This window comes from Chryseobacterium urinae (assembly GCF_030518295.1).
Classification (GTDB): Bacteria; Bacteroidota; Bacteroidia; order Flavobacteriales; family Weeksellaceae; genus Chryseobacterium; species Chryseobacterium mucoviscidosis.
In genome coordinates this window covers 1-55,557 of sequence record NZ_JAULSJ010000029.1, presented here as the reverse complement: position 1 = coordinate 55,557, position 55,557 = coordinate 1, and the positions used below count along the sequence as shown (strand labels likewise).

Sequence of the window (55,557 nt, the reverse complement as noted above, 5' to 3'; positions counted from 1 at the left end):
ATGTGCCGTATTAATTTCATTCGTTAAAGTATTTTTCAATTTCAGTTATAGCATTGTCAAGACCATTTTCGTCTCTGATTTGTTGCCCAACTATTGAAACATTATTTTCTATTTCCTTTATTTGAACTTTTTGAATAGCCGAAATTAGTTTGTCAGCCGATAAAGTTTTTACAGGAATATGTACACCTAATTTTTTTCGTTCAACAATTTTCCCCCAAGTTGGTTGGTCTGTATAAAATGAAACAATGATTACTGGTAAATTGTGCCTTAACATAGTTGCCAAAGTTCCTGCACCACCGTGAAAAACTCCTATTTTGCATTGTGGTAAAATTGTTTCGTGATTTACATACTTCGTTACAAATAAATTTTTGTGTGTTGGCAAATTGTCAAACTGTGACCAGCCTCTACAAAACAAAATTCGTTCATTGGTTTGCTCTAAAACTTGTGTCAAGATTTTAGAAAACTTTGCTGTGTTACCAACTCCATTACTGCCGAAACCAATATAAATGGGTTTGTCACCATTAGATAACCATTCAGAAAGTTCGCTTGTTGTTTGGTCCAAAAAGTGATTTTCTCGTTTGTGTTTTGGAATATTTATAAAACCAGTTATTTTATGATGGCTTTCCCAGTCTTTTGGTTGTGGAATTAATGACTGACTTAAACAGTACAAGTCCAATATTTTTTGTTTGTCGAGATATGTAACTAAATTCTCTTTCAGTTCAGGCAAACCAAGTTCTTTTCTATACTCGTTGGTGTCTTGTTTTATGAATTTCCAAAAGAAACCTTGTGCGATTTTATAAGTGAGTTTATTGTACCAAGGAAAATTAAAAAAATCAAAATCACCTAATGGAAATTCAACCGTTGGAACAACGGGTGGCATAAAATAACTTAATGCAACTTTTTTATTTTGTTTTTCAGCAATAGCACTTACAATTGGAAGTGTCATTGAGTTAGCAATGATAAAATCAACTTTTGAAATTGCTTCATAATAGCTTTTTCTCAAAGGGTCTCTGTTGTCGTGAAGTACTTTGAAATAATACTTCATTAATTTTATTGAGTTCTCTGTCTGCAAAATGCTTTGTCCTTCTTTTGAGTTCATCATAGTTTCGGCATTTCCCCAAAGTGGCTGAAATGCAACACCAAAACCTTCAACAAAGTCTTTAAAGTCTTCCGTTGCAGAAACGGTTACTTGATGCCCTTTGTCCATAAGTCCAAGTGCTAATGCAATGTATGGTTGCAAGTCGCCTCTTGTTCCGTAGGTAAATATTCCTATGTTCATTTAGTTTTTTTGTACAGTTTTACTATTTCTTCAATAACGATTGCTGGGTTTCTCTCCCAAACCTTATGGTCAGCATTTTTAGCAATTACAAAATTATGATTTGGCATTGTTCCCAATTCCTTACAACAATTTATCCATTTTTCCTTTTCATCTTCTTTTATCATTGGTTGGATGTTTTCCGCCATAATCATTGTTACAGGTGTTTTTGAACTTAAAAACTTGTCTTGCATAAATTCGGCTGTATTTGAAAAGCTATTTAAAGCATAAAACAAACCTGGTTTATATTGTTTAATCATTTTCCAATCTTCCTCTTTTATTGTTTGGATAAATTCATCCGACCATTTTTTTGTAAAAAAGCAAGGTGTAGCAATGTCTATACAAACAACTCCTTTTACCTTTTTTATATTCCGATGAGTAAATAATGAAGCATAATAACCACCAAAAGAATGGCAAACAATGAATATTTTATTAGAATAACCTAATTTTTTAAAGCTATTTCTAAGTCTTTTACTTCGTTTTGGAAGCTGATTTTTGTCGTATCAATTTCACTTTTTCCTAACCCAGCTCTGTCATAAGTTATTATTGTAGCTTTTGTTTGCTTATGAATTTCGTTTGTTATTGATTGCCAAACACTACCATCATCGCCATTTCCTGCTTCAAAAAGGATTGGTGTTCCTTTTCCTTTAATAATGTTAAAGTGCAATTTGTGATTTCCAACATTTATAAGTGTGTCAATTGTTTGAGCTTGTCCAAAATTGTAAGTTGTCAAGCAAATAAGTAATAAAATAATTCTGTTCATTTTCTCAAAGTATTATTGTCCCGATGTCGCGGATTTGTAATCCGTGATTTTAATTTTTATATTCTGAAAGTATAGGTTGCAAATTTTTTGCGAAATATGTTCTTGGTAGGTAAACGTCACGGATTAAAAATCCGCGACATCTGAGCTTCAATTGTTGCAAGGCTCTCATCTTCAACAAAAAAATCCTAACTTCCATAATTTTCCTTCAGTTTTCTCATCAACAGTCTCACGCCTTGTTGAGTATCCGGATTAAAAGAGTTGGCGAAAATAATATACGCTTTGTGCTTTATTCTGTCGATATGAACAAGACTGTAATACGTTCCCGCTGTACCGGAATGGGTAGAAAGTTCCTTTCCGTTCTCGTAAATATTAAACCATCCGATCGAATAATTCGGAATTCCTTTGTGGATAAAAGTATACGTTTTGGCTTTCAGGTAATTGTTTTTTCCTTCAAGCCCCTGAATATTAAGCTGAATGAATTTGATGTAATCTTTCAGTTTTATATTGATATCTCCCGAAGGTTCTGTGTAATCCAGATGATAATCAAAAGTGGAAGGAACCGGTTGTAGTTTACCATCTTCCGTAAAATGTCCCCAAGTGTCTTTCTGCTTCTGATTTTCCGGCCATGATAATTGTACGTTTAATTTTAAATCTTTGTTAAAGACCTGATCAACCAGTTCTTCCCAGTTTTTACCAGTTACTTTTTCTACCATTAAAGTCGCTAAAGTATATCCTGCATTGGAGTAGAGAAATGGATGCTGTTCGTCTGTTTTCAGAGGTTCTAACGTCAATACAAACTCTCCGAACTGTTTTCTTCTTTCCTGATGAGTTCCTTTAAAATCCGGAATTTTAGGATCATCTTCTCCCTGAAACGGCTGAATTCCTGCTTGGTGAGAAAGGAGATCCTGTAACGTAATATTGGCATATTCGGGTTTGCTTTTCGACTTCCATTTGGGGAAAAGATCGAAAAATTTGGTCGTCCATTTTAATTTTCCGGCTTCCACATATTTGGCAATGATAAATGCAGTCATTGCTTTGGTGTTAGAACCAATGTGGAATCTGTCGTTTAAAGTTGCCGTGTCCTGAAGATCAACTGAATGTTTTCCTAATGCCGCCATTTCCAGTGTAGATTTGCTATTGATTACGGCGTAGCTGATTTCGGGGATATGAAACGCTTTGCGAATAGAATCAGCAAAATGTACGGTTTTCTGCCCGAAACAGATAATTGACAGTATTATGAACAGGAGGGAGGTTATTTTTTTCATCGGTTTTTAAACTAGTCATAATTGATTACATATTTCATTCCCAGCTCTTTTACATCTATTTTTAAATTCAATGGTGATGGGATCAGTTTTAAAGTGCTTTCATTCATATTGGTTCCGGAAATTACACCTAAATTATTCTCCAGAGCAATTTCTATAAATGTACAAAAGTCTGAGAAATAATCGTCCGTGTCTGCATCCGCAGAATAGATGTTCTCTTTATCCATCCACAAAAGCTGTAAATCTTCATTCGTTACCCAATTGATCAGTCCATTACAATTGGAATAGGAGGAATAAAATATACTTCCCAATCCGTTATTGGTAAAGTTGTGCATAATTTCTTCTGCAGTGGAATTGGGTGTTGCCATTACACAACCTGTAAATATGGTTCTCCCCAATATCAGATGAGGATTAAATGCAGCACATTCAGAAAAAATGATGAGGGTAAGAAGGGGATTGATGCTTTCGATAATCCCTCCATTAGCATTCTCAAAATCTCTTTCATCCTGAAAACGTTTTTCAATAAAATCTGTATACGATTCGTTGATGCTTTTTTCTCGGGTCTTAATCTCATACAGGGTTTCATGAAGTTTAAAATCTTTATCTAAAAACCTGCTGAATTTTATTATTTCTGCAATTTCCTTATCAATTGTATCTTCGCGTCTGTAAAGTATTCTTTTTGCAAATTTGGAATTAAAATATTTATGGAGCAATTGTCCCTCGTTTTTAAGATCGGGCACAATTTCCGAGTAGAATTTTCTGTCGTCGAAATGATGTAAAGTATTCCATGATCCCATATTTTTTTTGATAATTAGATTAATTTTTAAAGTAAGTGGTAAATTCTGCCAAAGATCATTTTTTAAGAGAAATTGATCTTTTCATCCGGTTTAATGAACAGATGTTTTCAAAATTCACAGTTAAATTATGACTGCGGAATATGCGGAAAATTAAAATCTGTTGAGGTGAGTGTTTTTCAGCTCAAAAGTTCCGTTATTTCTTTATGTTCGCGGTTTTGCGCCAACAGGAGAGCGGTATAACCTTCTGCAACAATACTTTTATCTGCACCATTTTCCAGAAGTAATGTTACAATTTCTTTATGCCCCATTTCAGATGCTCGGTGTAAAGCGGTAAAACCACGGTCGTCTTTCGCGTTCACATCCGCTCCGAAGTGTAAAAGCATTTTTAAATGTTTTATTTTGTTGGATTGACTGGCATTCATGATGGGAGTTGCCCCCTGAATTGTTCTTGCGTTCGGATCTGCACCAAGTTCCAATAACTTCTGTAAAGATTCTGTATTTTCCGGTGCAGTTGCCCAATGTAAAGGCGAAAGTCCGTCGCCGGCTAAAGAATTGATGTTTGTACCGTTATTGATCTGGATTTCAATTTCCTGTATGTTGGATTGTGCAACAGCAATATGCAGTAAGGAGTGGGTGCGGAGCATTCCTCTGGGAGAGGCGGTAAAGTTCTCGTCAAAAGTTCCTACATGTGCTTTATTTCCATAACTCGAAAATGCCCAAAGTCCTGCCTTATATGTGTCGGATAAGAAGGTTTCAGGCAGAGGAGCCGGAGCAATTTCTTCCAGAACATGGCTTATAAGAAGAAAATTTAAAAAAGAATTTGTAAAAGCTTCAGTTTCTCCTTCCGTAAATTCCCCGATAATCTGTTCGATGATTAGCTGATTATTCTTTTGCGAAGTTTTAGCAATAACAAAAACCTCTCTCAGCCAGCTTCTAACAAATATCAGATATTCTCCGTCGAAATAAATTGCCTATTTGTGCTCCATTGTTTCGGGTTTAAACAATACTCCCGGAGCCAAAGAACCATCAATTATAAATTTTAAACCTGATTCTACGGTTCTGCTGTTCTTAGGATTTATCTTCCAAAAAGTTCTGCCATCCTCCGTACCGTAAGAAATAGCATTAGCAGCCATCTGCTGATTTTGAGAGGTTGAAATCATGGTCTGGCTTAAAGGTCTTAAGTCCAGAAGTTTTATATTCCAAGGATTATCGGCAGGTTCTATCCATGGCAGGCTTTCTTCAGAACGTTGTGGTTCCGGCTGTTGTTTTTTGCCAAAAAGTTTTTTAAAGAAGGACATGATCTTATGTTTTAATGAGAATAGTTTGAATTTCCGGTCAACATCTGTACAGTCTTTTTCATCAGGAACATTTGAATAAATTTATACAATCTTGAAAAATGAAAGTTATGATTTGTTGAACGAATAATACGTCACATAAGTCCAGTAAACAGAAAGGGTCGTGATATCGTTTTTTATCTCCTGAAGCCAGTATATATCTTTAAAATCAAATACATTTTCAGGTTTTTTCTCCAGAATTTCGTCGATGTCTTTAGAGATATTGATGATTTCGTTGTAGAGTGCATTGTTTTGCTCTTCCAGAGGATACATGTCTCCAATAAGATCATAAACTTCTCCGCCTTCCATAAAAAACAGATCCAGCTCTCTTTCCGGATATTTTTCAAAGAAATCTTTTGTTTCCTGTCTGTATGATTTTATTGCTTCGGCATCAAGATGAGGCTGTGTCTGAAGGTAATCCAGAAAATCGTACAATTTATTCAACCCTTTTTGAAAGTTTGCTGTAATAACGATGGGAAGCTCAAAGTTCCATATTTTTGAAGTCGAAGTTCCGGTTTCTGAACCCAAAACGATTTTATAGAACAGCGGAATTTCATTTGCCCATTCTGAAACATCACGAAATTTGTTTAATTCTTTGTTTGCACTGTATAAGTATGCTCTATTTGCCATTGATTATTAGTTTTTTTTGTTGATATCCGTATTTTTTCAAAAGTATGTATTACGAAAATATCCTGCAAATAAAGTTTCAGCTGTTACTCAATATCGTCTAATCTTACAGGGACTAATTCAATCGGTCTTTCCAGAATTTCAGAAAATCCAGACAGTTTTTTTTGTGTTCCGTATGCACTTTCAAATAAATATTTCCTGCGAAAGAAACCGTAAGAATTTATAGTCAGTTTTAAGTAATCAGAGAAAAGCATAGGTTTGTAATCTTCAAAAGTTGCTCCGTGATCGTCGCCCATATATACGAGCGGATTATCATTTTCAAGATCGAAAGCCGCCATATTTTCATCAGAATGATAATCAAAGATTTTCAATTCTTTCCCTGAGCTTAGATGTACTGCATGTTCATATTTTGTCCAGTCTTCAGACAAAACCTTATTTAGATCCAGGATCTGAATAGAACCGAACATCTCTCCACATGTGCTGGAAATAAGGTTGTCAACATCTTTTTCATCATAGAAGCTGCGCTTCGTATTGATGCTGCAATACGTCCAGGTCAATTTTATTTTTCCGAAAACTGAATAAAATTCTTTTATTGCTGCCGGAATATTCTTTCTGTATTTTTTCTCAATTTTTTTAAAATCTTCAGACGTATAAGGTTTACCGATAGAGTAGTATGCCACTAAAATATCATAGTGTGAGAAAATATCTCTGAAACGATCCATATAATCCTGAAATAACGACTTAAGATAGTTACTTTCCGCTTTTGGTTCGTTCAATAATTCCTGTTCAAAGAGAATTTTGGCTTCAGGATATAATTTAAGATACCGAGATGCGCTAAATCCGAAATCTTTGATTTGGGTTCCGATAAGAATGTAGTCGAATTCTTCCGGCTCATATTTATCTTTGATAATGTGTCCTCCGTTAGCTTCAATATATTCTTTTACCTTTTGCTTAGATCCGAGCGCATATTTTTTTACATCAGACGGCAGCAGGAATCTTTTATCTTTAATTAATCTGTGCATCATATTGAGAATTTAGGTCATCTGCTGAAATATTGCTACTGTTCTGGTTTCTTTATCATAAAAAATATAACAGTAGATATCATATCCCGTAAATATAGAATCGTTATACTGTCCTACAAATGGCATTTGTCTACCATTAACTAAAGGAACCTGAAAGCCATTCTGGTTGCGCTTCGGTACTGCTCCAAAATAATCTTTAAAACCTGCAAAATCATCATAAATCTCCAGAAGATCGTATACATCGTCTTGTGGGATTACTTTATCTTCCTCGTTAAAGGTGATAAAATATTTCAGTGGGTCCTCAATATCCTCGAGATCTTCCAGTCCATTTTTAAGATCGTGGTTCGCAGCAAACTCATCGGCTTCCTGTTGGGTGAATTGCTTAAGAATCGGAGCTTCTTCATTTTTGATTATTTTAAACGTTTTGCCTTTACGATCTTTTGTGTACGATTCTTCATGATAATCAATATGATTAAAGTGCAAAAGTTCTTCTACATCATCGGGAATTATTTTTATGCCGTTCCCGTCCAGATAGCCTTCGATGTGAGATATTTTGTTTTCATGATCGAGTTGATAAAAAATCCAGTTAAATTTATCATTGTTAAAATTGATGACCGGGATCACATGATTTTCTATTCCGAAAGGTGCTAAATCCAATTTAAAAACGCACTCAAACAAAGAATCGATCTTTTTTATGATAAGATTTGAAATTTCATTCCACGGGTGATAAATCGAATGTTCTCCAGCGTTGTCAAATTGATATTGTAACAAACAATTTTCCTGATGAATGGTATTCCAGTATGGAGTATTGTAGATGTCTTCTACAGTACAAATTGGGTTTTTCATGGGTTGTAGTATTTTTTGCAAAGACCAAAAGTAAGCAAAAGCAGAATAAAACAAGCCTATCTTTTACAATTAATAGTGGTCTATTTGAAATTAGCGAATTTTATATTTTTCCGAATGAAGATTTTTTAAAAATAGTGAATGTCGCGGATTTGAAATCCATATTTACTAATTATCTTTTTTGAAAAAAGTTGATGAATTCCTCTGTTAAAGGATTTTTTATCATATATCCAACAGGGTGGTTTTTATTTGAATTATCAAACCATTCTTTTATCTTTTTGTATTTATTTGTTAAATTTTTCTCTCTGGAAATTAAATTTATTTTGTTTACATTATTTTCAAAAAAAGGTAAGTCTTCTACTAGAATATTATTCCATAAATGAGCAATGATAAAATATTTCTTACCTTTTCTTTTGATAAAAAATATATTATAGTACTTTTTATCTTTTTCTATAATATTACTAATTCCGGAGCATTCTTCACCGTTAATATTTTCATAAAAATCATTATTATTGGTTTCAATTTTAACTTTTAGCTTTTTAAAATCCTGATTGTATCTATTTTTTAAAACCGTAAATTTATTTCCAAATTTTATATTATTTTCTACATAAAATTCATTTTGCTGATTATTACTATACGAAAATTCTGTTGTTTGGGCTATTAGTATAGCATCACTGTTCATAACCATTTTGTATAAAGGAAGTTGAGACTGAGAATACATCAAATTCCATCCTAAGATTAAAAATATAACAATGAAAAATTTATATTGTTCCATATTTAATATTTTTTTTATCGCTTCGTGTTATTTTTATTTGATGGCTTAAAAAACATACTCTTGTGTTATCCTAATCCATTAAGTCCCGATTTCTCGGAATGCAAATTCTCGACAACAGAAAGTTGCTTTTACCAAACTGATCTTCTGTACCGTTTTATTCAGTCAGGCTTTATTCTAAATGATTTTACAACTTATACATTATCGAAATTATAATACTCATTGTTAAACAACCCAGTGCGGTCATAACAATATCGTCATAGTCGATTGGGCAACACATAAAATATTGAATTATTTCCCATACGGTAAGTCCTGTAAAAGTAAATAAGGACGTAAATACTATTTTCTTAGATAATGATGCATTTTTACCATTCTTTAAAAATGAATTGTAGTAAATAAATGTAATGGAACAAATTCCTGTTGAAGCAAAAAAATTGGGTAATGTTCCCTGTAAAAAAGTTTCAAAACCTGTAAGATGCCAATGTCTTGGTCTTATGACTCTTTGAATTATAATGATACAGAAATGAGCATAATGCTGAAGCAGCAATTATTTTTAATTTTCTATCGTTCGGTAAAGATAGATTGATATTACTAATTCTGTCAATCAGTTTCATTATTGGTCGTAATAAACTATGTCAAGTGAAGTTGGGAACTAATTTTTAAAATCGGTTTTAAAACGCATTGTTTTTATGTTTATTAGTTTACTCAAATATAATTAAAAAATTAATATGAAGTAAAAACCACTCTGATTATCAGAGCGGTTTTGTATATAAACCTGATATTGCGAATTTGCAATCTGTGGTTTTAATTTTTATATTGTATAAGCATAGATTGGAAATTTTTACGGACGAGGTTCTTTGGTAGAGAAATGTCACGGATTTAAAATCCGCGATATCTGTGAATTATTTCCATTTAAATATTTTGTTGCTTGATTTTAAGCATTCTTCCACACTTATATCTCTTGGGCAATGATAACATGTTTTTTCTTTTTTAGGTAATCCAAAAAAATCAAAAAAAGAAAACTCTTTATTAATTTCTAAGTTATAATTATTTTTACAAACCAAAGTTGAGGATATATAATTAAAGTCTCCTTTGGCTAATTCTATTTTTTTAACACTATTTGAATAAGACAAAGATTTAACGATATATATCTTGTTTTTAATTAAAGAAATATAAAGCCAATTACTGTTTCCATCTGAATCGTTATTAAATTTAATGACATAATTATTTTTGTTTATTTTTTTAATTTCTTTATAATATTGGCTGAAGAAAAAATCCTTAAATCCCATATTAGGAACGTTTTTACTTTCTACAAGAACCGGTTCTTTAATTACAATTTTTTTATTGAAGATATAAACAGTGTCGCTGTAATAACAATTTTCACAATTATAATTTGTTTGTTCTTTTAAGAATCCAACAGCCTTATTACCATCAAAAACAGGAATTTGAGAAAAAGTATGCAGTGAAAATAAATTCAACAAAATAAAAATTACTTGTTTATACATTTTGAATCATATTTAAGATGTTTTTTAGTCCGATTAATGAAGTTAATTTTCTCATGTAACTCGATATCGCGGATTTGCAATCCGTCGTTTAAATTTTTTATATTGTATAAGTGTAGATTGGAAATTTTTACGAACGAGGTTCTTTGTTAGGGAAATGTCACGGATTGCAAATCCGCGACATCTGGATTTAACTCGGCTAAAAGACTTAAATAGTTAAACACTGAATTTAATCATGTATCCTATCTTGCCAATACAATTTTATCTGTCGTTTTATTAGCCCAATACTTGATTAATTCTTTGTTCCCAAGTTGGTGTATGCAGTATTCTTTCCTGTTGAAGATTATTGCTTAGAATTTCCCCTTTAGTTAAACGAGATAAATCTACCCAATTATTATTGAAAATATAAGTTGCATTTCCGGATCTTACACTTTCAAAGATATATAAGTTTCTATCTGGGAAACCAAAAACTACATAATCAGAGAATCCTCCTTGACCTACTGCAACAAAATTTGGAATGAATGCTGATATTTTTTCAAGATGATTTTCAATAATTGGCCTATTACCAATGGATTGGCGTTGAATACGTTCATTAGCAACTACTCGAACTCTTTCCCAAGGATATTCTCCTTGTGGAAAGATTTTCCAATTTAGACGAGTAATATTTTCAGCAACAAATGGTTGATAATCTTCTCTGATCAAGTCAAATTCACCAAAATATTCTAAAAACAAATTCATAATGTGCTTAATATCTTCAAAATTTTCTGGTGTTTTTGTTAACTGTCGTGAAACAATAATTTTGTTTCCATTATAAGAGTCAATTAGTAATTCCTCACTTGGTGGTGTAATTAATTCGCGAGGATATCTTAACCTTCTTATAGAAACAATTCTACTATGTGTATTTCCACCCCAATCTGTCCAAGTCCAAACACGCTCAATGTAAAATGGTTCTTTTTCAAGGTCTCTCCTAATGTTAAATTTGCCATTAGCATTAAATCTTGATATTGGACCGATTCCTTCAGGTAAAATAGCTTCCCCTTCTGTTAAGCTAGTCGTAAACCCTATTTGGTTAACTCTTTGTAATTGTGCATTTATATCTGTAAATGCAATATGGAAATTTTCTCCATTTCTGATGGTCGCCAAATAAGATTCGGCATTACGAATTCTACGTTTGATAATTTTCATGAAAATATATTATGATTTATAAATGTTGAAAATCAATTGACATACCTTTTTTTAAAATTTAAATATTATGTATTTTTATTATAATATTTATGTCAAAATGGCAATTAAAATATTTTAAATTATATAAACTTTAATTATTAAGTATTTTTGTCATAAAATTGAAGTTAGCTCAATTTACATATTGCGGTAGTATATACAACTTGCGCTAATGTTGTTTTGATTTTAGTTATCTATTTCTTAATCATAAAATTAAAATCTAAATATATTATTTCCTTACGGAAAACCATAATACAAAATAAAAACCGCTCTGAAAATCAGAACGGTTTTATATATAATTTGTCTCAGTCGCTGACCGTTACATCATTCCCGGCATTCCGCCACCCATTGGCATTGCTGGTTCGTCTTTTTTCACTTCTGTGATGACACATTCTGTTGTTAAAAGCATTCCTGAAACAGAAGCTGCATTTTCAAGGGCAACTCTTGTTACTTTCGTTGGGTCGATGATACCTGCTTCAAGCATGTTGACATACTCGTCAGTTTTCGCATTGTACCCGAAATCTCCGCTTCCTTCTGCTACTTTCGCAACGATTACAGAACCTTCTCCTCCTGCGTTGGCAACAATTTGTCTCAATGGCTCTTCGATGGCTCTTTTCACGATCTTGATCCCTGTATTTTCGTCTGCATTTGCACCGGAAAGGCTTTCAAGAGAAGCGATTGCTCTTACCAAAGCAACACCACCACCTGCAACGATACCTTCTTCTACGGCAGCTCTTGTTGCGTGAAGCGCATCGTCCACTCTGTCTTTTTTCTCTTTCATTTCCACTTCAGAAGCAGCACCTACGTAAAGTACAGCAACACCTCCTGCTAATTTAGCCAGTCTTTCCTGAAGTTTCTCTCTGTCGTAGTCAGAAGTAGTCGTTTCCATCTGAGCTTTGATCTGTGCAACTCTGCCTTTGATTTTGCTTTCTTCACCACCACCGTTTACGATTGTAGTATTGTCTTTATCGATAGATACTTTCTCAGCAGTTCCCAACATATCCATGGTAATGTTTTCCATGGTGAAACCTTGCTCTTCAGAAATTACAGTACCTCCTGTAAGGATTGCGATATCTTCCAACATTGCTTTTCTTCTGTCTCCGAATCCAGGCGCTTTTACCGCGGCAATTTTAAGAGAACCTCTTAATTTGTTTACCACTAAAGTTGCCAAAGCTTCTCCTTCAACTTCTTCAGAAATAATTAATAAAGATTTTCCTCCCTGAGCAATTGGTTCAAGAACAGGAAGTAATTCTTTCATAGAAGAGATTTTTTTCTCAACCAAAAGGATGTATGGATTTTCCAATTCAGCCAACATTTTTTCAGGATTCGTCACGAAATACGGAGACTGATATCCTCTGTCGAACTGCATCCCTTCTACAACATCTACCGTTGTATCGATACCTTTAGCTTCTTCTACAGTGATAACTCCTTCTTTACCTACTTTTCCGAACGCTTCAGCGATTAAAGCACCAATAGTTTCGTCGTTGTTAGCAGATACAGAAGCAACCTGCTTTACTTTATCTGTAGAATCTCCTACTTCCTGAGACTGAGCTTTTAAGTTCTCAACCACTGTTGCAACCGCTTTGTCGATTCCTCTTTTCAAATCCATTGGGTTTGCACCTGCAGCTACGTTTTTAAGACCTTCTCTTACGATAGCCTGTGCCAAAACAGTAGCGGTAGTAGTACCATCTCCTGCGATATCGTTGGTTTTGGAAGCCACTTCTTTTACCATTTGCGCTCCCATGTTTTCTACTCTGTCTTCAAGTTCGATTTCTTTTGCAACTGAAACCCCGTCTTTGGTAACGTGAGGTGCACCGAAAGATTTTTCGATCACCACGTTTCTTCCTTTTGGTCCTAAAGTTACTTTTACTGCATTAGCCAATGCATCAACACCTCTTTTTAAAGCGTCTCTTGATTCGATATCGAATTTTATTTCTTTTGCCATTGTTTTAAGCTTTTGGCGATTTGCTTTTAGCTTTTGGCTTTAGCAATTCGCGGTTTATTTTTTATAATTTGATTTTAATTTCCGTTAAGCCTGTTCCAAAGCGTGACAAGCTTCTTTTTTAGTAGGGTTAATTCTTCTGAAAGATTTTGGTATTCATTTTCGTTAATGTAATCTAAATCTTTAGCAAGAATTAATTGGTTTTCTGCTTCGTTCGATGATCCCAGCGCGATATTGATGAAATTAGCAAACTCTTTATCTGAATTTCTTCCGCTTCCTTCCGAAATATTATATGCGATGGAAGCAAATGATCTTCTGATCTGAGAGGTCAACCCAAATATTTCTTCCTTTGGGAAATTTTTGGTTGAGGTATAAACTTTTAAAGTCAGTTGATGGCTTAATTGCCAAACTTCAAATTTTTTGAAATCTCTCATTTACTATTTTCAATGCCGGAAAGCCAACTGCCAGAAGCAAAAAGTGATTAGCCAATTATTCCTAGTAAATCTCCTTCTTTTACAATTAAATAATCCTTTCCTTCCAATTTCAATTCAGAACCTGAATATTTCCCGTAAAGAACTTTGTCACCCACTTTTACAGTTGTAGGCTCATCTTTTTTGCCCGGACCAACTGCCACAACAGTACCTTCCTGAGGTTTTTCTTTTGCGGTGTCCGGAATAATAATACCTGAAGCTGTCTTAGTTTCTGCAGCGATTGGTTCTACCAAAACTCTGTCTGCTAATGGTTTAAAGTTTACTGACATAATATATTTAATTTTTTAATTATTCTGTCTTCAAATTCTCTAATTGTATGCCAACAAAGGCAAAAGAAAATTTTGGCAGACTAAATTTTGCTGAGCGGAAATTTTGGCAGAAAAAAAGTCACTTCAAAAATGAGGTGACTTGCATTTTATTGATGACAAGAATCTTTGTAATCGTCGATCAGTTTTTTATAGATATCAGTGTATATTGCTGATTTATATTTCATATTTATTTTTGATGCTTCAGCCCCTCTTTTACCTTTAAGCGCTGCTTTTCTTTCGTCATCTGTTGCTCTTTTCTTTTCCTTAAAAGTTTTATTGGAAAAATAATCGTTCTGTCTTGCTTCATCTACTTTTTTCAGAAACTCGGGACAGTCTGCTCCTACCATTTCATAGGCTGTATAGAATTTTTTGTATAATGTTTTAAGATTAAATAAATCTAAGGGGCTTAATGAAGGATAATCTACCGGCGCAATGGCAACAGTGTCGTCTGGTTTGCTTAAATAAACCATTACATAAGTTAACTGACAATCGTTTTCGTTTCCATTGGAAGCTGCGGAATAATTATTTCCAAAATCTGCCTTGCACATCATGCTTCTGTAACCATAAAGATTTATCAGTCCTTTTTCCATCAAAGGAAGCATCAGTACTTTTCCTTCGGATTCCAGTTCCTGATCTTTGTTGATTTCTTTTACCAGGCGTTTGTCCAGTTGAAATTGCTCCTGGGTTTCTTCATTTGTATACAATAAACTTTTAATATCAGAAACAGGGATTAATTGTACTTGGGTATCGCTTTTTGAAGATTTAAATTTTACTTCTTTTCTGTCTAAATTGGCATATTTAGGTCCTTTTCCCATGAAACTGAATGTTGCAACATCAGGAAGCATAAAGTCTTGTGCAAATCCTTTTTTCGTACTGCCGTCTTCCATTAGAATTTCTATGGGAAGGAAATCCCTTTTTCCTGTATAAAATTGTAGAGATTGTGCAAAGAAGTTTTGTGCTGAAAGAATAAACACCAATAAAAGGCTGAGTTTTTTCATGGATATTTTAAAGTTTTTTATCAGGTGCAAATCTAAAAAAAGTATCCAGATTCTGAATACTTTTAAAGAATAATCTTTTTATTTCACAGATTCCATAACCATTTTTCTTCCGTCGGAATCTATTTCCTGTTTTAAAACCTTCCTTGTGGAAGAATCAATATAATACGTGACTACAGACTTTCTGTCCTGAATGTCATCTGTTGTTTTTACGATCCAGACTTTATTACCTTTAAGATCTCCTTGGGTTACATTTTCCACATATGCTTTTATAACGCCTTTTTTAGCAGCCGGATTATAATCGAAAATCGGAATTTCCACAGATAAATTTTCTTTTAGAGGCATAAATCTTATGATTGCGGGATACGCATTGCTGTCAAAATATTCAGTAGAAATTTTTTCGTCGATAATGTCTTTTTTCTGTGTTTTTTTATCGAAATAATATCCTGTTGCTTTATTTTTTTCAAACTTAATCACCATGTCTCTCATCATGTTGTAGGAAGAATGATACATCGGCTGAAAATCTGAAATTCTAACCACCGTAGAATCCGTCCATGGTTTGTCCGGAGCCTGATTCATCTTTACCGTAGTTTTAAGAAGAAGTCTGTTTTTGTCTAACTTTTTTACCTCAGAGGTTATTTTTCCGATTTCCATTTTCTGATCACCTTTTTCGGCGTACCATACTGCATCGGAAATTTCATCTTTAATGTATTGCGATTCGAGTTTTACATTACTTGGAACAATGGTTTTCTGAGCAAAAAATTGGGCACTGCTCATTATTAAAAGGATCAGAAATAGTCTCATGATTTTTTAACAATAAGTAGTGCCCTTTATGTAAAAGTTACAGAACTTTTCGGCTTATTTTTTCCCTGCAGCCTGCATCGGGTTTACTTTTCCGTTGGAAGCGCCTCTTGCATTTCCTGCTTCTTTCTGTTTAAAGAGATCGAATTTGGAAACCTGCGCCGTTCCGCCGTCATTGCTCCAGAAATTGTTGGAAGTATCAATATCGGCAGTTTCTCTCATCGGATCAAGCTGAACAGATTTTAATTTCTTTTCAAAATAATACGTTTTAGAAACTTTCTGCTCGTTCATTCTCCAGATCTGTGCAGAAGATTTGTCGGTAAGTTTTGTTCCGTCCTCAAAAGTAAATTCTAAAATAATCGGCATTACCAAACCTCCTTTGTTCACGAAATCAATCTGATAAGCGGTAAGATTTTTAAATTTATCTTTTTCTTTCTGCGTTAAAGGTTCAGTTCCATCGAATTTGGAAGTGTATTCTTTGTTGTTATCCACTTTTTCCTGACCTCTGTCGTATCTGTAATAGAAATCCTGAGCTTCCTTGTCTTTATCTACGTAGAACGTAATGTTTTTGTCTTCCCTGTTTCTGATTTTTGAAATGTCTTCAAATTCGTTCAGGGCAGGTTTATCAACTTTATATTTATTTTCTTTGGCTTCTCTTGGAACCGTATTCAGATCCGGAGTTGCAATCGTCACTTTATCAATCGCGATATCTACGGGATCAGTTCCGTAGAACCATCCTCTCCAGAACCAATCCAGATCTTCACCGCTTGCGTCTTCTATCGTTCTGAAAAAATCTGCAGGTTCAGGATGTCTGAAAGCCCATCTTTTCGCATAGGTTTTAAAAGCTTTATCAAAAAGCTCTCTTCCCATAATGGTTTCACGAAGAATATTCAATCCGGTTGCCGGTTTGGAATACGCATTCGGGCCAAACTGAATAATGTTTTCAGAATTGCTCATAATTGGCTCCAGTTGATCTTTCGGAAGTTTCATGTAATCCACAATTGTCCAAGCCGGACCTCTTTTTGACGGGAATTTATTATCCCATTTTTCTTCTGTAAGGTATTCCACGAAAGTGTTTAATCCTTCGTCCATCCAGCTCCATTGTCTTTCGTCTGAATTAATGATCATTGGGAAGAAATTATGTCCCACCTCGTGAATCACAACGCCCAACATTCCGTTTTTAATTCCTTCTGAATAGGTTCCGTCTTTTTCCGTTCTTCCGTAATTGAAGCAGATCATCGGATATTCCATTCCGTTTGCTGCTTCCACAGACTGTGCAACAGGATACGGATAAGGAATCGTGAATTCTGAATAGGTTTTAATGGTATGCGCAACTGCTTTGGTTGAATATTTTCTGTATAATCCATAAGCTTCTTTAGGATAAAAGCTCATTGCCATTACTTTATTGTTGTTTTCAGGAATCGTAACGCCCATTCCGTCCCACACAAATTTTCTTGAAGAAGTCCATGCGAAATCTCTCACGTCATTTGCTTCAAAAGTCCATGTTTTTCTCTGCTTTGAATGATTTTTCTCCGCTTTTTTAGCTTCGTCCAGAGTCACGATTTCTACAGGTTCCGTAGAAGTTTTAGATTTGTTATATCTTGCCAATTGCTCAGATGTTAAAACCTGATCGTAGTTTTTACATTCTCCTGTTCCACCCACAACATGATCTGCGGGAACATTCATCGAAACTTTAAAATTTCCGAAAACAAGAGCAAATTCACCTCTTCCTGTAAACTGATGATTCTGCCATCCGTGGAAATCGCTGTATACGCACATTCTCGGATACCATTGCGTCATCGTATAAAGATCGTTTCCTTCTTCAGGGAAGTTTTCGTAACCGCCACGACCGCCCATTTTCATTCGGTTCGGTATATTGTAGTTCCAGTCTACTTTGAAAACCAGCTTTTCTCCTTTTTTCAGAACTTTAGGAAGATCAATACGCATCATGGTTTTATTGACGGTATATTTCAAAGGATTTCCTGAAGCATCTGTTACTTTTTCAAGATTTACTCCGTAACCATTATCGATTGCCGGAACTTCAGAAGCTTTCAACTGTTGGTCTGTTGTCGCTTTCGGAAGGGTAGAAGAGAAAGGGAAGTCCGCTTTCTTTACCGTTGACTGTTGATTCTCATCAAGCTGAAGCCAGATATAATCCAGATCATCCGGAGAATTGTTGTAATATGTAATGGTTTCAGAACCTTTTAAATTTCTTTTGTCTTCATCAAGGTAAGCATTGATCTCGTAATCGGCTCTGTTTTGCCAATAGCCGTGACCGGGAGCTCCGGAAGCGGTTCTGTAGATATTGGGCGTAGGAAGAATGGTTCCTAACTGTTCGAATTTATTTCCGTGGTTGCTTCCAGGGTTGTTCTGGATATTCTGTGCGGTGAAACCTGTATACGCAAATACAGAAAGAGAAAGTATGGCAACTTTTAGTTTCATAACCGAAATTGTTTTAAAGATTTTCAAATATAATAATAAGTAGCTGAAAATTTGAAAATGTTTCAGCGTTAAAAAGGAATTCTTTCTAATGTCATTTTTAAGGATAAAGCAAATACGCCGGAAGAGACAAAAAGAATCCAGTCTTTCTGGTTTACTTTGAATAGTTTAAGCAAAATAAAGAGCAGCATTAAAATCCCGAAAACAATGGCAATCTGCCCCAATTCCAAACCGATATTGAAGCCTAAAAGAGGAACGGCAATACTCTGGCTTTTGGCAATCATCACTCTTGCGGTATTCGCAAAGCCCATTCCGTGGATCAATCCAAAAATTAAGGCTAAATAATAATTGGCGTTATTCTGAGACTGTTTTTTATTTCGGATGAGAATATTATTCAGCGAAGTTAAAACAATCGTCAGCGGAATCAGAAATTCCACCCAATCCGAATTGATCCTTATAATGTCAAAAGTGCTTAATGCCAAAGTAATGGAATGTCCGATGGTGAAAGCGGTGACAAGAATTAAAACTTTCTTTAGATCGCTAAAAGAATATACCGCAATTAAAGCCAGAACAAAAAGCTGATGATCGAGTGCATCCAAAGAAATAATGTGTTCCCAGCCGAGATTCAGATAGAATAAAAAATCCTGCATTTTTCCAATATTATTTTTGAAACGCGATGATACAAAATTTATTTTAACTTTGTTATAAAATTCAATGGTATGCTTGTTAATATAGAATTAGAAAATGCTGAAGATTTTGTCTTTATCAAACAGCTTTTAGAGAAAATAAAAGGTGTAAAATCTGTTTCTGTAAAAGATGAGGAAGAATTTTATGAAGACGGAACGCCAAAATGGTTTATAGATAAACTTGCGGATTATGCAGATCGTCTGGAAGATAAAGACATGGTTTCAGAAGAGGAGTTTTTTTCATATGCAAGAAAAAAAGCGTGCGAATTATATTCTCGAAAGTAATTCTTCGATATGCGACAAGACCCACAAAAAATCCTTGAATTGTTACAATAATAATTTATTTTAACTTTGTGTAAAATCAATACAATGAACCTTACCATAGAAATAGATAATAAAGAAGATTATTTTTTCGTTAAACAGCTTTTAGAAAGACTGAAAGGAGTAAGAATTGTAGAAAATAATTATGAAACGGTTGAAGGTCTGCCTTCTCATATTTTTGAAGAGATTGAAAAATATGGGGAATCTCTGAAAGATGAAGGCATGATCTCGAAAAAGGATTTCTTTAAGTTTATTGATGACGAAATATGCAGATTGAATTCTCAGAAATAGCAAAAAAAACTTTAGCCGAAAATATCGAATTTCTTAAGAGAGTCTGGACCAATCGTGAAGTTGTTATTTTCTTAGAAGTGTGAAAAGAATAACAAATGATCTTGAAAATGGAAAATATTCTCAGTTTCAAAGTTCCTTTCACAAGACGAAAAGTGTTTTAATCGGCAAAAAACACGTAAGAATGTTTTTCCGAAAAGAAAGCGAGACTAAGATTAAAGTTCTTCTCTTCTTCGATATGCGACAAGATCCACAAAAAATCCTTGAATTATTACAATGAAAAAACTGTTTTTCTTCTTTTCCGTCTTAATTATATTTTTCTCTTTTACAAAGGCAAAACATCCTTATCATGTAGGTTCTGTAGAAATTAATTACAATCAGAAATCCAAAACTTTTGAAATTACAGGACGTTTTTTTCTGGATGATCTGGAAAACGGACTGAATAATAAATACAGCAAATCGCTTCATTTCAACGATCCGAAATTCAAAGCACAGCTCAACGAATCTCTTAAAAATTATTCCGCGGAATATTTTAAGTTAAAAGGCAATAATAAATTTCTGAACGTTAATTATGTAGGCTACGAAGAAGATCACGAATCCGTTAATGTTTATCTCGAATCTGAAAAAATAGACAATCCTAAAAAAGTAGAAGCAGCGGTAAGTTTCCTGTATAATTTGTTTGACGATCAGATCAATATCGTCCACATCATCGTTAACGGAAACCGGAAAAGTGAAAAATTAACTTACCCGAACCGTTATTTGTTTCAGCAGTTTTAAAAATTAATTTTCGAGCTGCAAAAGCGCATTAATTCCCTGTGCGTGTTCCATAAGATCAGGAAAAAATTTATCATAACATTGTTGAAGAACATCCTTATTATTTAAAAAAGCCTCATGAACCACAATATCTGTATGTAAATATTTGGCTTTATTAAGAACATTGCGCATGCTGTAACCAATACTTTGATCTTTTCGGTAATTATAAAGCCAGTCGTCTGCTTCCATTCTTTCGAACATTCTTCTGAAATTTTCAGGAAGAAATTCATAATTTTCATGTAAGACACGATATACTTTTAATGAATGGTTTTTCCAGCCTTCTAAGGAATTTAAACTTAGATCATTTGCTACAAAATAATCCATTGAAACATCCACAAAAGCTCCTGCATAAAGTCTTACCAAAGGAGCAAAAACTTTTTTTGCTTCATGAATGGCAGGGTGAGCATCCGTAAAAGTATCAATTGCACGGTGAAGTGTTATCCCGTCCTGGATATCTTTCGGAAAAGAAAAACGATCTTTATTTCGGATAAAATCTTCTAAAAACTGACCGACAATCTGCCCGTCAGTAAAAGTGAGAAAAGAATGCGCTAAATAATTCATACAAAAATATAGGATATAAAACTGAAAATCCCACGAATAAATTTAAGACATTCGAGGGATTTTTGTGGTGACTTTAAAATAGATTTTATTTAACAATAAATTTTTTGTTTCCTATAAACAAACCGTTTTTGTCATAAACACTCAAAAAATATTCACCATTAGACAATCCTTTTACATTAATTGTTCTTTCTGTTGTGGTAAATATCAATTGCCCAATTGTATTGAAAATTTTAAAAGTATGCCTGTCAGCATTGTTTAAAGAAATAGTGATATTTTCACTTGCTGGATTTGGAAATATTGTGAAATTTTTATCATTCAGATTCACTTCTTCCAGTTTGAGAGATGAATTGGAAGGCATGAAATCGGCTACGAGACATGAAAAACGAGAAAATCCAAAGGCTTCATCACTTGAATCCCAATTTCCTATCGCAATTCCTGTGGGCTCAGAATTGTAATTTTTATCAGGATTTGCCCATCTGTTAATTCTTGAACAGTTGAATCCATTTGCCGCGCATTCATCATTATAGGACATAATTGTTCTCCATCTTTTAGAAGAAGCACCAGATGCTCCTAAACTAATAGCACTTCTATTAACATAGCCATGATGATGAGCGCAGGGAATATCATATGTATCCACATACCAATCATGTCTTAAACCCATATTATGAGCCATTTCATGTGATAAAGTATAACTCGTAAGGACGCAATTGAAAACTGTGACTGAGAACCCTGCTGTTCCACTATATTCTGTAGGATTTATTGTGATGTAAGCTAAGCCGCAAGTATTAGTAGGGCCGGAAGTAACCAAAGCGCATAAGTCAGCACCATAAGTGGATCTTAATGTGTGGATTTCATCCATATAACCATCTGTATCATTCGCAAACCTCAATAGATCCGTGTAAATATCTCCAGATTCCACATAGCCTGTTTCTCCTGAATATACCAGATTAATTTTCACATTATTTATTCCCGAATTTATTAATGCTAAATTAAAATTGGTAATTGCAGTTGTAATCATAGAATTACTTTGAGCTGTTCCTCCCCAATTGATTCTTGAATTCCAGGTATAAATAACCATTACATCAATTATTGACATTGGACAAATAGGGGCAGTTTCTAAGCAGATATTTGAATTAGTTTTGTATAAGTTAGCAAAATCACCAAGAATATAATCGTTTTTAGAGTCCTGGCTTATTATCTTTGATTCATTCACAAGCGATACTGCGAAAATATTTTCATGTGTTTGATGAAAAATGACTTTTTCACCAGTTCCTGAAGTATACATACCTGTTAATATATTATCATATTTTGAAAGAACAAATTCTGCATTTGGATCATTATCGATAGAATATACATACGATTCACTTTTATTTCCATATTTGAAAATGCGAGTAAATCTGGCTGTAATTAGTTTATTGGTGGGTAATAAAATTTGAAGATCAGATTTCGGATCAAATGCAGGTTGTAAATAATACTTAGTTTCTGTATAACTGGAAAGAAGTTCTTTACTAACTTTTTGATTAGAATTAAGATTACTTTCACTGATTGAATTATTAAAAATTCTATTTTGGGCGAAAGATAATAAACTAAATAAGATTATGAAAAGAGTAAATTTTATTTTCATGATTTGTTGGATTTTAAGGTTATAGCTTTACAAATATAATTATTAACCTTTAAACAACTATCTTATTTTATGTTAAAATAATCTTTCATGAAAATCCTCAATTTTGCTTACCTCTTCAATTTTAATCCCGAATTTTTTCTTCGGAAGTTTATTTAAATTAGAAATGAAAATCTTTTCGTAGCCTAATTTTTCTGCTTCGGTAATTCTCTGTTCAGCCTGTGCAATCGGACGTATTTCGCCGCTTAAACCAATTTCTCCTGCAAAACAATAATGTTCGGAAATCGCAATATCTTCATTGGATGAAAGAATGGAAGCGACAACCGCTAAATCTAAAGCCGGATCATCTGTTTTAATTCCTCCGGTAATATTTAAGAAAACGTCTTTTGCTCCTAACTGAAAACCCGCTCTTTTTTCCAGAACTGCAAGAAGCATATTTAATCTTTTGGCATCAAAACCGGTGGAACTTCTCTGCGGTGTTCCGTAAACTGCAGTACTTACCAAAGCCTGAATTTCCAACAGCATCGGACGGTTTCCTTCCAAAGTTACCGCCACCGAATTTCCGGAAAGTTCTTCGAATTTTTTGGTGATTAAAATTTCAGATGGATTTTTAATTTCTTTTAAACCCTGAGAAATCATTTCATAAATCCCAATCTCGGAAGTAGATCCGAAACGGTTTTTGTTGGCTCTCAATAATCTGAAAAGATGATTTCTGTCGCCGTCGAAATTCAAAACCACATCCACCATGTGTTCCAGGACTTTCGGTCCTGCAATCTGTCCATCTTTTGTAATGTGACCTACCAAAAATACAGGAACATTGTTTTCTTTGGCGTATTTAATAATTTCATTGGAGCATTCGCGGATTTGGGAAACAGTTCCCGGCGAACTTTCAATGAGCTGTGACTGCAATGTCTGAATGGAATCGATAATCACAAAGTCGGGCTCCAGTTTTTTAGCTTCATGGAGAATTTTTTCCAGATTGGTTTCTGTAAAAAGAAAACAGTTGGGATTTTGAATGTCAGTCAGACGGTCGGCTCTCATTTTAATTTGAGAAGCACTTTCTTCCCCCGAAACATAGAAAACTTTTTTCTTCATTTTCAAAGCCAATTGAAGGAGCAGGGTAGACTTACCGATTCCCGGTTCTCCACCGATCAGGGTGACAGATCCTAAGACAATTCCGCCTCCCAAAACCCTGTTGAGTTCTTCGGAAGGTGTTTTTATTCTCGGTTCTTCATTGGTTTCAACTTCTACGATATTGATGACGTGCTGTTTGGTCTTTGAAAAAGGCGGCGTTTTGTGTGAAGTTGTTTTTTCCACCACTTCTTCCACCAAGGTATTCCATTGTCCGCAGTTTTTGCATTGTCCCATCCATTGGGAATACTGGGTTCCGCAGTTCTGACAGAAATATGCTGTTTTGAGTTTTGCCATACTGCGAAGTTCAAAATTTTTTTTGAATTTTTCTTTCGAATTTTAATTAATTTTCAACCATGAAAAATATTTTCCTGAGTTTGATGGTTTTTGTGGTGATGTCACTTTTGCATGCTCAGTTTACAGAATGGACGGTAAGATTTCTAAGTTTGCCCGGTGGAGACTTTGGAATGTATTCTTATTTTATTTTGATTTTTTGTTCTGTAATTACTGCAATCGGTTTGCTGACTGTGATTATTTTTAGAAAAAGTTATCATTCAATTTTTAGGATCGCTATTTTATTTGAAGCTATTTATTTATTATTTTTAATCATTTCAGGGAATAATCCTTTTGCCTATTTTACCAATTCGAGTAATGAAAATCTTTTGATGATCATGATGTATCTGAATTCTTTTTTTGTTTTACTGATGATGTTTTTAATAGATAGATTATATTCAAAAATAAATTTAGCAAAATCAAAAAATAACATAGATCAATAGTTCGTTGTTATAAGTAACTTACCTTTGTACAGGAATTAATTCAAAATATTATACAATGAAAAAATTACTTTTAACCTTTGTATTTACATTACTAAGTGTTTTCAGTTTTGCGCAGACAGACTGGGCGGTAGATCCGATGCATTCTTCTGTTAATTTCAACATCAAACATATGGGAATCAGCTTTGTGCAGGGAAGATTTGATAAGTTTGACGGGAAGGCTTCCACAAAAGGCAATACTTTAGAAAATGCAGACCTTAATTTTACGGTTGAGGTAAACACCATTAATACGGGGGTTGAAATGAGAGATAAGCATTTGAAAAGCGAAGATTTTTTCAGTGCAGAAAAATATCCGACGATGAGTTTCGTAACAACTTCCATGAAGAAGGATAAAAATAACACCTACATTCTGAAAGGAAAATTAACCATAAAAGACGTAACCAGAGATATCTCTGTTCCCGTAACTTTTGGCGGAATAGCGAAAAATCAACAGGGAAAAGAAGTAATGGGTTTTCAGACAGGTTTTACCATAAACCGTTTGGATTACGATATTAAATATGATCCAACTGGAACTGGAGTTGCTAAAGACGTGGATGTAAATCTGTATTTTGAAATGGTAAAAATATAATTTGTACAATTATAAATATTAATAGAAGGTTTTCAGTTTTGGAAACCTTTTTTATTGGATAATCGCAAAGACGCAAGACTTTATAAACTAAATTGTTTTTAAGGCGCAAGAAAATCAAAGATTTTCAATTAAGACTAATGAAAAATATTGACTGTTAAATTTTATCAAAGATAAAATCCTTGCGCCTTGTACATGGTACGCATGTAATAATAAACCTTTGTGGCTTTGCGATTATCCAAAACAAAATTTAAAATTCTAAAATGAAATTGCTTTGTATTTCTTTTTCCCCTAACTTTGCACAAACCTAATCTAATGAGTAAAAAGAATACTAAGTACATCTTTGTGACAGGAGGTGTAACTTCATCTTTGGGAAAGGGAATCGTTTCAGCTTCTCTTGGACTTCTACTAAAATCGCGTGGCTTCAATGTAACTATTCAAAAGCTTGATCCTTATATCAATATCGATCCGGGAACTTTGAATCCTTACGAACACGGAGAATGCTATGTAACCGAAGATGGTGCGGAGACGGATCTGGATTTAGGTCACTACGAGCGTTACCTTGATGCTCCTACTTCCCAAAACAATAACGTTACGACAGGAAAAATCTACCAGACGGTAATCGAAAAGGAAAGAAAAGGAGATTTCCTTGGAAAAACTGTTCAGGTAATTCCTCATATTACGAACGAAATTAAACGCAGAATTAAAATCTTATCCAAACAGAACTACGATATCATTATTACAGAGATCGGGGGAACGGTAGGGGATATTGAATCTTTACCTTACATTGAAACAGTTCGTCAGTTGAAATGGGAACTGGGTGAGAAAAATTCTATGGTAATTCACCTTACTTTATTGCCTTATCTGGCTTCCAGCGGAGAATTAAAAACAAAACCTTCTCAGCATTCCGTTCGTCAGTTGATGGAGAGCGGAATTATGGCGGATGTTTTGGTTTGCCGTACAGAACATAAGATCCCGAAAGATCAGAGAGCAAAACTGGCTCAGTTCTGTAATGTTCCTTTGGATAACGTGATCGAATGTAAAGATCTGGAAACAATCTATGAAGTTCCGATGTATCTTCAGAAACAGAATTTTGATGATGTGGTTCTTAAAGAATTAGATCTGAAAAGTGATAAAGAAGCGGATCTTAAAGACTGGAAATCGTTCTTAAAGAAATTCCAGAATCCTAAAAAATCTGTTGAAATTGCGTTGGTTGGAAAATACGTTTCTCTTCAGGATTCATATATTTCCATTGCTGAGGCTTTCAAACATGCCGGAGCAGATCTTGAAACGGAGGTGAAGGTAAGATGGGTTTATAGTGGAGATTTAACTTCTGAAAATATTAAAGAAACTTTATCCGGAGTAAGCGGAATTTTGGTTGCACCGGGATTCGGAGACAGAGGAATTGAAGGGAAAGTTCTTACAGCTCAATATGCAAGAGAAAATAAAATTCCGATGTTGGGAATTTGTCTGGGAATGCAGATCATGACGATTGAATTCGCTAGAAATGTTTTAGGATACACTAAAGCAAATTCTATGGAATTCGATACTTCTACGGAGCATCCTGTAATTTCTTTAATGGAAGAACAGAAAAATGTAGTAGACAAAGGAGGAACAATGCGTCTTGGAGCATGGAAATGTTCTTTGAAAAACGGTTCTAAATTAAACGAAATTTACGGAGCAAAAAATATTACAGAAAGACACCGTCACAGATATGAATTCAACAGTGATTACATTGGAGAATTCGAGAAAAACGGTTTCTTAGCAACGGGAACAAACCCTGAAACAGGATTAGTTGAAGCTTTGGAAATGCCGGATCACCCTTTCTATGTAGGCGTTCAGTATCATCCGGAATATAAGAGTACGGTGGCTACGCCGCATCCTTTATTCAGAGCTTTTATTAAAGCTTGTACTTCAAAATAAAGTAATTTAAAAATTACAAACGTCATAAATAAACTCAGACTGATTATTCTCAGCCTGAGTTTATTATATAGTAATATATTATAGCATAGAGTTTTGATAAAAAAACAGTATTTTTGTCGACTCGAAAATGTATAGCGTTTACTATATATTATTTAATAGGTAAAAATTTTAATTAAAGATAAAATGCAACAGAACAACGGACTCGATAAAAGTCAGATTATTAGTTTTGCGGTTTTATGCTTAGTTCTTTTCGGTTTCATGTTTTATTTCCAAAACAAACAATCGAAAGAAGATGTAGTAAAAGCTCAGCAGCAGAAAACTGAACAGGCTAAAAATGCCGTAAAACAGACTCAGGCAACCAATATCAATCCAAATGTAACTCCCGGCTCAATTCAGACGGCAACTCTGGCGAATAATGAATTGAAAATTGAATTCAACAGTTTAGGAGGGCAGGTTTCTAAAGTGGAACTTGCAAAATACAAAGCATACGATCATAAAACAGATAATGCAGATCTTCCGCTTTACCTGATCACGAAAAATAACTCCAACTACAGTTTTCAGTTTAAAGATAAAACAGGGAAAATTATTAATACTAAAGATTTAGTTTTTGCTCCTGTTGTCAATGGAAATGTTGCTACGCTAACAGCAAATTATAATGGTGCAACCATTCAGTTTGTATATTCATTAAACAATAATCCAAAAGCAGAACTGAAAGATCAGTATGCTCTGGATTTTAAAGTAAGAACACAGGGGCTGGCAAAAATTACGTCTGATAATAAAGCAGATTTTATCTGGGATTACAGTGTAAGAAACCTTGAGAAGGGTAGAGCGCAGGAACAGTCTCACTCAGAATTCTCTTATGCTTTCAATAATTATAAAGATTATGATTACGATGGAAGAACAACGATGGAGGAAGACAAAGAAACGCTTAACTGGATCGGGGTTAAACAGCAGTTCTTCGCTTCTGTAATTGAATCTAAAACAGGATTTACCCAAAGCAAAGGAAACCAGGAAGCCATTGAAGAAGGAGAATATCTGAAAAAATTAAACTATGAAGGTTTTGTTCAGATGACAGGAAGTGAACTGAATCAGGATTTCACGTGGTACTTTATGCCTTTGGATTTACCATTATTAAAAACATATGATAAAAACTTTGATGAAATTCTTCCTTTAGGATGGTCTTTCATCGGATGGATGAACCGTTATTTCTTTATGTGGCTTTACAGTGTAATTGCTGGATGGGGATTATCTGCAGGTTGGGTAATTTTCTTAATGACAATTATTGTGAAATTAATCTTATCGCCAATTATGTACAAACAGCACAAATTAAGCGCGATGATGAGAGTGATCCGTCCGGAAATTGATGAGGTAAATGCCAAATTCAAGGATGCAGATCCGATGAAAAAGCAGCAGGCTACGATGGAGGTTTATCGAAAAGCGGGAGTTAATCAGATGGCGGGATGTTTGCCGGCGTTGGTTCAGATTCCTATTTTCTATGCATTATTCCGTTTCTTCCCGAACTTTATTGATCTTAGAGGTAAAGGATTCTGGTTTGCAAAAGATTTAACTGCTTATGATGATTTGATAAAATTGCCTTTTAAAGTTCCTTTCCTTGGAGACCATTTAAGTGTTTTCGCTTTGGCCTGTACCGTGGTGATCTTAATTTACACCGTAATGACTTCAGGAAATATGCAGCAGCCACAACAGGAAGGTATGCCAAATATGAAGGTCTTAATGTATATCTTCCCGGTTACCTTCTTATTCTTCTTAAATACGTCTGCATCCGGTCTTTCCTGGTATTATTTCGTATCGAATGCTATTAACATCTTAATTATATTAGTGATTAAATATGTAATTCTGGATGAGAAGAAAATCCATGCGCAGATTCAGGCAAATAAAGAAAAGCCCAAAACGGAAGGGAAATTCCAGAAGCGTATGAGAGAAATGATGGAGAAAGCTCAGGAGCAGCAAAACGTGCAACAGCAACAGAGAAAGAAAAAATAAAATTTTCTATAATACAAAAAAGAGAGGTAAATTTAATTTTGCCTCTCTTTTTTACTTCAAATACTCGTAGTGCATTTAGGCAATATTGATTTTTAAATTATTGATATTCCTATTTGCATTTCTGTTTATTGTTTGAATAATAGTGAGCGTTACTATTTTTGAAAGTATCCTTGTTTTAAAACCTAAAAAACTTTTGGCGTAATTCCTTCTAATCATAAACTGGTCACAAAGTTGAGAGAATAAAGTTTTTATCCTCTTTCTGGACTTGCGTATTATGTAAGGCTGAATTTTATAATTTTTTTTGGTTCTTTCTCATTGGAACTTCAAGTTTTATATTATGCGATGTAAACAAGTCTAATTGGTACTCTGCAGACAAATAACCTTTATCACCCAAGATTGTACAGTTTTCAACTTGTTGCTTTATATCTTTCAGATAATGAATATCATGCACTGAAGCAGGGCTAATATCCAGACTTTGAAGTACACCTTCTGCTGAACAAACTGCATGAAGTTTATAACCATAGTAATGCATTTTCTGTGATGCGCAATAACCTCTGTTTGGAAGCGCATAATCTGTTTCTTTACATATTCTACTCCGTGAACTCCTTGATAATTTGCACACTTCCAATGGCATACTGTCTACCACAAAATACTTTTCAGAGCCATTAAACCTTTCCGCTAATAATTTTCTAATCCTTTCCATATGGTTAAACAGTTTCCTTTTTCTTCTGTTGTAAACACTTCGTTCGATAAGAGATTTAATTTCAACAGGTAAGATTCTAAAAAGCTGATGCTCACTATCAATACTCATATATTCAGAAGTCAGATTGATGGCGATTATCCTTAAATCTGTTAACTTGGGTTTTCGTATCTGAAATAAAAAATTCTCACTATCTAATTCTAATTTCTTTAATAGTTCTAAAATTTTCTCGTAATTTGCTCTAAAGTTGTGCATTTAATTGTTTGTGTGGTAACTACAATTTACTGCTTTTTAGCAGCTTGCACAACTTTTACTCAATATAACACAAATGCACTACGGGTTTCAAATATTTAATATTAGTCATATTTCAACCTGAAAGACTGTCTGTGGTATTTAGTCGGTCCGAATTTTATCAGAGCTTCCTGATGTTTTTTAGTGGCATAGCCAAAATTTGTGTTCCAGCCATATTCGGGATGCTCTTCATGAAGTTCGATCATTAATTTGTCTCTGTAATTTTTTGCTAAAATAGAAGCCGCAGCAATAGACAAGACTTTAGAATCTCCTTTGATAATACATTCATGAGGAATAAAATTATAAGGATGAAATCTATTCCCATCGACTAAAATCAGTTCCGGTCTCATTGTTAACTTATCTAAAGCCTGATGCATTGCATGAATACTTGCATTCAGTATATTGTGCTGGTCTATAAAAGCAGGAGAAAGTTCTGCAACTGCGTAATCTTTAACATTATCTTTGATGTAGCTGTCAAGATCCATTCTTGTCTTAAAATTTAACTTTTTGGAATCGTTAACCAAATTTTGGTTAAAATTCTCATCTAAAATTACTGCAGCAGCTACCACAGGTCCGGATAAACAGCCTCGACCCACTTCATCACAACCTGCTTCAACATAAAAAACCGACCATTTTTTTATTAAATCCATAATTTTTATTAAATTATCTAAGTAAAATTATGCAATATTAAATATTTTTAACAAAATATTTGGTCATTTTGGGAAAGTTTTACATATTTGCAAATATTAAAAAATAATCAATTTAAATATGAAGAAATTAACTACGAGTGTGTTAGCTGTAGTGCTTACCTCAACTTTTGCAATGGTAAGTGCACAAGACACTCTGAGAACTCAAGACATTCGTGAGGTTGTTGTTACAGGTGCTTTAGGTCTCAAGAAAAGACAGGACGCTGTTACTACTTCTAATCAGGTTGTTAATAATGCTGAAATTACACAAGGAAAGAATCCTAATGCTGTACAGGCATTAACAGGTAAGGTTTCAGGTTTGCAAATCAATACAACCAATAACTCAGTAAATCCATCTACAAGAGTTGTCCTTAGAGGACCTAGATCTCTTACAGCCAGTAATGAAGCTTTAGTGGTAATTGATGGCGTTATATCCACATTAGGTATTTTGCAAAATTTGCCACCGGAGATTATTGATAACATGAATGTTATCAAAGGAATGCAAGGGGCTGCCTTATATGGAGAAAGAGGTAGTAATGGGGTAATTATTGTTACTACAAAAAGAGGATCTAAATCTGAAAGACTTCAATTCAGTTTAACGAGTTCGATTGATTTCTCTACCGTTTATAAGACTCCTATTTATCAAAAAAAATATGGACAGGGATATCCAGGTGATGTTTTTGATACAACTGATTATGGAGGTACGACGTGGGTGCCTTATGAAAACTCAAATTGGGGCCCAGCATATTCTTCGGCGTTAGGTGGGCAAAATATTTATATTGGATTACCACAAGCTAATGACCAATTTTATACAGAAACATTTAGTCCTAAGGATAATCATATAAATAAGTTTTTTAAAACTGGGGTTCTTCTACAAAATGGATTGTCTGTAAATGCTGGAGGTAGTGATGGTTATGTTTTTTTATCAATGAACAGAGCTGAAAATGATTTCATTGTTGAAAAAGATAATTTGAAGAGAAATAATTTTATTTTAAAAGCAGGAAAAAAATTAGGAAAATTCAGGATTGATGGTAACGTCAACTATTTAGAAATTAAGACTTCAACAGCGCCAAGCTCACTTTATTCTGAAGTTCTGCAAACCCCAACAAACTTAGATATCAGAAAGTTTAGAAACTCTAATCCTGATGCAGGTTATTCTCCATATACAACAAATCCTTATTGGTTGATTGATAATAACAGAACAAACAGTAAGAGTAGAACAATTTCAGCGCTATTAAACCTAGAATATAAGCTTAATGATCATATTTCATTTACTTATGCAGGAACGGCTGTGACTGGACATTCTATTACACAAAGCTATCAGAATGATTATGCTAATGATAGAATGTATGATAATACGGGTACATATTTGGATGGGCATTTAGCAGAGGATTTTGGGATGGTTCCTATTGTTTCTAACTATTATAAGTCTTTAGGAACTTCTTGGAGATATTATGGAGATTTAATGGCAAATTTTGATTATGATCTGACGGATAATATTAATTTGAAGGCAAATATTGGACATAATATTCAAGATACTAGAGCTGATAATAGTCAGGTTGGAGGAACAAATTTGCAAGTCCCAGGATGGTACCATATTAATAATGTACTTAATCCGGATAAGTTTTATAATCTTAATAATAACTCCTCGACACAAAGATCTTTTGCTTGGTTTGCTAACTTAGATTTATCTTACAAGGATTATTTATTCTTAAACACAACTTTTAGATACGAGAAAAACTCGGTGATGAGTGTTACACCTATAGGAACAAATAAATTAGAAAATAAAGGTTTTCCTTATTATTCAGTAGGAGCATCATTTATTCCGACAAAAGCATTTGAAAGTATAAAGGGGAAGATCCTTAATTATGCAAAAATCAGTGCATCGTTTACTAGAGTGGGTAACGTTCAGGCAATTCCAGTTTATGGATTAGATGAAGTGGGTGTATTTCCTACAGGTTATCCTTTTAATAGTTTATCTTCTTATTTGCCACGAACTACTAGTTATGCACCAGATATTAAACCTGAATTTTTGAATTCTAAAGAAGCATCGATTAGTTTAGGCTTTTTTAATGATAGAATAACTCTTGATGGTTCTGTATACAGAAATGATACAGATAATCTGATTACTCAAATTGCAACATCATCTGCATCAGGTATCACTAGTCAATTTGATAATATCGGGAAAAGTAGAAACCAAGGTTTTGAAATTGATTTAGGGTTTACTCCTATAAAGTCAAAAGACTTTGAATGGAAACTTAGAGGATCGTATTCTACTTACGAAACAAAGATTCTTTCATTAGAATCAGGTGTTCCAGAGATCCCATTATTGACAACCACGGGACCAAATGTTGGCATTTACGCAATGGCCGGTTATGATTTTCCTATGATTAAAGGTACAAAATATTTAAGAGATCCTAATGGAAATATTGTAGTAGGAGCAAACGGTAACCCTCTTTCAACTTCAACTCTTGAGGTTTTAGGAAAAGTGAATCCGGATTATATTTTAGGGTTCAGTACGTCTTTTAGATTTAAAGGTCTTACCTTAAGTGCTACAGCAGACTATAGAACAGGTAACAGCTTTATCTCTCGAACAAAAACTCTATTAGGAAATATGGGATCTTTAGAACAGCAAGCTAGTTTTGATCGTTCTAAGGGATATGTAATTCCAAACTCTGTACAATTAGTGGGAGGTCAATATGTACCGAATACTACACCTATTGGTGGAACTGCAGACTATATAGGTGTAAACTCATATTATACAAGTTCAACATTCTTAGGTGTTGGTGAAGAGTTTTTAGTTGACGGTACAGCATTTAAAGTTAGAGAAATTGCTTTAAGCTATGATATTCCTAAATCTGTTTTAAGAAATACTTTTGTAAATTCTCTTAATGTTGGTGTCTATGCAAGAAATCCATTCTTTATTTATGCTAAAGATAACAGAAATTATGCTGATCCTGAAACTGCAACAACATCAGGAAATGCAGCAGGTATTGCAGATACAAGCCAATACCCTACAATGAGAAATTTTGGTATAAATCTTAATGTAACTTTTTAACGATTAAAGAAATGAAAAATAATAAATTTTATATTGCATTATTAGCAGCAACGTTAAGTTTGACTTCGTGCTCTAATGAGTATTTGGATGTAAATGAGAATCCAAATCAAATCCACGCAGAAAATATTACTCCAGAATTAATGTTTCCCGGTGCTGTAAGTCAGGCTTACAGAACCCAAGCGACTACTATGATGCAGTTTGGAAATTTGATGATGAATAGTTGGACAGGTAATGCTTACACTAATAGTAGCCCATTTCAACGTGAATTCAACCTTCAAAGTGTAGATAATACTTTTTATCAAGGTATATGGAATGGACTATATCCAAGAATTGCAAATTTCGCACAAATAGAAAAGTTTTCAAATACGGATCATAAGCAAGATTACTATATTGCGATGGCAAAGATTATGAAATCTTATTATATGCAGTATATTGTTGATCTGTATGGTGATGCTCCTTTTAGTGAAGCATTTTTAGGTCAATTGAATATGAAGCCTAAATATGATAATGATGCTGATATCTACAGAGCTTTAGTTACTAATATTAATGAAGCAATAGCGTTAATTAGTAATGCAAGTCCAGACGCAATCAATCCAGCTGATAAGGGTGCTGATATAGTATTTCAGGGAAATATGTCTAATTGGCAAGCATTTGGAAGAACTTTAAAGCTAAGAATGCTTTTGAGAATGAGTAAAGTAACTGGAGATATGGCGACTTTTAGAGATGCTCAATTGCAAACTTTATCAGGAGCTACATTTATTAATGTAAATGTACTAGAAAATCCTGGATATAATGGATCCAATGATGATCAGATGAGCCCTTTCCTTTTAAATTGGAGAGTTAATTCTGCCGGATCAGCAGTTACAAATTACCCATTTATAACAGTTTCTGAACATATGGCAATTGCTTTAAATGGAAATGTTGAAGGATCTACCGAAACCTATCATCAAAAATATACAGGAATTCCAGATCCTAGAAGGACAGGCTTATTTACAGCTGTAATAGCACCATCATATTTGAAAGGGATTAGACAAGGTGCTGTTCCTGGTCAACCAGGAGCTCCTGTTGGTAATACAACTGTATCAAGATTAGCTAACGGAACATTCTCAGGTACAACGGGTTTGAGTTTAGTTAGTGGTAATAGAGGAGGTGTAATTATGTCTCTTGCTGAAAGTAAATTATTGCAAGCTGAGGCTTCATTAAGATATCCTGCAATCTTTGGAGCTGTTGCCCAAACAAGATTTATTGAAGCTATTGATGCTTCAGGTGCTTGGTTAGGAACTTCAGCAACTGCATTGACAACATATAAAGGATTAATCTCTACAAGAACTGGATTAGGATGGACTGGTACTGATAACCAAAAATTAGAAGCTATCATGACTCAAAAATGGATTGCTCTGACAAACGTTAATCCAACAGAAATGTTTATAGAATATAACAGAACGGGATATCCTACTACACCTATGGCAACAACAGCAGGACAACCTAATAAACCTTACAGGTTAATTTATCCAGTATCTGAATATGCAACAAACTCTGCTAATGTTCCGAATATTAGTAGTTCGCAAGTGTTTGTTAAAAACCAATTTACTCCATTCTGGAATCAAAACTAATCTTTTTAATAAGATTATAATACAAAACTGCCTTCGGGCGGTTTTTTTTATTTCCAAGTGTTAAAATTTATTTTTTCTGAAAAACAAAATATATGTCACGCATTGCATTTATTTTTGTTTTGATGACTGATTTTTAAATTATGTTTCTAAATAGTTCATTATCAGCTATTAAAGATGCTTGTTTATAAAGCTTTTTAATTTACTTAAAATTATTTTTTTTTAAATAAATAATAAAATTTGACATGACATTTTTGGTAATATTTGTTAATTTGTTTGGTTTTAACTTTTTTTATTAAATTATTTTTATTTATTAATGAGATTATTTGACTGAATGTTAAATTTAGCTAATTTTATTTTGTTCTGAATAGAAATTTTCACATATTTGTGATTAGCAAATATAATTTGATATGAAGAAATTAACAGCAGGAATACTTATACTCGTATTATCCTCATCTCTAGCTGTGTCAAATGCTCAACAAAAGAAGAATGATACAGTAAGAACACAAGAAATTGAAGGTGTGGTTGTAACTGCACTTGGTATTAAAAGAGAAAAGAAATCTTTAGGGTATGCTTCCGAAGAAGTAAAAGCAGATGCTCTTACAGGAGGAACTACCAATACTGGAAATGTAGCTTCTTTACTATCTGGTAAAGTTTCTGGTTTACAGGTAAATACAAACAATAACTTTGGGGGTTCTGCTAACTTACTAATTAGAGGTTACAAATCTCTATCAGGAGGCAGCCCATTAATTGTAATTGATGGATCTCCAGTTAATAATGGGACGGTTTCTGGATCGAGTTTCGACTACGGTAACTTTTTATCTGATATTAATCAAGATGATATTGAGAGCATCAACGTTTTAAAAGGAGCGGCAGCATCTGCTTTGTATGGAGAACGTGGTAGCGATGGTGTTATTTTGATTGTCACAAAAAATGGACGAGGAAAGCAAGACGGAAGTTGGGGAGTTACACTAAATTCAGGAATCACAGCTGGATTTATTGATAGATCAACTTTCCCAAAATACCAGACAAGATACGGTGCTGGTTATGGTAGAGTATATGGTGATGGTACTGAATATTTTAATCATGATCCGAATACTGGAGAGCTACAAACTCCTTTTACAGAAGATGCTTCATATGGAGCCGAGTTTAATCCAAGTTTGATGGTAAGACAATGGGATTCTTATAATCCTGATTCTCCAACTTATGGACAAGCTACTCCTTGGCAAGCTGCTAAGAACGGTCCGATTAAGTTTTTTGAAACACCAGTTACGTATGTTAATACAATTTCATTAGAGAAAGGAAGTAAATCTTCAAATATTTCTCTTTCTTACACCAATATGCTTTCTAATGGATTACTGCCTAACTCGGATTTGAGAAAAAATAGTTTATCAGCCAAATTCAATTATGATTTCACTGATAAATTGCATGCCAGCGTATTTTCTACACTAACAATTCAGGATACAAAAGGTAGAAATGAAACAGGATATTCTGATAATTTAGTTTCAGGTTTCAGACAATGGTGGCAAACCAATGTTGACATTTATGATTTAAAAAATGCTTACGAAAGAAGTAATTCAAATCTTACTTGGAATAGGACTTCAGGATCAGATGGTACGCCGGCTTATTGGAATAACCCTTATTTTCAAAGATATCAAAATTATCAGTCAGATACAAGAACAAGAAGTTTTAGCTATGCTCAGTTAAAATATGACATAACTAAGAATATCGGAATTACAGGGAAACTATCCTATGATCAACTGCAAATGCTAATTGAGGAGAGACTAATGAATGGCTCATTACCTCAGGCTTTTGGAGCTTCAGGAAACAGTGTAACTTCGGGATACTCGCGTCAGGATGTTCGTACAACAGAGACCAACTTTGATTTATTCTTAAATTATAAATTTGATATCACAAGTGATTTAAATGTTAGTGGTCTTGTGGGAGGTAATGTTAGAAGAAATTTAATTGATAATGTATATGTAAGTACAGAAGGTGGATTAGCTACTCCCGGACTATTTGCAATTTCAAATTCTGCCAGTCCAATTATTCCTCCTGATGAAAATTATGAAAAATGGTTAACATCTGGAGTATATGCAACCGCTTCATTTGGATATAAAAATTTATTATATATTGATGGAACTGTAAGAGCCGATAAGAGTTCTAATCTTCCAAAAAATAATAATTCATACATATATCCATCAGTAACAGGTTCAGTTATTCTTTCTGAACTTTGGAAGCCAAGTTTTTTAAGCTTTTGGAAAATACGTGGTAATTACGCAGAAGTTGGATCTTCTACAAAAAATTACCAACTACAAAATACCTATAGAGTAAGAGGTGGTTTTGGTAATACAGGTCTTGTAGATCAATCATATTTTTTAGCAAATCCAAACTTAAAGCCGCAGAGATCCAAAGAAGTTGAATTTGGTATGGAGGCACAATTTTTCAAAAATAGATTAGGGTTCGATGTTGCGATATACAAAACACGTACTTTTGATCAAATTATCAATCTTCCCGTATCCTCAGCAACAGGATATAGAACTTTTTTAGTAAATGCAGGTCAAATTAACAATAAAGGAATTGAGGTTCAGTTAAATGGATCACCAATTAAAACAGATAATTTTAAATGGGATATAGATGTAAATTGGTCTAAAAACCAAAATGAAGTTATATCATTAAATGGAGATTCTCAAAACTATCTATTAGCATCTTATCAAGGTGGAGTTTCTTTAAACGCTCGTGTAGGCGAAGCTTTTGGGGCTTTAGTAGGTTCTGATTACGTTTATTTAAATGGAGAGAAAGTAATTAATCCTTCAACAGGAAGATACTTAACAAATCCAAATCAGGTAATTGGTAACATTACACCAGACTGGATCGGAGGTATACGAAATAGTTTCAATTATAAAGGTTTATCATTAAGTTTCCTGATTGATGTGAAACACGGCGGGGATGTATTTTCAACAGATATGTATTATGGTTTGGCGACAGGTTTGTATGAGGAAACTGCTGTTGGAGATTATAGAACTGCAGGTGTAATTCATCCTGGGGTAAATCCAAATGGACAAGTAAATACTACGCCTACAGCAGCACCAGATACCTTTGGTAATGTTGATGGATATAGAAGAATGCCCAACTCAAGATTTGTATATGATGCATCATATGTGAAACTAAGAGAAGCAAGTATTGGTTATAGTCTTCCGAAATCCATATTAGCAAATACATCTTTCCAAGAAGTTAAAATCTCATTAGTGGGAAGAAACCTATGGATTATCCATAAAAATTTACCTTATGCAGATCCGGAAACAGGAACAGGTAACGGACTTGCTTCAAAAGGAAATTCTATCGGAGTATTGCCGACAACACGTGATTTAGGAATCAACGTAACATTAAAATTCTAGAAAATGAAAAAAATACTTTTTATACTTAGCATAATTTCTCTAACGGTCGTTACAAACTCTTGTGAAAGTGATATCACTTCATTAAATGAAGATCCAAAGCATCCGACAGTAGTTCCTTCTGGATTATTGGTAGCGAGTGCAGAACAGGAATTAATTTCACAATTGCTTACTCCCAACGTAAACAATAATATAGCAAGATTCTTTACACAACAATGGGCACAGACCACTTATATCGATGAATCTAACTATGATATGGTAACAAGACCTATTCCTAGAAATCATTATAACAGGATGATGGCTTCAAGTTCTGCAGCAAGTTATTCTCCAGGTGTACTTTCTGCCTTAAGAGATGCAAAACAATCTCTTCAAAATGAAGGATTAGATGCTGTTAAAAAAGGAAATAATGAAGCGATAATTGAATTGATTAGTGTTTATACTTGGGCTAATTTGGTGGACACTTATGGTGATGTTCCATATTTTGGAGCCTTAAAAGCTGTAGCTGGAGCAAATAATGCATCGGAAATTCCATATGATGATGCAAAAACAATCTATCTTGATCTAATTAAAAGAATTGATGCTGCTAACTCGATGATTAACATAAATCAAAGCGGCTATACAGATGATATTTTCTATAAAGGAAATATGAGTAAATGGAAAAAAATGGCAAATTCTTTAAAATTTAGATTAGCTGTTACTTTAGCAGATGTTGAACCTGCTTTATCAAAGTCTTACGCAGAAGCTGCTTACAATGCTGGATTATTTGATAATAAAGATGATAACTGGGGACTATCTGCTTTCCCATCTGGATTATTCGCAAACCCTGTTTATCAAGAGGCTATTCAGTCAGGAAGAAATGATTTTATTCCCTCAGATGTTTTAGTCGATTATATGAATTCAACTACAGATCCAAGAAGAGACAGATGGTTTACTAAAATTGGGGGAGTATACAAGGGAGGTATATATGGTTCGAATAATTCTTTTGCAGGTTACTCGCATATGACTTCTCCAAAAACTGATGTTAATGGAAATCCAGAAGTAGGATCAGATGGATCATATATGCTAATAACTGAAAATGCACAAGGCTTTTTATTAGATTATACTGAAATTTCTTTCCTAAGAGCCGAAGCAGCAGCTCGCGGATATAATGTTGGTGGTACGGCTGCAACATTGTATGCTAACGCTATAACTGCTTCGATGTCAGAGTATGGAGTTAGTTCAGCAAATACAACTTCATTTATTGCTGCAAATCCTTTTAATGCTTCAAACTGGAAACAATCAATAGGATTTCAGGCTTGGGTTGCAATGTTTAATAAAGGTTTCCAAGCTTGGAATTTTGCCAGAAGATTGGATTATCCGGTATTTGTAAACCCGGCTGATTCTGCTGTAGATGATGTTCCGGTAAGAATGAAATATTCTGATCAGGAGTATTTATTGAATAAAAACAATGTAACAGCAGCAGCACAGAAAATCGGAGGAGATAAAGTAACTACGAAAATATTTTGGGACGTTTTCTAATTAAATCAATTAAAATGCATGATATTTTTTCTGTTATCGCAGGATTATCATCTTTTAAAATTTTGAAATATGAAACCATTCATTAATCTACTTATTTTCATGACATTTGTTCTTTCATGTTCAAATGATAACAGTAGAGAAGATACAATTGTTACAATACCCGATATTAATGGTGTTTGGAAGCCTTCAAGATATGAATTTAAAGGTAAGACATATCCATTAAACGACTGTGAAAAGAAAGGACAGATCCTAATAAACGCAAATTTATCAGGAGTTTATGAAAGATTTGGAATTTCAGATTCTGATTCGGATTGTAATTTATATGATTCATTTTCAGGAAACTGGAATTATGATAATATAAATAAAGTTTTAACACTTACTTACAATGAAAATGGAATCGCTAAAACGTTGAAAAAACAAATTGAGGATTTTTCAAGTACAGAATTAAAGATCACTGATTCTTCAAAAGATCTGGATAATGTAGCTGGAAATGACGAAGCAAGCTTAATTTATATAAAACAATAATATTAATTTTCTTCATATTTATTCCGCCTTCGGGCGGTTTTTTTATTTCCGTATATTTGCAGAGCAGAAAAAGACTCATTCGTTTTTAAATAACAGACAATGAATATTAAAAATATAATAGAAGAAAAACTTTCGGAGGTTATTTTAAATGTGTTTCAGTTGAAAGACATTACTCTGGAAGTTCAGGAAAATAAAACAGAATTTGAAGGAGATTTTACGATTGTTACTTTCCCTTTGGTAAAGCAATTGAAGAAAAATCCGGAAAGTATCGGCGTAGAACTGGGAGAAGCTTTAACAGAGCAGACCGATTTACTGGAAAGTTTTAATGTGGTAAAAGGCTTCCTTAATATTAAAATCAGAAATCAGTTTTTCGTAGACAATTTTACATCTGTTTATAATGGTTTCGACACTATAGAAAAGAAAAATGCTACGGTTATGGTAGAATATTCTTCTCCAAATACCAATAAGCCGCTTCACTTAGGACACGTAAGAAATAATTTATTAGGTTTTTCCGTTGCTCAGATCTTGAAAGAAGCGGGATATGATGTCATTAAAACGCAGATCATCAACGACAGAGGAATTCATATCTGTAAATCTATGCTGGCCTGGGAGAAATTCGGGAACAACGAAACTCCGGAATCTACCTGTACAAAAGGAGATCATTTCGTCGGAAAATATTATGTGGAGTTTGATAAGGAATTGAAAAATCAGACCAATACGATCTTCAATGATTTCAGAATAAATAAATTTGATCAGTTTGACACTCCTAAAAAAGAGGAAGTTAAAACATTAAATGAAAAAATAAATAATCTTGAAGCTAAGAAAAAAGAATTGCTTCAGACAGTAGATATTTCTGAACTTTCTGCATTGCATGAAGAGTTCGAAAAACAGTTCAAAGAAGCTTTAAATAATGATTCTTTAATTTCTGCTGTTCCTAAAAAAGTTGAGGAAATCATTTCCAAAAAGAATAAGGAAGAAAATATTTCTGACGAAAAAGAACTGGAAACCATTAAATCTCAGACCAAAGTTTTTCAGAGTATTTTTAAAGAAGTATTGGAAGCTGAAGGCAAACTTGAAGCTGAAAAATCCAACCTGAAAGAGATCTGTAAACCGGTAACTGAAATCATGAAAGAAGCGCAACAGATGCTTCTGGACTGGGAAAACGGTGACGAAAAAGTAAGAAACCTTTGGAACGAGATGAACTCTTGGGTTTACAAAGGATTCAACGAAACATACAACAGATTGGGCGTAGATTTCGATCAGGTTCAGTATGAAAGCAATACGTATATTTTAGGAAAAGATTTGATTCAGGAAGGTCTGGAGAAAGGAGTGCTTTATCAGAAAGAAGATGGCTCGGTATGGTGCGATCTTACCGATGAAGGTCTGGATCAGAAATTATTGCTTCGTTCGGACGGAACTTCCGTGTACATGACGCAGGATTTAGGAACTGCGGTAGAACGTTTTAAGCAGAATGATATTCAGAAACTGATTTATACTGTTGGAAACGAGCAGGATTACCATTTCCAGGTTTTGTTTAAAATTTTAGGAAAATTAGGATATTCCTGGGCAGATCAGTTGTATCATTTGTCTTACGGAATGGTGGAACTTCCGAACGGAAAAATGAAATCGCGTGAAGGAACCGTAGTAGATGCAGATGATTTAATGCAGGAAATGTATAAAGAAGCTAAAGCAATTACCACTGAACTAGGAAAACTTGAAGGTCTTACCGATGAAGAAAAAGAAGCCTCTTACGAAATTATCGGGCAGGCTGCGTTAAAATATTTCATGCTGAAAGTTGATCCTAAGAAAAAAATGCTGTTCAATCCGGATGAAAGTGTAGAATTTGCAGGGAATACAGGACCTTTCGTTTTATATACTTATGCACGTATTCAATCGGTATTATCTAAAGCTAATTTTGAATTTAAAACGACTTCAGATCTGGCTTTGAATGAATATGAAAAAGAACTTATTATGCTTTTGTCAAATTACAAAGGTACGGTAGAAAAAGCAGCAGAATTATTAAGTCCGGCATTCTTAGCCAATTATGTGTATGATTTGGTAAAAGCTTACAATTCATTCTATCAGAGCAATCCGATTATCAGTCAGGAAGACGAAAATCTGAAACAGTTCCGATTGAATTTATCAGATCTCACAGCAAAAACCATAAAAAAATCATTAGGCTTACTCGGAATAAAAACCGTAAACAGAATGTAAAAATAAAACCTTCAGAACGCTCTGAAGGTTTTTTATTTTAAGCTTTTTCAGCATTTATTTTCTCTTTTAAACTGTCTTCATACAATTTCGCATCGCTCCATTTTGCGTGTTTCGATGGTAAAATGGTATATCCTTTTTCATAGGCGTAAACTTTCGTGTATTCCGCGCCAAAGAAAATCAGCATACAGGAATAATTAATCCACATCATGATCAGGATCACGGTTCCGGCAGCTCCGAAAGCGGAAGTAGGTTTCGTGGTTCCGAAATAAAGACTTAGTAAAAATTTACCCAGAGTAAATAATATCGCGGTAAGAAAAGCTCCGTTCCACACCGGTTTCCAACGCATTCTTACATCAGGAAGAATTTTAAACATCAATGCAAAAAGCAACATGACAATGGCAAAACCGATTCCGAAATTCACAAGCTGAACAATAAGATAAGTTTCCAGTCCAAAATAATTCGTAATCCAGTTATTCAGAATGCTGATCATTGAAGAAAGCACCATTGTAATCATCAGCAAAAATCCGATAATCAGGATCATTCCTAAAGAGTTGGCTCTGTCCAGTAAAAATTTCACGAATGCTTTCTTAGGAGTAGCCTGAACATCCCACAAATTATTAAGCGAGTGCTGAAGCTGAAAGAAAAGAGTAGTGGAACCGAAAACCAAGGAACCGACTCCCACAGCTTTCATAAAAATATTTTCTCTGTCAATTAAAGCTCCTGCAATCATATCCTGAATGCTTTTTGCAACATCTTTTCCCATGATTCCGCTGATCTGATTCGTGATTTCTCCGCGAATAGCCTCCTCACCAAAGAAATATCCTGCAATCCAGATGATGATAATTAAAAGCCCGGGAATTGAAAAAATAGCGTAATAGGCAAGACTTGCGGCATCACTTGAAGCCGAAGAATTATTCCATTGTCTGAATGATTCTTTTAATGTTTCCCAGAAAAATTTTAATTGTTCGATCATTGATGGTTTGGTTTAGAAAGGATATCCGATGGCGATATTCAGGATTAGATTATCTTTTCTCCAGCTCGAATCTCCAAAATTAATTTTATCAAATGTCCATCTTTCACCCCTTTCATAATAAGGAACGCGCAATGGCATGGCTAGATCCAGTCTCAGGATCAGGATAGAGAAATCAAGTCTCAGACCAAAACCTGCGCCTACAGCTATTTCGCTTAAAAATTCTTTAGAAAATTTCGCTCCCGGTCTTTGGGAATCTTCATTAATCAGCCATACATTTCCGGCATCGGCAAACAAGGCAACATTTAAAAATTTATAGAGATTGGCTCTGTATTCCGCATTCAGTTCCAGCTTTACATCCCCCGACTGATCAAAATAATATCCCGGTTTAATGGTTCTCGGATCAAAACTTCCAGGTCCTAAAGTTCTTGCGCGGAAGGCTCTCACACTGTTGCTTCCTCCCGAGAAAAACTGTCTGGAAAAAGGAATATATTCCGAATTTCCGTAAGGATAGGCAACTCCCGCAATAGCTCTTGTCGCCAAAGACGTTTTTTCATTGAATTTATGATAGAACCTGAAATCATTTTCAATTTTGGCAAACTGACTGAACGGAACACCGAAAATTTTTCTTTCTTTATCTTTTTCAACATTCGCTCCGGTAATCAAACCGGTTAAATTTCCTGCAAGATCCAAAGTTCCTTTATAATAAAAAGTATTTGGCTTTTGGAGCATCGTGTTGGTATACGTATAGGAATAAATCGGTCCGAATATCAACTGAGGTTTTACCACTCTTTCTAAAGCATCGTTATTTTGAGAAACCTCTCGATAAGCATCTGTAATATTTGCCGGAGAAACATATGTGATGTCAAAAATCTTCAGATCATGTTCTTTTCGTGCGTTTTCTTTCCAATTGTACCCGAAAGACCCCGTAAAAGTATTGAGGGAATAATCTTCTGTTCTGTTCTGGAATTCATAGCCTACCGAAATATTGGTTCTCGGAACAAATGCGCTTGAAGAATTAAATCTGAAAGGTGCAACAATTCTAGGAATCGAAAGCTGAGCATTCGCTCCCATTCTGAAAATATTTTTCGCATTTTCAGGACCTCCGATCTGGAAGTCGAAAGCACCGTAAACAGAAGCTTTAAACTGTTCGGCGCCGCGGAAAAAATTACGGTGGGTCCAGTTAAGATTCACTTCACTTCCGGCGTAATTTGCAGAATTGGTTCTTCCCAAAGCTTCCAGACGAAGCGACTGCAGTTCTCTCGGAGTCAGAAGATAATACGTATCAAATTTATGCTGTAAAGAATCGGAAACAATAAATTCATTTTTCACAAATTTGAAGACACCAAGACTGATGAGCCTGTTCAGCGTAAGATTATGATTGGTTCTGTTGTACAGATCCCCTTTTTTAAAATATAATGCTCTGTCGAAAATTTTCGGTTTAAATTTATTCTGAGGATCGATAACGTAGATATCGCCGTGTTCATATTTCTGAAGCGAATCTGTGTTCATCGGGATCGAATATTTCCCCTGTTTTACATCCTGAATACTGTAATTCGGGAAAACAATTACTTTATCAATGCTGAATTGTTGCGTAGACAGATCCGGCGTATTATCCTTCAGCTTCACATTCAGTTCCACCTTGTGATTTTTGCTTACTGTACTGTCTGCCTGAACAATGAGATTGTCCGGATGGAAATAATAGAATCCTCTTTCTTTCAGACGGTTATCGATTCTTTCTCTTTCAGCTTTTATCACATCAAGATCAAAAGGATTTCCCTGCTTCAAAAGCGTGTTGTCTTTCAGATTCTGGATTTCCTGATTCACAAGTGAAGAATCTTTCTGAAATTTTACATTGCTGATCAGATATCTTGCTCCTGGTTTCAAAGTGTAAATTACTTTGGCTTTTTTATTTTTGGAAACCGTGTCATACGTAGCTCTTGCATTGAAATATCCTTTGTTTTCAGAATAATTAACAATGATATCTTTATTGAATTCGCGGTCTACATCACCCAGCAAAACAGGTTTTTCTCCCACTTTATATTTCAGCCAGTAATTGAAGCCTTTTTCTTTTTTCGGCTCTTTGGCAATATTATAAAAATACAGTTTAGGTCTTAATCCTAAAAATGAAGAGTTAGGTTTAGGAGTCAGCTTATCCTGAAGTGCGCTCTGAAGATCTTTCTTTTCCTTTTTCGGCAAAGTGTCGTTTTCAATCTTCACTTCCGCACCCGTGTAAAGCATCTGTCCTTCCTTCAGAAATCTTGTATTGCTGCAGGAAAGTGTTGCAGAAGCCATTCCGCAGGTGATTAAAAATTTAAAATAGGTCTGATAACTTTTTTTCATTTACTTAAATTCTACAACTTGGTTTTGTTGGTTTTTTCTGGATTCCTTCTGCTTTCTGTTTTTAGATTTCTGGAAAATATCGCGGAACTTGTCATAATCCAAAGTGATGATAAATCCTACGCCTGTTTCCACGATCTGTCCCTGAAGCGCAACCTGATATTCATTCTTACGGTACGCTCTAAGCATATATCTTCCGTCTCTGGAAAGGCTGTAATCCACTGTTACGTCTCCTGCGATATTCGTCATGTTTTCATTTTGCCGTGCTTCTCCTTCCAGTGCAAAATTACTTCCCACAGAAACTTTCAGACGGTCGTTCAGTAATTTTTTACTTAACCCTACATTCAGATCCGTTCTCGTATTTTTAGATCCTGTAGAATAATCTTCAGAAGATTCAAGATCAAAATTAAGATCCACTCCTTTAATAAGATCCGAGGCAAGATTATTTAACTGTTGGGAAAGAATTTTACTCACACTCTGTCTTGCCAGCATTTCTCCCGAAAGTCCCGCTCCGGATTCAAAAGGATTTTCCCCGATAAATCTGTTGAGAAGAAGAAGGGCAAAAACCTGTTTGTTCATCTCAGATTCCTGAGTTCTCAACTGGGCAAGTTTCTGATCCACAATATCAGTAACCGTGGAAGAAACCGCGTTATTTTTTTCGTCTGTCGTAATATCAAAAGTAATTACAGGTTTCAGCAGTTCGCCTTTCATTTTCAGTAACGTGCTGAAAGGAATTCTTTGCTTAAACTGATTGAGTGTGGAAGCCTGTTCTCCGCTGATCTGCTGTTCCACAAGATCAATTGGGGCGGCTTCGGTTTTATAGACGGCGGTAATATCCAGATTTGCCGTTGTCGGTTCTCCGGTCCATGTAATGGTACTTCCTTTCTGAATATCAAATTTACGTTTCAGAACACTTACCGTCATTTCATAACTTCCGGATTCCACTTCATAGACTCCGACAAGCGTGGTTTTTCCCGATGGATCGACTCCGCCCGTTAATTCTGCTTCCCCCTGAAGTTTCACAAAATCTCCGTTGGCTTTATCAATCAGTAAAGACATTTTTGCTTTCTTACTGATTTCGATGTTCACACTTACGTCCATTCCTTTAATTTTGCTCTGGGAATTTAATGAATCTGCTTGTACAGTCTTATTTAAAACAACCTGATCCTGATCGATAAATTCTACAATTCCGTCTCTTTCCTGAAGCGTAGGAGAAGACTGCGGAAGCACAAAAGTAAAGTCGGTGTTGTCTGCAACAGCCAGTCTTCCGTCCACCTTCGGCAAATCTAAATTTCCGCGGATGTGTAATCCTGCATCAATAGAGAGAACGCCGTACATAATGGCATCGTTGGATTTTTCAGAATTCACTACTTTGAAATTCTGTGCATCTACATCAAGATTAAAGGCAAAATCTCTGTATGTCTGCGTAAGAACCTGTCCGTCCACTCTAAGCGCGTTTCCGTCTTTATCTTTAATTTTAAAATTATCAAACTCAATTCCGCGGTTGGTAAAGCTGATTTCGTCATTCAGTTTTCTGAAATCACTTCCTGTTTTTGCTATTTCCAAACCTACATCATTGAATTTTACTTTACCTAAAATATTCGGTTTGGATGCTGTTCCTGTAATCTTCAGATTTCCTGAAAGATATCCTTCCGTATTGGTAATCGCATTCATCGAGAATCCCTGTACAGATTTCATCTGAAGCTGATTGATCGCCATATTCATATCGAATGTGCTGGAAGAAGTATTGTAATCTCCCAGAATTTTCACATCGTTGTTATTTCCGGAAAGTGCAATATCCGCATTCAGAAGATTCGGAGCATTATTATTGACTTTTACGGCAAGATTTCCGACAGTATTTCCATAGACAATCAGATCAGATACATTAAGATCCGAAGTGAAGGTCATGTTTTTCGTAATATTTTTAAGCTGAGCCGTTCCGTTGATCGTTCCTCTTGCCAAAACTGTATCTTTTTTAATTAATTCGGTGATGGTCTCAATTTTAAAATCCTTCAGAGAAACATTCAGCGGAGCATTCGCAGTCTGGCTTTCGGATTGTAAGGCAATTTCGCTTCCCGCGTTGGAGAGTCTGAAATTGTCTGCGAGAATTCCGTTTTTCCCGATCTGTATTTTATTTCCTTCAGAAACCGTCCAGTCAGAATAATTTAATTTTAAACCATTCGGATTTAAAGAAATTTCCGTGATGTCGTTCAGTGATTTTGCATTTCCGGCAATCATGAACTGGGTCACCTCTTTCTGGTCTTTCGTGGTGATGTTATAATTGATGATATTGTTGGCAACATCCCCTGTAATTCCTACTTTATTCAGTGCGAAACTGGAGCTTTTTAATCCTGCAACATAAAGATTATATTGCAAAGCATTATTTTCGTTCGTTACTTTTATGGTGGCATCTTCAATAGAATTTTCACCGTAAAGAACCTGCGGAATCTGTCCGTCGATCTCAATTTTCTGAGAATCTGCATCGTAATTTCCGTTTACATTAATCGTTTCAAAACTTTTCAGTTCCGGAACAAATTTTCTGATCAGATCATCATTTTTAATTTTTGCATTGAAGGTAAAAAACTGTCCTGCCTGAATTTTCTGTGCTTTTCCGGGTTTTTGAAACTGATAATATTGGTTAATTGTATTCGATAAAGCTCCGAAAATCTGTGTCAGTTTATATTTTCCTTTTAATTCGACATCTGCAATCTGGGAATTGAACATAATTTTGGTGGAGTCCGCAGTTGAAGACGCTTTTAAATTCACTTCCTGAATCGGGTATACTTCTTTGGTATCCGAAAAAGCGAAGTCTTTTAAATTCAGATAACCGTTCAGATTGTCGGGATCGAGATTAGAAAAATCTCCGTCTATTTTTCCGGCAAGAATCATCGGATCTTTATAGAATCCCAGTTTGTTGAGGTCTAATTTTATGACTTCTCCGTTTACTTTTACCGTCGGATTTTTTTCGTTGTACACTCCGGAAGCGGTTAACATCATGTTCGCATTCGGATCTTTTGAATTTAAAACAACGTTATACACTCCGCGGCGGATTTTTCCGGTAAGATTCATGTTCTGATAACGGTATCCTTTATAAACTGCGGAAGCAACATGACCTTTAAGATCGGCATTGGCATTTTTAAAATCGAAACTTTCTCCTTTCGCGTAAATCTGTGCAGAAATGGCTCCGATTTCTTTATTCTGGATGATTTTCCCCAACTGAAGTCCCTGAAGATTGGCTTTTACATCATACAGTTCCCTGTTTTTTCTGCGCATATCCACATTTGCCTTAACGGAAGCATTTCCAAGCGTAGAGTAGAGGTTAAGGTCTGTTGCAACCACTTTCGTAGTTCCTTTTGCGATTCCTTTGATGCTGAAATTGGAAGGCAGCGAAATATTTTTCGGAATTGTATTTTTGGGAACCAGATTGTAAATGGTTTTTGCTGATGACGATAATTCTGCAATTTTCAGATCATAATACAACTGATCCGGATTCATTGCATTTTTCACTCTTCCGGATGCGGCAACCCGTAGCTGATCGAGACCTGAAATTTTCAGATTATTAATCAATAAATCATTGACGCTTCCTTTTACATTGGCATTAACATTTAAAACCGCATTGGGATATTTGTTGAAAGGCGTGGTATTTCTTAAGGTCGGAACAATATTCAGAATATCCGAAAATCCGATCTTTGAATCTTTGATGTTGGCTGAAATCTGTACGGCTCCTAAATTTGAGCTTAACTGTTCGATTGAATTGTAATTTAATACGACCTCATCGCGAAGAATAGTTTTCGGGGTCTGCAGATAAAGATCTTTTAAATAAGCCTGTTTATCATTATACACAAAATCTGTATTGAATTTCTGGATATCCAGTCCTCTTGCTTCCTGAATTTCTGCGGAATTTACGTTTCCTGCAAAAGTATTGTCCTGCATTTTAAAGCTTCTGACTTCAAGATTGAGTTTGGAAAAATTCAGGTGATTGAAATCCATTCCCTGTTTGGTAGGAGCAATTGCGGTATTGTTGTAGGCGACTTTTACATCATTTAAAACAAATTTTCCTAAAAGAAGACTGAGTGCTTTTTCTTTTTCCGAAGGTTTTGAAACTTCCGGCTCCGTTTTCGGATTGGCATTTTTCGCAGGAAGATATAAATTGGCGTTAATATCGGCTCCTGAAAGAAAAACATTATCCACATTGTAGGCATTGTTTTCCAGATCGAGTTTATTCACTTTCGTGCTTAATTCTTTAAATAAAACTTTAGCGAAAGTTTTGGTATTGTCATCTCCGTAATCGATGTTGAAATTGGTGAGTTTAATTCCTCTTAAGCCAATCTGCATGGGCTTTTTGTTATTAAGAGAATCGACTTTTTTCTCTACTTTTTTGGAAACTTCTTCTACAAGATCCTGCTTCAGTTTCAGTTTTAAGCCGTCTAAATTGATGTCGTTTACGGCGTAAGAATTCTTTTGAAGATCAAATGTTTTTACTCTTGTATCAAAAGATTTAAAGTAAAGCTGAATATCATTTCTGGATTGCTGATCGTTGAAGGTAACACCGATGTCTTTCAGATTGATTTTATCTAAAGAAATAATGAACGGTTTGGACGCACTTTCTTCCTTATCGCTTGTTGCAAAAGCATCCAGAATATAATCGAAGTTAAATTTTCCGTCGGGTTTTCTCACTACATTGGCTCTTGCTCCTTCCAGATCTACAGACGTAATATCTGCGGTGGAGTTGATGAGTCTAAGCATATTTAAACCCACATCCAGTTTTTTTACCGCCAAAAGGGTGTCGATATCCTGACCTTTCAGATAAAGGTTTTCCATCACAAGACTGTTGGGAAAGCCGACGTAGACTCTTTCGAGACTAACTTTTGTTTTAATCTTTTTCTCCAGATAAACAACCAGTTTGTCTTTGATAAAGTTCTGAACAACAGGAAGTCTTAAGCTAAGTACTAATAACGAAAAAAATACCAGTATGGATATAATGGTAATTGCAAAACGCTTTAAGAGTTTTCTTTTATTGATTTTCAGTTTCAAAAGTGATCGGGTTTATAACAAATATAACAATACTTACCGTACTGTTACTATGTTGTGGTACACTTTTTCTTAATACAAAAACCCTGCCTCGACTGCCAATTATGGAATTTAGTTTAGTTTATTGTCAAGTGAATAGTTGAAAATGGCAGTCAAGGCTCGGGTTTGAATTGTTTAAAAAGCCCCCTTCTTAATCATTTTTCTGTTGAAAAGGTTTAGCAAAAATGAAAATTCAAAATGTTTAGTTAGTGTATGGATAGGGGGCTTGGCATGGTTTAAGTGTTGAGATAATTATTTTTTATTCGTTTCCGTTCTCCCATTTTACCTGTTCGCCTTGTGGGGCAGCACCGCCCTGAGCCGGAGTAATAGGAGGGGTTTCCTGATTGATATGGTAAATATAGGCTGCAATTTTTTCGGCATCTCTTCCGGTAATGGTTCCTTCTTTAATTAAAGGTCTCATCGTAGGATTATTAGGTGAACCGTTTTCCAGCATCCAGATTACGTTTTTAAACAGGCTTTTCTGTTGTACATTAATCCAGTGTGTGTCTGTAAGGTTAGGACCGATTCCGCCTTTTCCGTTTTCTCCGTGGCAGGTTACGCAGTTTGTTTTAAATAATTCCTGACCTTCCGCAATATTGTCTGCGCTGTATTTTGCAGTTTCCAGTGTTACCTGCGGTGCGGTTTTTTCAAACTCGGCAATAGAAGCAAGCATTGTTTTGGTTTCTGCATTCAGTTCTGCATCCGGATGCGCATAATCTGTAAAGGTAAAAGCAATTAGATATACCGCACAGAAAATACACCCGAAGTAGAATAAACCGATCCACCATTTTGGAAGAGAATTGTCCAGCTCCGTAATTCCGTCGAATCCGTGATCGATAAGAATATCTTTTTCCTCTGTTGCAGACTGCTTTTTGAATGCCGAATTCCAGAGTTTCTGAAAGTAAGGTGTATTTTTATCTTTAATATAGGCTGCTTTTTCTTCGTCAGATAATTTCTTAAAATTTTCACCTTCAATTAAATCTCCGATGGAATTCATGATGAGAAGAAGAATAATGGCAATAAGCATTAATCCCCAGAAAAAAGGTGAAGAAAAATATCCTGAATCGTGCGCGAACATTTCGAACGCCATAATCGTTAAACCTACTGTTACGAGAATGTAGATTGAAATCGGGGTTCTTGTTTTCATGTCAATTTAATTTAAATTATTCTGCACTTGCAGTTTGAATCTGAGTGGTTTTGATGTCTGTTCCCAATCTTTGCAGATAAGCAATCATGGCTACGATTTCTCTTTTTTCCAATGGAACAAAGGATGCGCCTTTTGCAGCACGGTCTTTTTCCACCTGATCTTTTACATCTTTCGCTTCAGAATAAATTCTTTTCACAATACCATTTGCCTGATTGTCTGCCCATTGGTTTGCGGAATCTATTTCTGCTTTTGAATAAGGAACGTCAAAGTAATTTTTCATTAATTTCATCTTGTCTACCGTCTTTGTTCTGTCCAGTGTATTGCTTATCAGCCAAGGGAAACGCGGCATGATAGAACCCGCTGAGGTAATTCTTGGATTATACATATGTTTGAAATGCCATGAATCCGGGTTTCTTCCACCTTCTCTCTGCAGATCCGGTCCTGTTCTTTTAGATCCCCAAAGGAATGGTCTGTCGTAAACAAATTCTCCTGCTTTGGAATACTGTCCGTTTTTGCCTTCAAATCTTACAATCTCATCACGGAAAGGGCGGATCATCTGAGAGTGACAGGCGTTACAGCCTTCGCGGATGTATAAATCTCTTCCTTCCAGTTCCAACGGTGAGTAAGGTTTTACTGCGGTAATGGTAGGAACACTCTGTTTTAAGGTTAATGTCGGAATAATTTCTACCAAACCTCCGATGGCTACGGTTATGAAAGCTAATATTGCCATAACTCTCGGGGTTCTTTCGATCCATAAGTGGATTCCTTCGCCTTCTTTTCTCGCAGATCCGATGTTTGCCAGTGCCGGAGCTTCTGCCGGAACGTTTTTCTGGAAAGATCCTGCTCTGACGGTTTTGATAACATTCACCACCATTAAAATGGCTCCTGAAATATAGAACAGGCCTCCTAAGAATCTCATTTTATAGTAAGGAATAATTGCAGTTACGGTATCCAGCCAGTTTTTCCAAACTAAAGTTCCGTCCGGATTGAACTGTTTCCACATTAATCCCTGAGTAAATCCTGAAATATACATTGGAACCGCATAGAAAATAATTCCTAAAGTTCCCAGCCAGAAATGCCAGTTGGCTAGTTTTCTGGACCAAAGCTGTGTTCTCCACATTACGGGAATCAGATAATAAACGATACCGAAAGCCATGAAACCATTCCATCCTAATGCTCCGATGTGTACGTGACCGATTACCCAGTCTGTATAGTGACCAATTTTATTTAAAGATTTTGTTGCTAAAAGCGGACCTTCAAAGGTTGCCATACCGTAGCAGGTTACCGCAACAACGAAGAATTTTAAGATAGGATTTTCTCTTACTTTGTCCCAAGCTCCTCTCAAAGTCAGCAATCCGTTCAGCATTCCTCCCCAAGACGGAGCGATCAGCATGATGGAGAAACCTGTTCCCACCGCCTGCGCCCAAGCAGGAAGCGCAGTATATTGTAAATGGTGTGGTCCTGCCCAAAGGTAAACGAAGATCAGAGACCAGAAGTGAATGATTGATAATTTGTATGAAAATACAGGTCGGTCTGCCGCTTTTGGTAAGAAATAATACATTAAACCAAGAACCGGAGTTGTGAGTACGAACGCTACCGCATTATGACCGTACCACCACTGAACCAAAGCATCTTTAGCTCCTGCGTAGATGGAATAAGATTTCCATGTAGTGAAAGACAACGGAACTTCAAGATTATTGAAGATGTGAAGCATCGCTACGGCAAGCCACGTTCCCATGTAAAACCAGATGGCTACATAAAGGTGTCGCACCCTTCTTTTGGCAATGGTTCCGAACATATTGATCCCGAAAATAACCCATGAAATGGTAATTAAAATATCAATCGGCCATTCGTGTTCTGCATATTCTTTTGAGGTGTTGATTCCCATAAGGAAAGTGATAACCACAGAAACAATCATGATCTGCCATGTCCAGAAATGAATCCATGATAAAGTGTCGCTGTACATTCTTGTTTTAAGAAGTCTCTGCATACTGTAATATGCACCGCAGAAAAAGGAATTACAGACGAAAGCGAAAATTACAGCACTCGTATGCAGCATTCTGATTCTCCCGAAACCTAAAGCTCCCTGAGTATTAATAAGTCCCTGAATATTTCCAGATACTAAACTTTTAATCGTTGTATCATCGGTTCCGAATAAAAATTCCGGAAGCTCAGGATAAAAAAGCATCAGCGCAGCAGTAAGCCCGAGTAAAAAACCCACCAAACCGAATGCGATTGTAGCATAGAGGAATGCTCTGACAATATTATTGTCATAATTAAATTTTTGCGTCTCCATAATTCCTATTGTGTTGTACTGAAGTTGATATTTTTCTATTAAAGCCTAATTCTACAAACAAATTTTAAGGTAATATTTAAATATCATGTAGTGTAATAATGTTTTGACAAAGGTATTTACTAACTTTGTGTAAGTCTAATAGATATACTTCTAAAATATACCGAAAACTACTAAAAACAAGAGAGATGAAAATATGTGGACAAAACATCAGGAAAATAAGACGGAGTAAGGATTTTACTCAGGAATATATGGCTTTTGAGATGGGGATTTCTCAGAAAGCCTATTCTGATATTGAAAATTCTAAAGTGAAGATCAATCTGGAAATCTTAACTAAAATTTCGGATATTTTAGAAATTAAACCTTCTGATGTATGCAGTATTTCTGATAAATGCGGGAACGGTTTTGAAGATAAGTATAATGATCTGGTAGAATACATGAAAAAGAACGGAATTGAAGTTCCTAAAGAGTATTTATAAATATTGTTAGATATAAAATCGGAAAGGCTGCTTCTTTTGGGGCAGTCTTTTATTTTTAGTGAATTAAAAACGAAGAAAATT

The 55,557-nt window shown here is 34.9% G+C and carries 44 protein-coding genes and 1 pseudogene; 15 read left to right on the top strand and 30 right to left on the bottom strand.

Features of this window, described 5'->3' with window-relative positions; all coding sequences use genetic code 11:
- Positions 1–16: 16 nt before the first annotated feature.
- The 6 genes from QWT87_RS16440 to QWT87_RS16415 form a co-directional block, all read right to left on the bottom strand.
- Complete coding sequence (locus QWT87_RS16440) at positions 17–1,279, bottom strand: glycosyltransferase (RefSeq protein ID WP_302717324.1); 1,263 nt, start codon at positions 1,277–1,279, stop codon at positions 17–19.
- Entirely contained in the window at positions 1,276–1,575 is a 300-nt protein-coding gene (locus QWT87_RS16435) for a hypothetical protein (RefSeq protein ID WP_302717323.1), read from the bottom strand. The genes QWT87_RS16440 and QWT87_RS16435 overlap by 4 nt, the downstream gene beginning before the upstream one ends.
- 182 nt (positions 1,576–1,757) lie before the next feature.
- On the bottom strand, positions 1,758–2,078 hold the full coding sequence (locus QWT87_RS16430; RefSeq protein WP_302717321.1) for an alpha/beta fold hydrolase: 321 nt from the start codon (positions 2,076–2,078) through the stop codon (positions 1,758–1,760).
- Between the two features lie 185 nt (positions 2,079–2,263).
- Complete coding sequence (locus QWT87_RS16425) at positions 2,264–3,343, bottom strand: serine hydrolase domain-containing protein (protein ID WP_302717320.1); 1,080 nt, start codon at positions 3,341–3,343, stop codon at positions 2,264–2,266.
- 11 nt (positions 3,344–3,354) lie between these two features.
- The gene (locus QWT87_RS16420) at positions 3,355–4,137 is read right to left on the bottom strand and encodes a hypothetical protein (protein ID WP_302717319.1); all 783 of its coding nucleotides are present in this window, start codon (positions 4,135–4,137) and stop codon (positions 3,355–3,357) included.
- 176 nt (positions 4,138–4,313) lie between these two features.
- Positions 4,314–4,781 (bottom strand): ankyrin repeat domain-containing protein, encoded by a 468-nt coding sequence (locus QWT87_RS16415; protein ID WP_302717317.1) that lies wholly within the window; start codon positions 4,779–4,781, stop codon positions 4,314–4,316.
- A gap of 91 nt (positions 4,782–4,872) precedes the next feature.
- Between QWT87_RS16415 and QWT87_RS16410 the strand changes: the two genes are divergently transcribed.
- Positions 4,873–5,019, top strand: coding sequence for a hypothetical protein (locus QWT87_RS16410; protein WP_302717316.1), 147 nt, complete (start codon positions 4,873–4,875; stop codon positions 5,017–5,019).
- A gap of 89 nt (positions 5,020–5,108) precedes the next feature.
- On the opposite strand, the gene QWT87_RS16405 is transcribed toward QWT87_RS16410, so the two are convergent.
- From QWT87_RS16405 to QWT87_RS16340, 14 genes are all read right to left on the bottom strand, one after another.
- Positions 5,109–5,435 (bottom strand): hypothetical protein, encoded by a 327-nt coding sequence (locus QWT87_RS16405; protein ID WP_302717315.1) that lies wholly within the window; start codon positions 5,433–5,435, stop codon positions 5,109–5,111.
- Positions 5,436–5,540: 105 nt separating this feature from the next.
- The gene (locus QWT87_RS16400) at positions 5,541–6,101 is read right to left on the bottom strand and encodes a DUF7822 domain-containing protein (RefSeq protein WP_302717313.1); all 561 of its coding nucleotides are present in this window, start codon (positions 6,099–6,101) and stop codon (positions 5,541–5,543) included.
- Between the two features lie 83 nt (positions 6,102–6,184).
- Positions 6,185–7,123 carry a hypothetical protein gene (locus QWT87_RS16395; protein ID WP_302717311.1) on the bottom strand — a complete coding sequence of 313 codons (939 nt, stop codon included), beginning with the start codon at positions 7,121–7,123 and terminating at the stop codon, positions 6,185–6,187.
- 9 nt (positions 7,124–7,132) lie between these two features.
- Entirely contained in the window at positions 7,133–7,966 is an 834-nt protein-coding gene (locus QWT87_RS16390) for a hypothetical protein (protein ID WP_302717310.1), read from the bottom strand.
- A 169-nt stretch (positions 7,967–8,135) separates the two neighbouring features.
- Entirely contained in the window at positions 8,136–8,738 is a 603-nt protein-coding gene (locus QWT87_RS16385) for a hypothetical protein (RefSeq protein WP_302717309.1), read from the bottom strand.
- A gap of 899 nt (positions 8,739–9,637) precedes the next feature.
- Positions 9,638–10,240 (bottom strand): hypothetical protein, encoded by a 603-nt coding sequence (locus QWT87_RS16380; RefSeq protein ID WP_302717307.1) that lies wholly within the window; start codon positions 10,238–10,240, stop codon positions 9,638–9,640.
- A 273-nt stretch (positions 10,241–10,513) separates the two neighbouring features.
- Complete coding sequence (locus QWT87_RS16375) at positions 10,514–11,422, bottom strand: hypothetical protein (RefSeq protein ID WP_302717306.1); 909 nt, start codon at positions 11,420–11,422, stop codon at positions 10,514–10,516.
- A 355-nt stretch (positions 11,423–11,777) separates the two neighbouring features.
- Positions 11,778–13,403: a chaperonin GroEL gene (gene groL / locus QWT87_RS16370; protein ID WP_302717304.1), complete on the bottom strand. Its 1,626-nt coding sequence runs from the start codon at positions 13,401–13,403 to the stop codon at positions 11,778–11,780.
- A 74-nt stretch (positions 13,404–13,477) separates the two neighbouring features.
- Positions 13,478–13,834 carry a four helix bundle protein gene (locus tag QWT87_RS16365; RefSeq protein ID WP_288460438.1) on the bottom strand — a complete coding sequence of 119 codons (357 nt, stop codon included), beginning with the start codon at positions 13,832–13,834 and terminating at the stop codon, positions 13,478–13,480.
- Positions 13,835–13,881: 47 nt separating this feature from the next.
- On the bottom strand, positions 13,882–14,160 hold the full coding sequence (locus QWT87_RS16360; RefSeq protein WP_039369684.1) for a co-chaperone GroES: 279 nt from the start codon (positions 14,158–14,160) through the stop codon (positions 13,882–13,884).
- Between the two features lie 146 nt (positions 14,161–14,306).
- Positions 14,307–15,197, bottom strand: coding sequence for a hypothetical protein (locus tag QWT87_RS16355; protein ID WP_302717300.1), 891 nt, complete (start codon positions 15,195–15,197; stop codon positions 14,307–14,309).
- A 78-nt stretch (positions 15,198–15,275) separates the two neighbouring features.
- On the bottom strand, positions 15,276–15,998 hold the full coding sequence (locus tag QWT87_RS16350; protein ID WP_302717299.1) for a DUF3108 domain-containing protein: 723 nt from the start codon (positions 15,996–15,998) through the stop codon (positions 15,276–15,278).
- A 54-nt stretch (positions 15,999–16,052) separates the two neighbouring features.
- Positions 16,053–18,437 (bottom strand): M1 family metallopeptidase, encoded by a 2,385-nt coding sequence (locus QWT87_RS16345; RefSeq protein ID WP_302717298.1) that lies wholly within the window; start codon positions 18,435–18,437, stop codon positions 16,053–16,055.
- Between the two features lie 68 nt (positions 18,438–18,505).
- Positions 18,506–19,084, bottom strand: coding sequence for a HupE/UreJ family protein (locus QWT87_RS16340; RefSeq protein WP_302717297.1), 579 nt, complete (start codon positions 19,082–19,084; stop codon positions 18,506–18,508).
- 69 nt (positions 19,085–19,153) lie between these two features.
- Here QWT87_RS16340 and QWT87_RS16335 point away from each other — a divergent pair, with 69 nt between their 5' ends.
- From QWT87_RS16335 to QWT87_RS16325, 3 genes are all read left to right on the top strand, one after another.
- Positions 19,154–19,405: a hypothetical protein gene (locus QWT87_RS16335; protein WP_185208211.1), complete on the top strand. Its 252-nt coding sequence runs from the start codon at positions 19,154–19,156 to the stop codon at positions 19,403–19,405.
- An 84-nt stretch (positions 19,406–19,489) separates the two neighbouring features.
- Positions 19,490–19,732, top strand: coding sequence for a hypothetical protein (locus tag QWT87_RS16330; protein WP_302717296.1), 243 nt, complete (start codon positions 19,490–19,492; stop codon positions 19,730–19,732).
- 273 nt (positions 19,733–20,005) lie between these two features.
- Complete coding sequence (locus tag QWT87_RS16325) at positions 20,006–20,506, top strand: DUF6702 family protein (protein WP_108409194.1); 501 nt, start codon at positions 20,006–20,008, stop codon at positions 20,504–20,506.
- A 3-nt stretch (positions 20,507–20,509) separates the two neighbouring features.
- Here the strand turns inward: QWT87_RS16325 and QWT87_RS16320 are convergent, their stop codons facing one another.
- The 3 genes from QWT87_RS16320 to radA form a co-directional block, all read right to left on the bottom strand.
- Positions 20,510–21,103: an acyl carrier protein phosphodiesterase gene (locus tag QWT87_RS16320; protein WP_302717295.1), complete on the bottom strand. Its 594-nt coding sequence runs from the start codon at positions 21,101–21,103 to the stop codon at positions 20,510–20,512.
- Positions 21,104–21,188: 85 nt separating this feature from the next.
- Positions 21,189–22,727, bottom strand: coding sequence for a zinc-dependent metalloprotease (locus tag QWT87_RS16315; RefSeq protein ID WP_185208217.1), 1,539 nt, complete (start codon positions 22,725–22,727; stop codon positions 21,189–21,191).
- 72 nt (positions 22,728–22,799) lie between these two features.
- Positions 22,800–24,152 carry a DNA repair protein RadA gene (gene radA, locus QWT87_RS16310; protein ID WP_076390791.1) on the bottom strand — a complete coding sequence of 451 codons (1,353 nt, stop codon included), beginning with the start codon at positions 24,150–24,152 and terminating at the stop codon, positions 22,800–22,802.
- A 59-nt stretch (positions 24,153–24,211) separates the two neighbouring features.
- Here radA and QWT87_RS16305 point away from each other — a divergent pair, with 59 nt between their 5' ends.
- The 4 genes from QWT87_RS16305 (at position 24,212) to yidC (ending at position 29,180) form a co-directional block, all read left to right on the top strand.
- Entirely contained in the window at positions 24,212–24,631 is a 420-nt protein-coding gene (locus QWT87_RS16305; protein WP_302717294.1) for a hypothetical protein, read from the top strand.
- Between the two features lie 55 nt (positions 24,632–24,686).
- Positions 24,687–25,256 carry a YceI family protein gene (locus tag QWT87_RS16300; protein ID WP_302717293.1) on the top strand — a complete coding sequence of 190 codons (570 nt, stop codon included), beginning with the start codon at positions 24,687–24,689 and terminating at the stop codon, positions 25,254–25,256.
- A gap of 312 nt (positions 25,257–25,568) precedes the next feature.
- Positions 25,569–27,176, top strand: coding sequence for a CTP synthase (locus tag QWT87_RS16295; RefSeq protein WP_116097087.1), 1,608 nt, complete (start codon positions 25,569–25,571; stop codon positions 27,174–27,176).
- A 183-nt stretch (positions 27,177–27,359) separates the two neighbouring features.
- Positions 27,360–29,180 (top strand): membrane protein insertase YidC, encoded by a 1,821-nt coding sequence (gene yidC, locus QWT87_RS16290; protein ID WP_302717292.1) that lies wholly within the window; start codon positions 27,360–27,362, stop codon positions 29,178–29,180.
- Between the two features lie 75 nt (positions 29,181–29,255).
- Here the strand turns inward: yidC and QWT87_RS16285 are convergent.
- Positions 29,256–30,135, bottom strand: a pseudogene (locus QWT87_RS16285) (IS982 family transposase).
- A gap of 101 nt (positions 30,136–30,236) precedes the next feature.
- A complete protein-coding gene (locus tag QWT87_RS16280) occupies positions 30,237–30,821 on the bottom strand; it encodes a ribonuclease HII (RefSeq protein WP_116097091.1) in 585 nt (194 codons plus the stop codon).
- A 118-nt stretch (positions 30,822–30,939) separates the two neighbouring features.
- Here QWT87_RS16280 and QWT87_RS16275 point away from each other — a divergent pair, with 118 nt between their 5' ends.
- From QWT87_RS16275 to argS, 6 genes are all read left to right on the top strand, one after another.
- Positions 30,940–33,915 (top strand): SusC/RagA family TonB-linked outer membrane protein, encoded by a 2,976-nt coding sequence (locus QWT87_RS16275; RefSeq protein ID WP_302717288.1) that lies wholly within the window; start codon positions 30,940–30,942, stop codon positions 33,913–33,915.
- Between the two features lie 11 nt (positions 33,916–33,926).
- Positions 33,927–35,528: a SusD/RagB family nutrient-binding outer membrane lipoprotein gene (locus QWT87_RS16270; RefSeq protein ID WP_302717286.1), complete on the top strand. Its 1,602-nt coding sequence runs from the start codon at positions 33,927–33,929 to the stop codon at positions 35,526–35,528.
- A gap of 407 nt (positions 35,529–35,935) precedes the next feature.
- The gene (locus tag QWT87_RS16265; RefSeq protein ID WP_185208233.1) at positions 35,936–38,923 is read left to right on the top strand and encodes a SusC/RagA family TonB-linked outer membrane protein; all 2,988 of its coding nucleotides are present in this window, start codon (positions 35,936–35,938) and stop codon (positions 38,921–38,923) included.
- 3 nt (positions 38,924–38,926) lie between these two features.
- A complete protein-coding gene (locus QWT87_RS16260; protein WP_302717283.1) occupies positions 38,927–40,438 on the top strand; it encodes a SusD/RagB family nutrient-binding outer membrane lipoprotein in 1,512 nt (503 codons plus the stop codon).
- 69 nt (positions 40,439–40,507) lie between these two features.
- Positions 40,508–40,963 (top strand): lipocalin-like domain-containing protein, encoded by a 456-nt coding sequence (locus tag QWT87_RS16255; protein WP_302717281.1) that lies wholly within the window; start codon positions 40,508–40,510, stop codon positions 40,961–40,963.
- A gap of 99 nt (positions 40,964–41,062) precedes the next feature.
- Positions 41,063–43,177 (top strand): arginine--tRNA ligase, encoded by a 2,115-nt coding sequence (argS, locus tag QWT87_RS16250; RefSeq protein ID WP_302717279.1) that lies wholly within the window; start codon positions 41,063–41,065, stop codon positions 43,175–43,177.
- A 37-nt stretch (positions 43,178–43,214) separates the two neighbouring features.
- Here the strand turns inward: argS and QWT87_RS16245 are convergent, their stop codons facing one another.
- From QWT87_RS16245 to ccoN, 5 genes are all read right to left on the bottom strand, one after another.
- Positions 43,215–44,150, bottom strand: coding sequence for a YihY/virulence factor BrkB family protein (locus tag QWT87_RS16245; protein ID WP_302717277.1), 936 nt, complete (start codon positions 44,148–44,150; stop codon positions 43,215–43,217).
- Positions 44,151–44,162: 12 nt separating this feature from the next.
- Positions 44,163–46,490: a translocation and assembly module lipoprotein TamL gene (gene tamL / locus QWT87_RS16240; RefSeq protein ID WP_302717275.1), complete on the bottom strand. Its 2,328-nt coding sequence runs from the start codon at positions 46,488–46,490 to the stop codon at positions 44,163–44,165.
- A complete protein-coding gene (locus tag QWT87_RS16235; protein ID WP_302717273.1) occupies positions 46,491–51,521 on the bottom strand; it encodes a translocation/assembly module TamB domain-containing protein in 5,031 nt (1,676 codons plus the stop codon).
- Positions 51,522–51,816: 295 nt separating this feature from the next.
- A complete protein-coding gene (locus tag QWT87_RS16230; RefSeq protein WP_076390805.1) occupies positions 51,817–52,704 on the bottom strand; it encodes a cbb3-type cytochrome c oxidase N-terminal domain-containing protein in 888 nt (295 codons plus the stop codon).
- Positions 52,705–52,720: 16 nt separating this feature from the next.
- Positions 52,721–55,000, bottom strand: a complete 2,280-nt coding sequence (ccoN, locus tag QWT87_RS16225) for a cytochrome-c oxidase, cbb3-type subunit I (RefSeq protein ID WP_256040859.1) — start codon at positions 54,998–55,000, stop codon at positions 52,721–52,723.
- Positions 55,001–55,185: 185 nt separating this feature from the next.
- Here ccoN and QWT87_RS16220 point away from each other — a divergent pair, with 185 nt between their 5' ends.
- Complete coding sequence (locus tag QWT87_RS16220) at positions 55,186–55,476, top strand: helix-turn-helix domain-containing protein (protein WP_116097109.1); 291 nt, start codon at positions 55,186–55,188, stop codon at positions 55,474–55,476.
- Positions 55,477–55,557: the final 81 nt, after the last annotated feature.

Bases quoted from the DNA above. Each gene is read 5' to 3' on its own strand.
- QWT87_RS16440 (WP_302717324.1), bottom strand. From the start codon at position 1,279: ATGAACATAGGAATATTTACCTACGGAACAAGAGGCGACTTGCAACCA.
- QWT87_RS16435 (WP_302717323.1), bottom strand. From the start codon at position 1,575: ATGATTAAACAATATAAACCAGGTTTGTTTTATGCTTTAAATAGCTTT.
- QWT87_RS16430 (WP_302717321.1), bottom strand. From the start codon at position 2,078: ATGAACAGAATTATTTTATTACTTATTTGCTTGACAACTTACAATTTT.
- QWT87_RS16425 (WP_302717320.1), bottom strand. From the start codon at position 3,343: ATGAAAAAAATAACCTCCCTCCTGTTCATAATACTGTCAATTATCTGT.
- QWT87_RS16420 (WP_302717319.1), bottom strand. From the start codon at position 4,137: ATGGGATCATGGAATACTTTACATCATTTCGACGACAGAAAATTCTAC.
- QWT87_RS16415 (WP_302717317.1), bottom strand. From the start codon at position 4,781: ATGCTCCGCACCCACTCCTTACTGCATATTGCTGTTGCACAATCCAAC.
- QWT87_RS16405 (WP_302717315.1), bottom strand. From the start codon at position 5,435: ATGTCCTTCTTTAAAAAACTTTTTGGCAAAAAACAACAGCCGGAACCA.
- QWT87_RS16400 (WP_302717313.1), bottom strand. From the start codon at position 6,101: ATGGCAAATAGAGCATACTTATACAGTGCAAACAAAGAATTAAACAAA.
- QWT87_RS16395 (WP_302717311.1), bottom strand. From the start codon at position 7,123: ATGATGCACAGATTAATTAAAGATAAAAGATTCCTGCTGCCGTCTGAT.
- QWT87_RS16390 (WP_302717310.1), bottom strand. From the start codon at position 7,966: ATGAAAAACCCAATTTGTACTGTAGAAGACATCTACAATACTCCATAC.
- QWT87_RS16385 (WP_302717309.1), bottom strand. From the start codon at position 8,738: ATGGAACAATATAAATTTTTCATTGTTATATTTTTAATCTTAGGATGG.
- QWT87_RS16380 (WP_302717307.1), bottom strand. From the start codon at position 10,240: ATGTATAAACAAGTAATTTTTATTTTGTTGAATTTATTTTCACTGCAT.
- QWT87_RS16375 (WP_302717306.1), bottom strand. From the start codon at position 11,422: ATGAAAATTATCAAACGTAGAATTCGTAATGCCGAATCTTATTTGGCG.
- groL (WP_302717304.1), bottom strand. From the start codon at position 13,403: ATGGCAAAAGAAATAAAATTCGATATCGAATCAAGAGACGCTTTAAAA.
- QWT87_RS16365 (WP_288460438.1), bottom strand. From the start codon at position 13,834: ATGAGAGATTTCAAAAAATTTGAAGTTTGGCAATTAAGCCATCAACTG.
- QWT87_RS16360 (WP_039369684.1), bottom strand. From the start codon at position 14,160: ATGTCAGTAAACTTTAAACCATTAGCAGACAGAGTTTTGGTAGAACCA.
- QWT87_RS16355 (WP_302717300.1), bottom strand. From the start codon at position 15,197: ATGAAAAAACTCAGCCTTTTATTGGTGTTTATTCTTTCAGCACAAAAC.
- QWT87_RS16350 (WP_302717299.1), bottom strand. From the start codon at position 15,998: ATGAGACTATTTCTGATCCTTTTAATAATGAGCAGTGCCCAATTTTTT.
- QWT87_RS16345 (WP_302717298.1), bottom strand. From the start codon at position 18,437: ATGAAACTAAAAGTTGCCATACTTTCTCTTTCTGTATTTGCGTATACA.
- QWT87_RS16340 (WP_302717297.1), bottom strand. From the start codon at position 19,084: ATGCAGGATTTTTTATTCTATCTGAATCTCGGCTGGGAACACATTATT.
- QWT87_RS16335 (WP_185208211.1), top strand. From the start codon at position 19,154: ATGCTTGTTAATATAGAATTAGAAAATGCTGAAGATTTTGTCTTTATC.
- QWT87_RS16330 (WP_302717296.1), top strand. From the start codon at position 19,490: ATGAACCTTACCATAGAAATAGATAATAAAGAAGATTATTTTTTCGTT.
- QWT87_RS16325 (WP_108409194.1), top strand. From the start codon at position 20,006: ATGAAAAAACTGTTTTTCTTCTTTTCCGTCTTAATTATATTTTTCTCT.
- QWT87_RS16320 (WP_302717295.1), bottom strand. From the start codon at position 21,103: ATGAATTATTTAGCGCATTCTTTTCTCACTTTTACTGACGGGCAGATT.
- QWT87_RS16315 (WP_185208217.1), bottom strand. From the start codon at position 22,727: ATGAAAATAAAATTTACTCTTTTCATAATCTTATTTAGTTTATTATCT.
- radA (WP_076390791.1), bottom strand. From the start codon at position 24,152: ATGGCAAAACTCAAAACAGCATATTTCTGTCAGAACTGCGGAACCCAG.
- QWT87_RS16305 (WP_302717294.1), top strand. From the start codon at position 24,212: ATGAAAAATATTTTCCTGAGTTTGATGGTTTTTGTGGTGATGTCACTT.
- QWT87_RS16300 (WP_302717293.1), top strand. From the start codon at position 24,687: ATGAAAAAATTACTTTTAACCTTTGTATTTACATTACTAAGTGTTTTC.
- QWT87_RS16295 (WP_116097087.1), top strand. From the start codon at position 25,569: ATGAGTAAAAAGAATACTAAGTACATCTTTGTGACAGGAGGTGTAACT.
- yidC (WP_302717292.1), top strand. From the start codon at position 27,360: ATGCAACAGAACAACGGACTCGATAAAAGTCAGATTATTAGTTTTGCG.
- QWT87_RS16280 (WP_116097091.1), bottom strand. From the start codon at position 30,821: ATGGATTTAATAAAAAAATGGTCGGTTTTTTATGTTGAAGCAGGTTGT.
- QWT87_RS16275 (WP_302717288.1), top strand. From the start codon at position 30,940: ATGAAGAAATTAACTACGAGTGTGTTAGCTGTAGTGCTTACCTCAACT.
- QWT87_RS16270 (WP_302717286.1), top strand. From the start codon at position 33,927: ATGAAAAATAATAAATTTTATATTGCATTATTAGCAGCAACGTTAAGT.
- QWT87_RS16265 (WP_185208233.1), top strand. From the start codon at position 35,936: ATGAAGAAATTAACAGCAGGAATACTTATACTCGTATTATCCTCATCT.
- QWT87_RS16260 (WP_302717283.1), top strand. From the start codon at position 38,927: ATGAAAAAAATACTTTTTATACTTAGCATAATTTCTCTAACGGTCGTT.
- QWT87_RS16255 (WP_302717281.1), top strand. From the start codon at position 40,508: ATGAAACCATTCATTAATCTACTTATTTTCATGACATTTGTTCTTTCA.
- argS (WP_302717279.1), top strand. From the start codon at position 41,063: ATGAATATTAAAAATATAATAGAAGAAAAACTTTCGGAGGTTATTTTA.
- QWT87_RS16245 (WP_302717277.1), bottom strand. From the start codon at position 44,150: ATGATCGAACAATTAAAATTTTTCTGGGAAACATTAAAAGAATCATTC.
- tamL (WP_302717275.1), bottom strand. From the start codon at position 46,490: ATGAAAAAAAGTTATCAGACCTATTTTAAATTTTTAATCACCTGCGGA.
- QWT87_RS16230 (WP_076390805.1), bottom strand. From the start codon at position 52,704: ATGAAAACAAGAACCCCGATTTCAATCTACATTCTCGTAACAGTAGGT.
- ccoN (WP_256040859.1), bottom strand. From the start codon at position 55,000: ATGGAGACGCAAAAATTTAATTATGACAATAATATTGTCAGAGCATTC.
- QWT87_RS16220 (WP_116097109.1), top strand. From the start codon at position 55,186: ATGAAAATATGTGGACAAAACATCAGGAAAATAAGACGGAGTAAGGAT.